The sequence below is a fragment of the Catenulispora sp. GAS73 genome (assembly GCF_041262085.1).
Lineage (GTDB): Bacteria > Actinomycetota > Actinomycetes > Streptomycetales > Catenulisporaceae > Catenulispora.
The window spans coordinates 288,357-346,027 of sequence record NZ_JBGCCM010000007.1; the positions used below are offsets into that span (position 1 = coordinate 288,357).

Consider the following 57,671-nt stretch of genomic DNA (forward strand, 5'->3'; position numbering starts at 1 on the left):
ATCAACCAGGCCGTCGCCGCGGCCGCCTCGGCCCACCACGCGGTCGTGGTGCTGGGCAACGACCCGCACATCAACGGACGCGAGACGATCGACCGCGACGGACTCGCGCTGCCGGCGGACCAGGAGGCGCTGCTGCGCGCGGTCGTCCAGGCGAACCCGAACACCACACTCGTCCTGGTGTCGAGCTATCCGTACGCGATCGGCTGGGCGGCACGCCACGTGCCCTCGATCGTTTGGACCGCACACGGCGGCCAGGAACTGGGCAACGCCGTCGCCGACGTCCTGACCGGCACCCACAACCCGGCCGGCCGGCTGCCGCAGACCTGGTACGCCTCCGACACCGACCTGCCCGCCCCGGACGACTACGACGTCATCGGCTCGGGCTGGACATACCAGTACTCGCAGCGGGAGCACCTCTACGCCTTCGGACACGGCCTGTCGTACACGACTTTCGAGTACGGCGACCTCATACTGACGGCCCGCGAAGATCAGCTGGGGACCCTCACGATATTGGCTGAGGCGCAGATCACCAACAGCGGTACGACCGCAGGGCAGGAAGTCGTGCAGCTTTACTCGCATGCCCTTGAGGCCTCGATGCCCACTCCCCTGCGCCGCCTACAGGGCTTCGAGCGGATCGAGCTGGCCCCGGGCGAATCACGCACCGTCACCTTCGCGGTCCCGGCGGACCAGTTGGCGTACTGGTCGGAGGAGAGCGGCGCGTTCCTTGTGGAGCCGGGTGAGTACGAGTTCGCCGTCGGCCGGTCGAGCGTCGATCTGCCGTCCAGCGCGTCGATCCATTGTGGGGCGCAAAGATCGATGGTCGTCGCACTCGGCGGATGAGCCACATCAACGGTCACAGCACGGTGCCGTTGAGACATTTGCCGCGGCGACTTGGTGTCGCCGCGGCAACGGTTCTCGTCTCGGGGCTACGGCTTGCGCAGCCGTCGTCGCCAGGCGGACGGTGTGTTCAGCTCAGCGTCCACTGCTGATTGCTTTGACCGTTACACGTCCACAGTTCGACCAAGGCGCCGTTGGCGGTGGAGGCGCCGGTGACGTCCAGGCAGAGTCCTGACTGGGCTCCGGTGACGGTGCCGTTGGTGTTGAAAGCCCACTGTTGGTTGGACTGGCCGTTGCAAGACCACAGGATCGCCTTGGTGCCGTTGGTCGTGCCCTGGGCGTTGGCGTCCAGGCACAGCGTGGTGCCGCCGACCGTGACGGAGAGCTGTCCGGACGAGGTCCGCGTCCAGGTCTGGTTCGCCTGCCCGTTGCAGTCGTAGATCTGCTGCTGGGTCCCCTGGGTGGTGGCCGAGTTCGGGTCGTCCAGGCACCTGCCCGCGCCCACCGCGTGCAGAGCCCCGGTACCGCCTCCGGGGGGCGTGGTGCTCGGGGTGGTGCTGGGCGTGCTGCTCGGCGAGGTCGGCGGCGGTCCGGACTGGAACTGCGTGAAGAAGTTCCAGACCACGCCCGAGGTCCAGGTGTGCCAGCCGTCGCCGGTACTACCGTCGATCGGACCGGGATCGTGACCGGCTCCATCGAAGGCGGCCCAGACGACCGGATACCCGGGCTTGCATCCGGAGTAGGCGGTGACGATGTGCGTCAGGCTGCCGTACGCCGGCTCCGGCGGATTCTGCGGCGTGCACTGGTTGTTGCGGACGAACGTGTCCCGCAGCGCCCGACCGTTCGCGATCGGCAGCACGTTGTCCCGGATGCCGTGCAGGCCGATGTACGCCACCGGCTGCGTGCCGCCGGCGCAGCCACTCAGGTTCGCACCGGAGTAGACGGCGACCGCGCGGAAGACCGTCGGCCGGGCGCAAGCCAAGGCGTAGGTCATCGAGCCGCCGTAGCTGAAGCCTGAGGAGAAGATCTGCCCGGTGTCGACGCAAAGCCCTGACTCGAACTGGTTGAGCATGTCGTCAACGAACGTCACATCCTGGCCGCCCGGGTTGGCCCAGCCGTTGTTGTTGCCCTGCGGCGCGACGAAGATGGTGCCGTTCCCGGCGGCGTCAGCCAGCTTCCGCAGGCCGTAGTAGGACCAGTTGTAGCCGTCGGTCCCGCCGGAGTCGACGTCGTTCATCGTCCCGCCGACCCAGTGGAACCCGAAGACCAACCGATAGGGATGGCTGCTGTCGTAGCCGGTGGGCAACCGCAGAATGTAACTGCGGGTCTGGCCGCTGCTCTGGATCGTGTGCGTACCGCTGGCCAGGGTCGGGGTTTTGCCGCAGCCGGCGGACGCCGCCGCAGGCGCGGCGAGTGCCGCCCCCGGCGACGACGCCGCAGCCGCGCTGAAGCTTCCGTAGGTCACCAGGGCACTGAGCAAGGCGACCACAAGCACGGTGAGTGCGGCCGGCCCGAAGGCGGCTCTGCGCTCTCTCATCTCTCACACTCCATCGAACCGATTCGAGGCATGCGTTCGGGGAGGATGGTATGAGCCTGATCTAGAGGGAACAATCAATGTTTCGTACTCTCGACGCGCCCGTCGCTCCTGCCACTGTCTTCAGCAGTGACCTCGCGTATTGATCGTCGAAAGTTTCAGACCAATGACGAATCCCTACCGGGCATCAGCCGGCGAGCACCGCGGCGAGAAAATCGAGGGTCCGGTCGACTTCCGCGAGGCTGGGGTCGCGATTGAGGTGTCCGTGGACCATGCCCGCGGCGAGATACTTCTGTACGGGCACGCCGGATTCTTCAAGCTGCACCGCGAGGAGCTCGCCGGAGGGCCGAAGGTCGTCATACTCGGCCACCACGATCGCGGTCGGCGCGAGCCGGGTGAGGAGCGCCGCCCCCGGCAACGCGTCGGAGGGAAGCCCGGCAAGACGGCCGACGTAGCCGCGCACCATGCCCTCGATGTTCGCGGGAGGAGATCGCAGTATCGGCGACAGCCCGGACATCTCGGCGGCGGTTTCACCGGAGAGCGCCGGGACCGGGAAGTGCACGAAGGGATAGGCCAGAAGCAGCCGGTCCGGACGACGTCGACCCTGGTCGCGTAAGCGGATCGCGGCGGTCAGGGCCAAAGCCGCGCCGGCGCTGGCCCCACCGAGCGCGACCGTCTCCGACGGAAGCATCGCCCTGCCCTCGCCCTCGGTGAGCCACAGCCACGCGGCCCGCACGTCGTCGACCGGGACCGGGTACCGAACGGTTTCCGTGGCGAGCCGATAGCCGACGGAGACCACGAGCGCGTCAGCGCGGGCAGCGAGTTCGGCGGACACCCGGTGCGCCTCCGGCATGTCGAGGTCGCCACCGGTGAATCCACCGCCGTGCAACCACATCAGGGCACGTCGGGCAGCGCTGCCGGAGCCGTATATGCGGATACTGATATCCCCGTGGGGTCCGGGGATCAGCCGGTTCTCGATCGAGACGTCCGGCACAGCCGATTCGGCGGGATCGGCGAGGAACTCGGTGAGCCGGGCCATGTGGTCCGGATCCCGGTACGCGGTCTCCCACGTGACGCCGTCCAGGAGACGCGTCTTCGCGGCGAGGAACGGGTCAAGCGGCAACGGAGTCTCCCCGTCCCTCGACGCATGGTTCGGTTCTCAAGCGTGGGAGCCGGTGACCGTGGTGCCCGTTTTGGTGACGGTGTACGTCGTGGTGGCGCCGCTCCAGTAGTAGAAGGTGAGCGTCACGGGAACGCCGTCTTTGATCGCCTGCAGGAACGCAGGCGTCATGGTGATGGTGTTGCCCGAGGCGCTCGGAACGAATGAGACCCCGAACTCCTGGTACGTCGTCCAGGACGCCGGTCCGGCGCCGCTGCCGTCGGCGTACTTGGCTTCCATCTCCGCCGGCACATCACCGTTGAACTGGGTGGGGATGGCCAGGCCGGCGGTGGTGTCCCCGGTCGCGTCCGCCTGGGTCACCGGGCCGTTCGTGAGCACGTTGACGGTCCACGGCACGCCCCTGGAAAACCGGACCGTCAGCGTCGAGTCGACGCCGTACGCCTGGTTGCCGGCCAGCCGGGCGACGGTCGCGGCGGTCAGCGTCAACTGGTCCCCGTCGATGGCGTAGTCCCTGCCCTTGACCAGGCTCCAGTCACCGGCGCTCAGCCCCTTGAAGGTGGTGCCGTCGAGGTTCAGGCCGATCGTCCGCGCGGTGATCGGGCCGGATTTGGGCACGAACAGCTGGTCGGTGGATGCCGTTCCGGAGCGCGTCTTCCAACTCGACTGGATCAGCGTCCACAGGGCCGGGTCGCGGGGCTGGAACGTGCTGCGGTTGAGGAAGTTGCCGGGATCCCACAGCGCGGTGGTGACGTGGTTGATCCGCGCCTCGTAGGCGAACATCTCGAAGAACTTGTCGCCTTCGCCCGGCTCGATGGCGTTGTAGTCATGGGTGTAGTCCGGGTACTTGAACGTGCCGTACTCGCCCATGTAGACCGGGACGCCCTTGGCGACAAAGGCGTTGTAGGCCCGGGAGAACAGGTCCAGCATGTCCTGCTGCACCTGCGCGTTGAAGGTGTCGTATCCAGCGATGTTCACGGTGAACGGCCAGAAGCCGTAGTTGTGGATCGTTGCGACGAGATACGGGTCGTGAAGCGAGGCGATCTCGGCGGCCAGGCCGTCCAGGCCGCTCTGATCGTTGTTGATCGGAAAGAGGATGAGGCCACGGGTGTCGTTGCGGCCGCCGGAGTGACGCACGATGGTGAAGAAGGCCGTCTGCAGCTCGTCCAGGCACTGCTCGCTCACGGCGTCCGAGACGGACGCGCCGGAGGCGTCCTTGAACTGCGGCTCGTTGACGCTCTCGAACAGCAGCTTGTGCGGCTCGTCCTTGAACTCGGCCGCGATCTGGGTCCAGGTCGCCTTGAAGCACGCCAGCACGTTGTCGTGATCAGTGGGCATGTACTCGATCCACTGCCACGAGTCGTGATGGACGTTGAGATCGACGTAGAGGCCGTCCTGGATCGCCCAGTCGACCACCTGCTTGACCCGGGCCATCCAGGCCGGGTCGATGGCGTAGGGCGCTGTGGCGGACTGGTGGCCGCTCCAGGTCACCGGAATACGGACACTGCGAAAGCCTTGGGCCTTCAGCGTGTCGAACAGCTGCTTGGTGACCAGCGGGTTGCCCCAGGAGGTCTCGGTCGGGATGGCGTCCAGCGTGTTGCCCAGGTTCCAGCTGGGCTGCATCGCCGCGACCGTGTCCATCGCCGGATTGTCGGGGGCGGGCAGGGTGGTGCTGTCGCTCTGGGTCGTGCTGTCGGGCGCGGCCGACGCGCTTGCGGGGAGCGTGCCGATGCCGAGGACCGTACCGGTGAGAAGGGTGACACTGGCGATGACGGTGGCGAGCCGCCGTCGGGTTCGTCGTCGTTGAGCGTGTCCCATGGTTCCTCCGTCAAGTAAGTCAGCGTCCGGCGCAGCTACGGGCAGTGGAGCGCCGAGAAAGTTTTCGTGATTGATGCGAGAAACTTTCCCGAGCGGGAAGCTAGCGCTGAGTCGGACCTCAGTCAACAGCGAGGGCGCGTTGCTTCCCGCAGGTTGGTTCCGGTAACACGCACGTGCTATCTGTGGTCGCACATTGGAGCGGACGGAGCGAACGGAGCGGCGTGATGGTGTTGCGTGTCAGGGTTTCGGCCCGCGTGGGGGCGGCCCTGGCCCTGGCCGCAGCGGTGGCGACACTGTCACCGGCTGGACCCGCGCGGGCGTCCGGGCCCACCGACGTCACCGGCCAGGTGCTCGCCGGGCAGGACATCGCCCTGCACGGTGACTCCGTCATCAACCTGCCTTCCGGGACGACGACCTACAACGGAGTCCTCTCCGGCCAGGGCACGCTGACCGTCGCAGGCACCGGCACACTGGTGCTGACCCGCAACAGCACCCTGACGCTGCCCGCGAGCCTTCAGCACCAGAGCGTGACCACCAGCGGCGGCAACTGGCCCTACCCGATCGTCGCCGATCCAGATCCGCCGACGGTCGTCGTCGAGCGCGGCGCGACGCTCCAATACGGCGCCGGCGGGTCAACCGGCGTCATCGGGCGCTATCCCTACTCCCTACCGAAGATCAACCTCGCCTTGAACCAGGACAACATCAAGGTCGACGGCACCCTGGTACTCGATCTGAGCGGCCCGGACGTCAATCTCGGCACGATCTCCGGCTCCGGCGTGGTCTCGCAGCCGCGCAGCGCCCCGGCCAGACTCGACCTCGCCGGCGACCAGCCGTTTGGCGGGGTGATCGGCGTCGGCACCGCGATCGGCTTCGGCGACGCCTCGTACCGGATGGCGCTGCCGAACGCCCGCGCCATCCTCAACGACGGCTCAGCGATCTTCTACGCCCGGGACTACACCCTCACCGTCCCGCAGGACTTCTTCGAGCAGAACTACGGCACCGACATCAACTACCACACCTGGCAGGCCGGGAAGATCGTGATGACGGGCGTCGACAGTTACTCGGACACCGGAGGGGACTCCAGCCCGGCACTCAGCGACCCGGCCCTGAACACCGGCCAGATCGCGCACACCGTCAACTTCCGGGGCATCAACATCGAGGGCGCCACCGTCCAGTGGGGCGACGGGACCACGAACCGCTTCTTCCTCCCCGCGACACCGTCCGACTCCTATATCAACATCCACAAAAACGGCAGCCTGACCTTCGACTACGACGGACCGGTGACCCTGGACACGCCGATATCAGGCGGCGTGTACCACGCCTCGCTGAGCACGCCAGCCTACGCGGCCGTGTCGCTGAGCCCGACTCCGGGCAACGCCGTCACCTTCGCCACACCGCAGAACTACCACGGCACCACCACCATCGGCACCGGCGCGACCCTCCTACTGGGAACGGGGAAGGCCGGCGGAGACAGTGCCCTGCTGACCGCAACCGCTGCGGACGCCGTCGACGACAACGGCGCACTGGTCGCACGCAACACCACGACGCCGCTCTCACTGTCCGGCATCACCGGGTCCGGCTCGCTCACCCAGTCCGGTACGGCCAGGACCACACTGACCGGCACAACGGCCTACACCGGCGCGACCACGATCACCGCCGGCACGCTCGCGCTCGGCCCCGGCTCCGGCGGCATCGGCTCCAGCAGCCGCCTGACACTGGACGGCGGCACGTTCGACGTCTCCGCCGCCGCGGACCAGACGGTCAAGAACCTGGCAGGCGGCTCCGGCACCGTCGTCCTCGGCACGCACACCCTGACGGTCACGGACGCCGCCTCGACAACCTACGGCGGGACGATCACCGGCTCCGGCGGTCTGGTCAAGACCGGAGCCGGAACGCTCAGCCTCGCCGCGACCGCCACGACCGGCGGGGCTTGGCGGGTCGACCAGGGCGTTCTCGCCCTCGGCGGCCCGACGACGACCACCGGGGGGCTGACCGTGGCCGCCGGCGCCACCTTGGCGGTGACGCCGCACGCCGACGGCGCGGCGCTGAACGTCAACGGCCCGCTTGACCTGTCCGGCGCGCTGGCCGTCAAACCGGCGGGAGCGGTGAGCGCGGGCGAGCAGTTCACCCTGATCCACTCGACCGGCCAGGGAGCATCCGGCACGTTCGCAGGCCTCGCCGAGGGTGCCACCTTGGCCGCCGACGGGGTGACGTTCCAGATCACCTACCGCGGCGGCTCCGGCCACGACATCGTGCTCACTGCCAAGAGCAGCGCACCGGCGAGCACGGCGGCGCGAGACGGCGACGGAACGACCGCGCAGGCACCCGCCGGCACCGGGGGTGGTTCCGGTGGTTCCGGCCTCCCGCTGGTCGCACTGGTCGCGCTGGTCGGTGCGCCTGCCGCACTCCTGGTGGCGGGTATCGCGGTTCTCCGCCTCCGTCGACGCCCCGCTGCACGGAGCGTTCATCGCCGCTAGCGGCCCCGGGCAGCACCGGCATGCCAGCCTCCCGTGGCCGGAAGACTGCGGGGTCGGCCACGGGAAGGCTGAAGGACTCGCCGAACGCGCGGGCGAAATGGGTGTTCGCGTCGGCGGCGGCTTCGGCTACGCCGCCGCTATCCCAGGTTCCACTGTTGGTTGCTGCCGCCGTTGCAGTTCCACAGTTCGACCAGGGCACCGCTCGCGGTGGATCCCCCGGTCACGTCGAGACAGAGCCCTGATTGCACTCCGGTGATCGTGCCGTTGGAGTTGAACTGCCACTGCTGGTTGCTGGTGCCGCTGCACGGCCAGATGATCACCTTCGTGCCGGCGCTGGTTCCCTGACCGTAGGCGTCCAAGCAGTCCGTCGTGCCGTTGTTGGTGACGGTCAGCTGGTTCGAGGAGGTGTGCGTCCAGGTCTGGTTCGTCTGGCCGTTGCAGCCCCAAATCTGCTGCTGCGTCCCCGCGACCGTGGTGCCGTTCGGGTCGTCCAGGCACTTGCTCGCGCCGTCGGCGTGCAAGGCGCCGGTGCTGCTGCCTCCGCCGCCGGCGGAATATCCGGCGGCGTTGATGTTGGCCTGCACCGCGGCTTCCGTGGCGTCGGACGGATAGCCGGACGTCATCACGCCCTCATAGAAGGTCCCTGCCGCACCGTCGCTGTTGTCGCCGCCGATGCCGAGCAGGATCGCGCCTTCCTTGTGCATCGGGTTGTACCCGGCAGGACGCGGCCCGCTGTAGAACGTGGACAGGTTTCCGGACTGCGCGTTACCGCCGCGGATCGCCCACTGGTTCGCCGCGCCCTTGACCATCGCCGTGGTGAACCGGTAGTTGATCGTCGTGTCACCCGGGTTGGGGCTGTTCACGTTGGAGCCGGAGAACAGGCCGTTCTCCAGGTCGGCCATGATCCACGGGCCGTTGCCGGCGCCGGTGTCCCAGTAGGAGGCGTTGCCGAAGTAGATCGCCTCCATGGTGCCGTTGCCGTCGTCGTTGTTGGTGGTCTCGGCGTTGCCGTAGTCGAAACAGCACCCGTTGTTGTAGTGCGTGCCGTCCACCACGTCGTACTCGCCCTCGGGGTTGTCCCCGGTGGCGACGCCGTTGGTGGTGTCGTCGCGGTAGCCGATCCCGGTGGAGGTGAAGGCGCCGTACGCCTTGTGGCCGCCGACGGTGATCGGTGCGGCGGTGGCGTTGGCGGGGCTGTCAGGGGTGTGCACGTACCCGCCGGCCGGTGCCGGAGTCAGGTTGTTGCCGCGCCCGGACTGGTCGTAGATCACAGTGATCACACAGCTGGCGCCCGCGCAGAACGAGTCCTGCGTGGAAGCGTTGGCAACCCCGCCGGCGGACAGCAGGCCGACGTCGGCCGTCGCGTTGTCCGAGGAGCGCCGCACCTGGTACAGCGGGCCGTTGTACGCCGCGTACAGCGCACGTGTCGTCGAATGCGCGGCCACACAGGGCGTGCCGCCGGCCGCGTAGATGTCACACGGACCCTGCGACGCCGCGTGAGCCGGGCCGGTGGCGGCCGCGGTCCCGATGAACGCGCCGAGTGCGACTGCTATCGCGGCACCGAGGCCGCCGAGTCGGCGGTGTTTCCATGCGCTTGCTTTCATACCGTCTCCTGGGTCTGCCATGAGCCTGACGGGAAAGGAGTTAGCGCTAACATCCCGGAGGGAGACGGTGGCTCAATCTCTGTCCTCTGTCAAGCAGACATGGGATGTCATCGAGGTTTCCGGATCGCACGGTTCACCCATCGGGGAGCGATTTCCCCTGTCACAGCAGTGTTTCCCAACAGCGACGCGCCCTCCGACCGGCTGAACATCCCATGTCTTCGTGACAGGTTCGGCACGATCCGGCATCACGCCGGCGGGCGAGCGACTTGACGTCGTCGCCGTCGGCCTCTCAGGATGCCGCCATGAGCGATGAGATCGAAAAGTTCGTCGATGTCCCGGGCGGTTTTCTGTACTGCCGGACTCGCGGTCAGGGCCAGGACGTAGTCCTGATCAACGCCGGCGCCGCCGATCTTCGGATGTGGGAGACGACTGTCTCGTGGCTGTCGGACATCGCACGGGTCACGACCTTCGACTACCGTGACACCGGGCTCTCTTCCCCCGGCACGCAGTCGTACAGCGAGATCGAGGACGTCGCCGCGGTGATGGACGCGGCCGGTGTGTCATCCGCGGTACTGCTCGGGGTCTCCGACGGAGCGCGGCGCGCGCTCGGGTTCGCCCACCGGCACCCGGAAAGGGCCCGTCGGGTTGTCGCGGTGGCCGGCACGTTCGGCGCGTTCCCGGATCCGAGCCCGGCGGAAGCCGTGGCGCGGAAGGAGATGCTGGAGCATTTCGCCCGCCGCGAGCGCGTGCTGGCCGGTGCCGGAATCCGTGCCGCCGCCGAGGTGGACATCGATGCGTGGGCCCCCGCGCTCGACGCGCGTGAGCGCCACAAGATGATCGGCTTGCAGGTCGCGAACTCGTACTTCTTCACGCTTGAGGACTACCTCGGCTTCGAACTCGACCCGCCAGTCAAAACCCGCTTCAGCGAGATCGGCACTCCGATCAGCGTTCTGGTGGGCGGGCACGACTTCGAGAGCACTCGGCTGTGGGCCCAGCGAATAGTGGAACAGGCCCCTGATGCGAGCCTCACGCTCCTTCCCGAGGCCGACCACTTCCCGATGTTTTCGGCGCCGGCGCAGTTCGAGCAGTTCCTGCGCCAGGCTCTCCGATAGCGCCGGCGGCAACCTTTTCGGCCTCCCGAGCCACTCAACGGCGTCCGGCCAGACGGCCGGTTCAGACGCACTGGCCGGAAGAGAGCAAGACATGCCCCTCGCCCACCCACCTCACCTGTGGCGCACCGCGCTGATGGCGACCGCGCCCGCGGTCGCAGCCGGTCGTTGTCCCGCCCAGCCGTCACAGGGGGACGAGAAGTGAGCAGGCGTCGTAACCGTCCGTTGTTCACGCATCGCGGTGTCTGGTCGGCGGTCGCCGTGGTCGCGGTGGTCGGAGTCGTCACCGCGGTAGTCGGCACCACCACGCCTCACCGGCAGGCGGTGGCGGTGTCGTCCAGCTCCACGGCCGGGACGACCGGGACGAGCGACAGCGGCACGTCCATGCCGAGAACGTCGAGCAGTTCTGCCGGGACTCCGGCTGCGCAGAGCGGCAGCAGTCCAAATCTCACCAGCCACGCACCGGGCAGCACGACCCCCGCGAAGGGCGGCGATGTTCCGCCCCGTCAGACGCCCAGCGGCAGCACGGGCTCGTCGGCTCCGCATCCTGCGCCCGGTGGCGGCCTTACGGGACGCTTCATGGGCAGTAGCACGGTACTCATCGGCGGTTCGATGTCTGGTGCCTCGGCGAACGCCGCGCCTTTCGACGTGCAGTATGCCTATATACACAGCCAGCCGGCGCCGTCGTCGGACGCCTATACGGCGAAGCTGTGCCAGGCTTCGTGGTCGAGTTGGTGGGGTTGCTGGACCGGTGACACCACGGCGCCTGGTTTCCAGTTGACGTTGACGGAGTCCCATGCAGCTCAGGCGACGTACAAGGGCAGCCCCCGTCCGCAGAAGATGCTCTGGGACTGGTACTCGTTGCGCGACCTCGGGGATCTGGCGGGCCAGGGCGACGGCCCGGGTGAGGTCGTGGCGATCAACAGGGTCGACCTGCTCACCCGGTATCTGAACGACTACCGGTTCTTCCTTCAGAAGATCGGCACCAGGAACGACATGATCGACCTCGAACCTGACTTCTGGGGCTACGTCCGCTCAATCGGCAATCCGCACCAGGTGCCCGCGCAGGTCTCGGCCGCGAACCCGACCGATTGCGGATCGCAGGAGAACAGCGCCGCGGGACTTGCCCACTGCCTGGTCGCCATGGCCCGCGAATACGCGCCGAACGCCGCCGTGGCTCTCCACCTCACCTGCTGGGACTGGCAGACGGAAACTGCCGGATGCATCAGGGACTACCAGGCCCTCGGCGCGCAGAACGCCGACTTCCTGGTCACCGACGTCTCGGACCGGGACGCGGGCTGGTACGCCGAGCCGGCGCACGGGGCCCGCGACACCTTCTGGACCGACCAGAAGGCCGCCGCCGCCCTTGGCTTCTACAAGACGATGGCCGAAGCGCTGGGCAAGCCCGTGGTGCTGTGGCAGATCCCCGTGGGCAACATGGCGCAGAACAACACCCTCAATCATTACCAGGACGACAAGGTGGACTGGTTCTTCGCGCACATGAGCCAGGTGGCGAACGCGCACGTCGCCGGTCTGCTGTTCGGCGCGGGGCAACAGGAACAGACCACGGTCGAGACCGACGGTGGAAACCTGATCAGCAAGACGATCGCCTACCGCAACTCAGGTGGCGTAGCGCTCAAGTAGTGGGCTCGACGGCGAATCGGTTGTCGCGGGCCCACCCAACCACAGACCGCTCAGCTTCCATACGGGGTGGCTCCGTATCCGGAGACTGAGCGCGTCTGGCCCTCCCGCGCCGACTGTCGCCGGTCAGTAGACCCGAACGTCGGCCAGTGCGGCACCGGCACGTACGAAGACCGGAATCCGTTCCAGCGGCGCGGGAACCTCCACCGTCCGGCCGCCCTCGTGAGGCTGGCCGCCGGCGGCGTCGATCCAGTGCGCGCCACGCGGCAGATATACCGGCCGGCTGCGGGCGCCGGGCTCGGTGACCGGAGCGACCAGCAGATCGGGGCCGAGCAGGAACTGGTCGTCCACGTTCCAGGCGGCCTCGTCGTCGGGGAACTCGAAGAACAGCGGCCTCATCGGCGGGGCACCCGTGTGGTGGGCCGCCTCCGCGAGCCGGTGTATGTACGGTCGCAGGCGTTCACGCAGCAGCAGGTGTTCACGCAGAATCGCGTACGCCTCCTCGCCGTAGGACCAGACTTCGTTCGGCCCTCCGGTCATCCGCGTACTGAACGACTGGTTGGGTTCCCGGTCGCCGTGCAGGCGCATGATCGGCTGGAACGTTCCATACTGGAACCACCGCACCAGCACCTCCCGGTACGCCGGATCCCGCGGGTCGCCTCCCATGAAGCCGCCGATGTCGGTGTTCCACCACGGGATGCCGCTCATGGCCACGTTCAGCCCCGCGCGGATCTGCGTCGCCAGCGACGCGAACGTCGGATCGATGTCACCGGACCACAGAGCGGCGCCGTAGCGCTGGCTGCCGGCCCAGGCCGAGCGGATCAGGGCGAACGGCCGGTCATTGCCCGCCGCGCGCATCCCGTCCGCTGCGGCCCGGGCCATCGACAGACCGTAGGTGTTCCCCACCTGTATGCCCGGCCCCGCCTGGTAGACGGCCCGGCGGGCCAGGTCTGGCGGCAGGTCCGGCTCGCAGGCGTCGAGCCAGTAGGCTGCGACGCCGATCTCGTGGTACGAGGTGCGCAGACGTTCCCACAGCAGGCGGCGGGCCGCAGGATTGGTGGGGTCCAAGTACGCCATCGGCACATATGGATCGCCGTCGCCACGGGACGGCCAGTGATTTCGCAGCAGACCGCCGCAGCGGTCCCGGACCAGGCCGTCGATCGCGCGCAGCGGCTCGAATCCGGCACTGTCCGCCTCGACGGTCGGCCACACCGAGACGGCGAGCTTCACGCCGAGCCCGTTCAGTTCCTCGACCATCGCGGCCGGATCGGGCCACTCGGCGCGCTCGAAGTCCCAGTCGCCCATCTTCGGCCAGTGGAAGAAGTCGCACAGGATCCCCGACAACGGCAGCTCGCGGCGCCGGTACTCGTGCGCTACCTCCAGCAGTTCCTCCTGGGTGCGGTAGCGCAGTTTGGACTGCCAGAATCCGCTTGCCCACTCCGGGAGCAACGGCGGATGCCCGGTGGCGTCGGCGTACGCTGCCATGACCTCCGCGGGGGTGTCGCCGGCAGTGATCCAGTAATCGATCTGCCGGGACTGCTCGGCTGTCCAGCGGGTGGCGTCGGCGCCGAGTTCCACCCGGCCCATCGCGGGGTTGTTCCACAGCAGTCCGTAGCCGCGCGAGGAGTACATGAACGGGATCGTCGCGACCGTGTTGCCCTGTACCAGGGCTATGACACAGCCCTTCTGGTCCAGCTCGCCGTGCAGGTGCTGGCCCAGGCCGAAGATCCGCTCGCCGTCGTAAGCCTCGAAGGTCTGCTCGACCTGGTACGTGCCGTCCCCGCGTGGTGAGTGGACCCGCGGACCGGGACTGGCGGTGTACGGACGTTTGTCGGCAAGCAGCTCGCGCGCCGGGGTGTCCGAGTCCGAGTCCAAGTCTGAGTCCGAGGCTCCAGAATCAGCGCTCCGCAGGAAGCGCAGCCTGCCCGCCGCGTCGGCCTCGACGGTGATACGTCCGTTGACGAGCCGGGCCGTGCCGTCATCATGCACGGTGACACGCACCGACTCCGACACGACGGGTGAGTCCAAGGCCCAGTCGAGATCCGGGACGAGGGCGTCGGCCGCCGCACGCACCCGAACCGCGTGTTCGCCCCAGGGCTCGACGCGAAGGATCTCATTCTGAGTACGGCGTTCAAGCGCAGAGCCTGTCTGCAGGAACATCAGCTGCAACCTTCCGAAGGCACGAATGCACGTTGGTCACCGAAGGGAATCCTGTTCTGTAGCCGCCGTCCGCAGCTCACCGCGGAAAGGGCTGCTAGGCGGGCCCGCCACCGTGGTCCGGAATCGGCAGCCGCACCCCGCCTTGCAGGGCGGACTGATGCGCGATGATGCCCGGAAGGGTGTAGCGGGCCGCGGTCCAGGCGTTGACCGGAGGCAACGCCCCGGTCGTCACGGCGGTGACGAAATCGTCGGCGAGGAAGTGGTGGCTTCCCTCATGGCCGTTGGCGGCGTGCTCGAATTCGCGCGGCAGGCGGGAACGGTCGTGGATCGGCGCCGTGCCGGATGCGAACGCACCTCGCAGCTCTGGCGCCAGATGAGCCAGCGACGGATCATCCGGGCTGAGGGTCGGCGCCGGTTCCAGCTGCTCGGTGATGTCCCGCCGGCCCGACTTGTCCTGCCACAAGCTGACCGAGTCGAGCTGCTCGAAGACCGCCTCGGTGCCGAAGAACCGGAAGCGGGACTCCTTTCCGATGTAACCCACCCTGCGGAACTCGTTCGTGCGGAAACTGCCGCCGCCGGCGACCTCGAACAAGCCGGTCGCATTGGAGAAGTCGTTGTCGAACTGGCTGATCTCCCGATCGAACACCCCGTCTCCACGCTGGTCGACCACGCCGATCGCCGAGACGCTGACGGCGTGTGTCTGCCAGGCGCCGAGCACGCCTCCGATGGAGTGGGTCGGATAGAGCAGCGGCGGATAGCTCGCCGTGGACTTCCAGTTCTCACCGCCGCTGTACCGGTAGGCGTCGTAGAACCCCCAGTCCATGTCGTGGACATAGTCGCCCTCGGCGTAGAACAGCCGGCCGAACGCCCCCGCCTCCACCTGTGCGCGGGCATACACGGTTGCGGGGTGGTAGTGGCTCGTCTCGCCCATCATGTAGACCAGACCGGTGTCTTCGACAGCTGCGATGATGGCTGCGATCTCCTGCTCGGTGATCGCCATCGGCACCGAAGAGTAGACGTGCTTGCCGGCCCGCAACGCCTGCTCGACGAGCGGGCCGTGCGTCCAGCGCTGGGTGAAGACGGCTACCGCGTCGACGTCCGAGTCGAGCATCTCCTCGAATGACGCGACCGTGCCGGCAAGGTCGTGGTCGGCCACGAGTTTGGCGGCACGGTCCGCCAGAAGGTCGGTGACGAAGATGTCGCCGACGCCCGGGTGCAGACGCCAGAGGTGGGCGAAGGAACCGGCGAACTGGCCGGCTCCGACGATGCCGAGTGAAAACAAGACGATGCTCCGTTACGTTCGAGAATGCGATGCGGACGTCCGAATGGCTCGATCAACTACCGGTCCGTCTGCGACGGTAGGGTTTGCGGATGCGCGATGTCTTCACCATTGAGGAGTGAGAACTTCTTGGATCCTCAGGCCACGATCGACGACCTGCCCTCGTTCCTCGCCGGCTGGGCCGGGCGTCCCACTTTGATGAAAACGCCGCATCGGCACGACGACATCGAGGTCAACCTGGTGGCCGAGGGCGGCCCGATGCTGTACCTGATCGGCGGCAGCCTCGTGGAGGTGGCGCGGGGAAGCATCGTGGTCTTCTGGGCCGCGATCCCCCACCAGCTCATCGCGAACAGGGCAGAGCGCGTCCATTGGCTGCACCTGCCCTTCGACCGCTTCCTGAGCTGGGGCCTCCCCGAACCCCTGGTGACCCACCTGCTCTCCGGAGTACCCGCGATCTCCCCACCGTCCCGGGCCGACGCGACCGACCAGGCGAAATTCACCCAATGGGCCGCGGACCTGGCCACCGGGCAAGCCGAGCCACGCCGGATCGCGATGCTCGAAATCGAGGCCCGCATCCGACGCCTCACCATGAGCACCTTCGGAGAACCCGTGCGGCCGGACACCGGAGACGACCCGGCTCTACGCCAAGTCGTCTCCATGGTGCGGCACATCGCCACCCACTTTCGCGAGCCGATCACGATCATGGAAATAGCCGCCGCGGCGAATGTACATCCCACGTACGCCATGACCCAGTTCCGCAAGGTCGTGCGCACCACGATCGGCGACTACCTCAAGCTGCACCGACTCGCCGAAGCCCGTCGCCTGCTGGCGACCACCGATCTGCCGGTGAGCCGAGTGGCGGCGGCATCCGGATTCGGATCCCTCAGCCGCTTCTACCGCGCCTTCACCGACGCGTGCGGAACTCCTCCCGCGCGATTCAGACGTGAGCGACGAGAATAGGCGGCGCGCGGCGAGGTCGTCGCGCAACCTCTTCCAGACGAGGACCCAGGCCGCGTGCGGGCCGAATCCGAGGCGGTCGAACCACCGCGCCGACCACGGTGCAGATCAGGCGGGCACCGTCGCCCGTCACTCGGCGACGGCCACGTAGCGATCGCTGTCCGCGATCCGCTCGGACAGGTCGATCTCGACGCCGGGCAGCGCGTGGCGCAGCCGGTCGCCCATCTCCTGCGACAGGTAGTGGTGGTGCAGGTCGAGTTTACGCAGGTGCCCGAGCGATTGGCCGGCCAGCAGCGCAGCGGCGCCGTCGTCGCTTAACGTCCCCAACGACAAGTCCAGAGTGTGCAACTGCTTGACGATCGGGGCGTCCGCAAGGACTGTTGCGATCGCGTCCTGGACCACCGCGTTCTTCAGCCCCAGGTACCGCAGCTTTGAGAGCTCTTGGCCGGTCAACAGGCTCCTGATGTCTTCGGCCGATCCGGTGCCGCCGTAGTACGGGTCGCCGAAGTAGATCTCAAGGTGCTCCAGTTCCGGGAAGGAGCACTGTCCAATCGAGCGGATGGTCTCGGACGGCAGATTGCCGGCCTGGAGGACCAGCGTGCGCAGCGACTCATGCTTGATCGGGGAAAGGATCGGGACGTCCCTGTCCTCCGGGCCGCCTCGCACCCACAGTTCCTCCAGCTGCGGAAAGCTCTCCAGCAGCGGCGTGACCGGAGGGTTGGCGATCCAGGAGATCTCGATGTCCTGACTACCGACGTCGGCGATGAACACCCGACGCAGGGAGGGAAGCCGATCGGCGGCCGCCACCAGCACCTGAACGGGATGGCCGCCAGAGTCCATCTCGGTGGACCACACGCCGAACACGACGGACTCCACGCGCGCGGCGTCCACACGCCTGAGGAACAAGTCGAACAGTTCCGGAAGGGTGTGGCCGAACTGTGCGCCCCACCGCACGTCACACTCCAGGCGCCATGCGACCGACCGGCCGTCTTCGGCGGCGACCGGCAATGGCGCGTCCGGGTCCAAGGGGAAGGCGACGACGGGGAGCCCTGCGAATTCGATGGTGTGGTCTCTGTTCACGGGCCCTTACTTTGACGTGGCATCGGTAGCCCCGGCAAGGCCGGACCGGCGCCTTGACCAACGCCGGACGAGCGTCCCCCTCTTTCTGTAGTGCCGAACAAAACTCTTCGTTGCGAGATACAGCGACGTCGAGAAGGCCTCGGGACTCCGACAACCGTCTGGCAGCATGAGTCGGTGGGATGCCGCTGTTGGATCAGTTGCTCGCACCATGCGGGCGAAGGCTGAGCTGGAGGCCGATTCGCGTGACGGGCACAGAGTTGGCAGCACTGGCTGCTTGGGCGCAGTCGTGTCTGCCGGAGCTGATCGAGGCCGCGTGCGCCGCGACCGTCGAGCGCATCCCGTTCTACCGCGAAGGCAAGATCGTCGACGCCGCGGAATTGCGCCGCTCGGTCGAGGCGAACATGCGCTTCCTCGTCGGCGCGATCGCCCAGCCGCAGGCACCGCTGGATCTGGAGGCGCCCACGGCGACCGGCCGCCGCCGTGCGATGCAGGGTGCCCCGCTTCCGGAGGTGCTGCGCTGCTACCGCATCTGCTTCACCACGCTGTGGGACGCGCTGGTGGCGCACACCAGCCGTGACCGCGAGCTCGCCGCCGCCGAGGCGCTGTTGTCCACGGCCAGCCTGATCCTGCAGCTCACGGACCAGCACGCGCTCGCGCTCACCGAGGCCTACCGGGCCACGACCGCGCAGCTGATGCTCGCACGCCAGGAACGCCGCGCGGCGATGGTCGAGGCGCTGTTGACGGGCCTGCCCGGTGCCGACACCGGACCGTGGGAAGCCGCGGAACTGCTGGGCCTGCACCGCGAGGGGGTGTTGGTGGTCGTGGCCGCCGAAACCCGTGCCCTGGCCGAGGCGAGCCTGCCTGACATCGAGCGCCGGCTGGCGGACGTCGGCATCGTCTCCGGGTGGCGCCTGACGCCCGCCCAGCAGCTCGGCATCGTGTCAGTACGCTCGAACGGCACCGGTAACGGAAGCGGCTACGGGCAGCTGCTGACCGTGCTGCGCACCACCGCACGGGCGCGCACCGGCATCAGTCCCGCCTTCGGCGCGGTCACCGACACCCCGCGTGCGCTGCGTCTCGCGCAGGCAGCGCTGGCCGGCTTGCCACCGGGCCGCCCCGAAGTGCGACCGTTCAACCCGAGCCCGCTGGCCGCGCTCATGGTGTACGAGTCCGAGGAGAGCCGGAGGCTCACCGCGGACGTGCTCGGGCCCGTCCTCGCTCTGCCGTCGGAGGACCGGGAGATCCTGCTGCAGACGCTCATGGTCTGGCTCGACAACAACGGATCGGCCGAACGGGCCGGAGAGATCCTGCATTGCCATCCCAACACCGTGCGCTACCGGCTGCGACGAGTTCAGGACCTGACCGGACGGGTCCTGTCGGACCCCCACGGGATCGCCGAACTCGCCGCTGCCGCCTACGCCGTGCGTCTGGCCGACAAGTCCCCCAAGTCAGCCTGACGCCACGACCGATCACCGCACAGGTGTGCTCAGTCCACGGAAACGCTCTTGAGCTCGGCCTCGAATGCCTTCAGGTCGGCCACCTCAAGCTTCTTGATCTGGTGCGCCGTGGCCTTCAGCGTCGTAGTCAGCGCGTGGTCGATTTCCGTGGTGCTGATCACGACCAAGCTGGACTCCCCGGCATCGAGCCACTCGCCGAGCTCCTTCAGGTCGTCCCGGGACAGCCCGTGCCACAGGTGCCCGACGAGCCCGCCGGCGGCGGCGCCGGCCACCGTGCTGACGATGAACGCCGGCGGGAAGAGCACCCCCACCAGGGCGCCCACAGCCGCACCGTGCCACGCCGAATGGGCGGCCGTGTGCTCGTGGCGGCGCACGTGAATCCTCTGATCGGCCTCCTTCGTCACCACGGCCGCGTCGTAGGTCCGCAGCACCCCGTCGCCATAGAGATCACGCACAACCTCCAGGTCGGACTTGGCTGCCTGCTCGTCGGCATAGGTGCCGATGTAGACGTAGATCGGTTCTGACATACCTTCACTTCCTCGAAATCGGGCGGGCGCTGAAGCTCACGGGAGGTGCCTCGATCGTAGGTATGCGCCCGATCCGACGTCATTGGCGCCAGCTACGCAATCCTTTGGATGCCGCGACAACAGGCGTCGCTACGACGAGTCATGCGTGGGCTCCCGCTTGGGCCAGGGCGTTGGTTTCCAAGCGCCACGCCAAGGCTTCGGCGTCGGCCGGGGCGACGGCAGCGGTGTCGATGCGCACGGTGACGCGGACCCCGTTCAGGAAGCAGTGGATGGCGAGGTCTACGCCGCGCTCGGCCTGGACGCGCTCGACCACGGCTGCGACGTCCCGCGGATCGACGCAGGCGTGTTTGGACGCGGTCAGAACGGACCTCCGCGCGCGCTCAAGCACCTCTTCGAAGCGGGCATCGGCGACGTCGAGCACACAGATGGCGTTCTGCGCCGCCGTGCACACGACATCGGCCAGCCCGGGACGGAACCGGTTGTCCATCATGGGCCGCACCACGACCGGATCGACCCCGTGGACCTGGTTCACCGTCATGGCGAACAGCGCCACGAACACCGTCGCCGCGTCCACGCCGGTACGTTCGCTGATCGCTTGAACCGCCGGCAGCAGCACGGAGGAGTCGAACTCGCCGTGCCAGTACCGCGGGTCGGTGGCACCGCCGGGGTTGCAGAACCGTTGCGGAGAAAGCCTGCCACCAGGACCCCCAGATGTTGACGACCGTCACCCGGCCTTTGAGCGAGGCGGTGTCCAGTGGCGTGCCGTCCAGAGTGGTGCCGGACAGCGCCGGGAGCACCTTGCGGTCGGCGGGTTTGAAGGTCTCGATGCCGCTGGTGCCGCCGGAGGTGCTGGCGCTGCTGGGCGAAGCGCCCGACGTGTTCGCACATTCGGTGAGCAGCGTGGTCGCGAGCGCGAAAAGCGCCGATGCGGGTAGCAGCTTGTTCATGTCTCTCCTGGTCGACGTCAGTCCGAGAAGTCCTGGGTCATCCACAGGGTGCCTTTGGTGTCTCGGAGCACTGAGATGCCGACGTGGCGGAAGCTTGTGCTGAGGATGTTCTGTCGGTTGCCGTCGTCGGGCGGTCCTGACGCGAGCATGTTCTCGGTGATGGCGACGGCTCTGGCGGCGATGTTCGACGTCGACGTGCCGGAGCAGCTGCACTGCCCGAGGTTCTCGGCGAGGGTCGTCCATTTCACTCCGGCCGCGCTCAGGCGTTGGGCGAGTTCAGGCTCGCCAGGGCAGATTCCTTGCAGGCCGCAGCCGTGGGCCATGGCCTGCGTGTGGGCTTTGGCCGTGGCGCTCAGCCCGTCGCCGCGGGTCAGCGGCGGCAGCCCTTGGCCGGCTCTGGCCCGGTTGATGGCGGCGAGCACCTGGTCTTCCGGCGACAGCGGGCCGTTGACTGTCGGCGAGGTGGTCGGTGTCGGCGTAGGCGTCAACGTGGGCGTGGGCGGTGTGCTTTGCGTGACGGCCGGCAGGGTCGGTGCGGTGCTGGGCTGTGCCGATGTGGCCGCCTGGGCGATGCCGGTACGCGGCGGTGTGATCGGTGCCTGGCCGGAGTTGTTGGTCAGGTTGGGCAGAATGACGATCGTCCCGACGACCGCCGCGGTGGCGGCGGCCACGGCAGCCAGTTTCGCCGCGAGAAGACGTGACCCGTGCACGGCGCCCTGGGCCGCCACAGTCGCGCTCACGGTACGGTGCGTCGCGGCCAAAGCCGCCGCGAGGCCGAGCGGCAACGGCACCAGACTGAGACTGACCAGGAGCCGTTCCGCCGGAACCAGGTCCGCCGCGGCGTGGACGCAGTACTCGCACTCTCTGATGTGCCGGGCGAACCGCTTGCGCCACAACGGTGCCGGCTCGCCGGACCAACTCGCCGACACCGAAGCCAGCTGCGGGCAGCCCGGAACGAGCGCCAGCGCGCGGACCACCCCGCGGGCGATCTCCAGCTGCCCCTTCATCCGGGCCACCCGGACCGTCACCAGATGAGCGTCCAACCGCATGGCGCCGATCATCTCGGCTCGGGTCAGGTGCCCGGCCACGACCAGCCACCACAGCGACAGCAGTTCGCGGTCGTCGGGATCCAGCCAGCGCGTCGCCTCCACGACCTCGCGCCGCTGCCCTGACAAGCCGAGTTCGGTGAGCGTGAGGTCGGCGAAGTCAGCGCCCGGGTCCGCCACCTCGGCGAGCTCCTCCAGCCCACTGGGAAGCGGTCCACGGGTCTGGTAGTGCCCACGGACCTCGTTCATCGCCACGGCGACCAGCCACGACCGGAAACTGGACGGATCACGCAACCCGCGGATGCCCCGCACCAGGCGCAGCATCGTCTCCTGCACGATGTCGTCGACGTCCGAGGCGCGCGCCACGGCCCGGCCGACGATGTTGTAGACCAACGGCAGGTAGAGCGCGATCAGCTCATCCAGAGCCGCGGGATCTCCGGCGCGCGCTTCAGCGACCAACGCGCTGTCCTCGTCGGTCTCGCGGGCAGTGCGCTCACGGGTCGGCCATCGCATGGACACTCCTCCCCTCGGTCTAGTCGGAGAAGTCCTGTGTCATCCACACGGTTCCGGAGGCGTCCCGGTACACCGAGATGCCGATGTGGTGCAAGCTGGTGCTCAGAATGTTCCGGCGGTGACCGTCGTTGGGCGGCTTCTCGGCGAGCATGCTTTTCGTCAGCCCGACGGCCATGGCACCGATGGACGTGTTGTCGACGGCGACGGGCCCGCCTTCACCGATGTTCTCGCCGCACGCGCCCCACCGGACTCCGGCCTGGCTGACGCGCGTGCCCAATTCCGCTTCGCCCGGACACTGATGCGATAGCCCGCAGCCGGCGGCCATCGTCTGGGTATGGGCGCCGGCACTGGTGTTCAGGCCCGAGGTCAGGGTGTACGGCGGCAGGCCCGCCTGGGCCCGGGCCTGGTTGATCTCGGCCAGGACTTGGTCGACGGGGCCCTGCCGTGATGGATCCGGGGAGGTCGGCGGCGTGGACGTCGTAGTGAGGCTTTGAGACGACGGGTCGACGGTCGGATGTGCCGGCGATGTCGTGGTGCTCCCCGACGTCGGGGGCTTTGCGTCGGTGCTCGAAGCGGTCTTCGCCGCTCCAGTCGGCGCGGACGTCGTGGGAGTGTGCGGCGGGGCGGATCCGGTAGGCGCCGTATCGGTTGTCAGGTCCGCCGGGATCGGTGTGCCGGGAACTGTCGATGGGGAACCAGGATGCTGATTCGCCGAGAACGACTCAGCCGCCAGCGGTTTGTGGCCCCCCTCCGACGGCGCGGCAACGTCGGGCAGAACGGTGTAGCCGGTGAGAAGGGCGGCCCCGGCCACGGCGGTGAGCATCGTCTTGCCCGCCAGCGACCCGGCCAGCAGGCCACCGGCACGGTGACGCGTCCGCTTTCCGGTGGCGCGGTGCCCGCCGGCCGGCGGCCTGGTTGTTCGGGCCGACGACCAGCTCGGACCGTCGTGTGCGCCGGCCATGATGTTGCCCGCAAGACCGGTCGGCGGCGCAACCATGGCAAGCCCGTCAAGCACTTGTTCAGCGGGCGCGAGGTACCCAGCGGCACCTCGACAGGTAGTGCAGGTGCGGACGTGTCCGGCCAGGTGCACTCGCCACCGCTGATCCGGTCGACCGTCCCATGCGGCGGCGCTGGCGAACAGGATGGCGCAGCCGCGCGATGCGGTCAGTGCCCGCTCCACCAAACGCGCGGCGTCCAGTTGTTCCTTCAACCTCGCCACCCGTACGGCGGCCTGATGCGAAGCCAGCTCCAGGGCGTCAACGAGCTCGGCACGAGCCAGGTGCCCGGATTCGGCCAGCCACCACAGGCTGAGCAGCTCACGGTCCTCGACATCCGACCAGGCGGCGGCTCTGACGAGCTCTCGCTGCTCACCGGAGAGCCCGAGCCGGCCGGCATCCAGGTCCTCGAAGGCCACGGCCGCGCCGCCGCGATCCGGTAAGTCGTGGCGATCCGGTAAGTCCTCGCGACGAGCTGAGCCGGCGTGTCGGGGCTGCGAGTACCGGCGGACCTGCTCCAGCGCCTCGGCCACCAGGAGCAAGCGAAGGCTGCGCGGGTCGCGAACGCCGGGCAGCGCACGCAGCACCTGCAGCATGGCGTCCCGCGCGACGTCGTCGATGTCGTCGATGTCAGCCCGCCGGGGCAGGGCGCGGCCGACGATGTTGTAGACCACAGGCAGGCAGCGCTCGACCAGTTCGGCCCGCGAATCCGGATCTCCGATCCGGGCCGCGGCCAGTACTGCCGTGTCCGACTGCTCGATCATTCGTGCCACCGCGCTTCCCGCTCTGTCCCTGTCCGGTCCTGCTTGGGAGACAACGGCAGCAGGCCGTGGGTCACAGAAAGTTCGGTGACATGTTCGAGCCGCGGTGCCGGAGCCGTATCTCGGCCGGGCATCGGCGCACTCTCGGCGGATTTCTGTGACGTCGGCCGTTCCGCGCGATCTCCAGTACGAGGAAGGCTGCGGCGATCCCGGACCCGCGGCCGGCTGACCGACCTACCGTTCAGGAGCCGTCATGCGCAGGTCCATATCAATATTCGCAGTGGGAGCGGCCGGCGCTCTGCTCGCGGGCTGTGCCTCCGCCTCTCCGTCGCCATCCGCCGCCGCCGCTGCCGCAGGCGCAGGCACCTCCGTCACGGGGACAGTGGGACAGTCCGATCCGGCACCCACGTCCGACACCACCTCGACATCCGTGACGCAGTCATCGTCGGCGCCGCCCACGACGAAGCCCACACCGACGAAGCAGACAACTTCGACGCCACCGCAGACCACCAAGCCGACCTCGACGAGGCCCACGCCCTCCACGCCGACTTCGACGAAGCCCAGCCCAACCCACACCACCACGCCGACCAGCCACCCCACCCCCGGATCGACCCCGACCTCCTTCGGCTACTCTCCGACGGCCGACGCGAAGGCGCAGATCGCCGCCGCCCGCGCCGCCGCCGAAGCCGACGGCCGGGAGGTGTTGCTCGACTTCGGGGCCGACTGGTGCGGCAACTGCGTCGCCATGGACCACGACTTCCACGCCCCGGAGGTCCAGGCCGTCCTCGCGGCCTCCTACCATCTGGTGCAGATCGATGTCGACACCAACATGTCAGCCATCTCTCCCTACGACGACTCCAGCAGCTTCGGGCTACCGGTCCTGATCGTCCTCAGCCCTTCGGGGAGCATGCGCGTGGACACGAACAAAACTGGGAACCCCAGCTTCGACCAGTCCGGGTTCCTGGCCTTTCTGAAGAAGTGGGCCGCATGAAAACAACCCGGCCCACAGCCATCGGTGCTGTAGCAGCTCTCCTGATCGCGGGCGCCGCAACCTGGTTCGCCACCCGGTCCGACACTCCGAAGCAGTCGACCGTGGCACAGTTCACCAGCCAGGGCGTGACAGTCACCATCACCGTCAAGGATCACGCGGCATCCCACGCCACGATCGTCGCGACCTTCGCCCCGCAGAAGCCAGGCTTCCACCTGTACAGCGCCGACCTCCCCGCCAACGGCATCCAGGGCGTCGGGCGACCGATCAAGGTCGTGCCACAGGGGAAGCTGCACGGCACCGGACCTCTCACCGCGAACGTCAAAGTCCTGACGCTGCCGCTCGCCGGAACCAACCTCGCGCTTCCGGTGTACCCGGACGGGCCGGTAACGGCCGAACTCCCGGTCGCCCTAGACGGCGACGGCGCCGCCACCCTCCTGGTCAGCTACGCCGCCTGCAGCTCCAACGACTGCCTGCCACCGGTCACCGATCACCCGATCGACCTGGAAGTCAACGGCTCCGGCATCAGAGAACGGGCCTGAAGATTCCCAGCGGCTGAAGCGCGTTGCGTGCGAGGCGGGGAGACGGACCATCACGTCCACTCCCCGGCTCGCAGTCGCCGCCGGAAGTCAGGACAGAGCGATTCGATCCAAGACGCGAAGTCCACGGACTCGACCTCGAAGTCCTCAGGACCCAGATCGCCCAGGTCTGACGAGAACACGGCGGAGCACGGATCGTCGGCATGCAGGAGAAACCCGCGGCCACCACTGTCGTCGCCGATGAGGACGAAACCCGGTGCGTACTGCGCGACTTCGAAGGTGGTGTTGCGTTCGCCGATGCACCCAGCTGAGTACACGGTCACACCAGCATCGGTGATCAGGCCGTCCGTCACCTTCCACAGCGCCACCAGCGGATCTGGAAGGTGCAGCCCAATCTCCGCCCAAGCACGCTCTACATCAGCCGATGTAGCCGCCGTCGACCCGGGAACCGCCTCTGTCATGTCGAAGCCTCTCCTTCGCCGTGCCGGACTCGCAGCTCCGGAAGTCCGAGATCAGCCTCGGCTGCCCTCGCTTACGAGGGCTGGCTGATGCTGCAGTAGCGCGAGCAGCCGCGACTGCTCGCGTTTCAACGTCTGGAACGAAGTCTGCAGGTAGTTGCTGACGTCTGCGTCAGGGAAGTCTCCCGCGACTGACACGTGATCGGCGGAGGACACAGAGCTGAACCCGTCCTGTGCCCACGTGGCGAGGATCGGTTCGTAGCAGGCCACATGTGCGCACAGGGCAAGGAGCGGTTCGGGAACTCTCTCCTCAAGCAGGAGATCGGCGTGGGAGACGATGGTCTCGACCATTCGACGGTTCAGCGGCATGAAGACCGTTGATACCCAAAGGCGCCAGGTGGCCGCCTCCTCGGCCGAGGCGGTGACGTTGCCGCCGGCCGAGCCCTGCCACGGAATCCCGTACCTGGCAACGTACTTCCGCCAAGCTCTGCCGACCGCTTCCGACTGGGCGTAGAGCGGGCCGTAGAGCTCGCTGAGCTGACGGTTGACCCTCGCGAGCTGGTCCTTGCGCCGTTCAAGCCTGAGATTCGTCGCATAGGTCGCCAGATAACCGGCAGCCGCTACGCCCACGGTGACGAGTAAGGGGACGATGACACTCCAATGCACGGAGCATCACGCTACATGCGGGCGGACGCCTGTGCGTTCGCCAGTGCCGGCTGGGTGCGGCGAGCTCGCCGCACCCAGCCTGGCTGTCCGTGGCTACTGCCGGGACCACTGCTGGGCGGCGACCAGGGCGCCCAGCAGCACCAGCGAGGCGACGACGCCGGTGCCGCGACGCCTCACGCCCCTCACGCCGGCTTCCACTCGTAGGTCGCGATGCCGTGGCCGGGCAGCGAGTCGCTGAACTGCTGGCCGCCCCAGCTCGTACTGAAGGACTGGGTCGAGCCGGAGGTGTTGTCGACGATCAGGACGAGCGAGCCGTCGGGGTTCTGGAACGCCACGTTGTCCAGGCTCCCGGTGGTGGTCGAGGCGATGCGCTTCGCACCGGGGAGCACGAACTTGCTGAAGTGGCCGACGGAGTAGTACCCGGCGTTGTAGGTCACGTTCCCGGTGCCCTGGTTGACGGTGACCAGCGGGGTGCAGGCATTGCAGCCGCCGGGGATCACCGGGCCGTTGTTCTGGTCCTGGGCGATGTTCCACATGGTGGCGGTCCGCGCCCAGTTGCGGGTGCTCTGGATGAAGGTCTCGATCGCGTTCTGCGGGTCGATGCCGTCGGAGCATTCGGTCTCGTAGTTGTCCTTGGTCGGGAACGCCGCCTGCATGGTGCTGATGGCGTTCAAGCCGCCCGCGTAGCAGTGCCAGGACGTTCCCGCCAGGTACTTGCTCGCCGCCGCGTCCTGCATCAGCGGTTCGGCGTAGCTGCCGAGCACGTTGGTGTTGAAGTCGGTGCCCAGGACCGCGGGCGACAGACCCGCCTGCGCCAGCGCGGGGCCGAGGTTGTTCGCGATGAAGGTCGCCTCGTTCTGCTCGCTGAACTGCATCCCGGGGTAGGCGGTGGCGTAGGACGGCTCGTTCTGCGGGGTGATCGCGGAGATCGGGACGCCCTGCGCCGCATAGCCCTGCAGGAACTTCACGAAGTACTGCGCCAGCGGTCCATAGCTCGACGGCAGCAGCGATCCGGCGTTGTTCACGTTGTTCATCTGGCCGTTCGTCTTCATCCACCCCGGCGGGCTCCACGGGTTGGCCATCAGCTTCAGGCCCGGGTTGAGCGTGAGCGCTTCCTTGAGATCAGGGATGATGTAGCCGAGGTCGTGCCCGATCGAGAAGCTCGCGAGCGCCGGATCGGGGCGGGTCCAGGCCTGGTTGGTCTGGCCGTTGCAGGACCACAGTTGCACCAGCGCGCCGTTGGCGGCGGACGCGCCGGAGACGTCCAGGCACAGACCGGACTGCACGCCGGTGATGGTGCCGTTGATGTTGAGTTTCCACTGCTGGTTCGTCTGGCCGTTGCACGTATAAAGGATCACCTTGGTGCCGTTGGTGGTGCCCTTGCCGTTGGCGTCCAGGCACTTACCGGCGATTTGCAGCTCGGAGGCGGTGGTGTAAGAGAACTGCTGGTTCGCGTTTCCGCTGGTGCAGTCATGGATGGAGACCTGTACGCCGTTCGCGGTGCTGCCGGAGTCATCCAGGCAGCGTCCGGAACCCACACCGACAGTCGTGCCCGTGGAGACCCCGAGGTTGTCGTCGTACGAGTACGGCTGCGCCGTGGCGGAGAAGTCCGACGAGCCCATCGGGACCCGGAGCCAGCTCATACCGATGCCCTGACTCGGGTTGAACAAGGCGTTCATCAGGTTCGTGTGCGCGGTACTGCTCAGTCTGTTGGACAGCAACCAGGCAGAGCTGTCCGTCATCGCGGCTCCGAAGCCCACGATGCTCTGGAACTTCTGCGTGTCGTCGACGCTGATGGTCCCCGAACCGGATGACGCGGAGAAACCGAGGTCTGTCTGCTGGGTCAGGTGCTGGCTCAGGTCTGATGTCGTCAGCCACTTGTGGACCGCCTCGTTGGCGGCCGAGGCCGGTGGCGCCGGCATCACCATCAGCGCGAGCCCGAATATGCCGGCCAGTGCACTGGCCAGGCCGGTGCGGCGTATTGCTCGTGCCATCTGTGTCAAGCCTCTCGGTTGAAGAATCGTCCGAAGCCCTGGCATCACCGGGTCAGGAACACGTCGCTCCGTTGACGGTGAAGCTCGACGGGGAGGTGTCGTTCGCGGTGAACGTGCCCTGGAAGCCGAAGGAAGTGTTCGCTCCGGGGGCGATCGAGCCGTTGTAGGCGGCGTTGGTGGCGCTGACGCTCTGGGTAGATCACGGTGATGACGCAGGTCGTGTTGGCGCAGAAGGAGTCCTGCGCCGCCGCGTTGGCATACCCGCCGGCGCTGGTCACGCCGATGTTCGCGGTGGTGTTGTCCGACGAGCGCCGGACTTGGTAGAGGTTGCCGGAGTAGGCGCCGTAAACGCACGCGTAGTGCTGTGCGCGGCCACGCACGGCGTGCCGCCGGAAGCGTAGACGTCGCAGGGTCCTTGCGTGGCGGCCCGCGCGGTCCCGCCCATCACCCCCAGGCCGGCCAGGGCCAGCGCCGCGGCGCTCGGAGGCTTGAGCGCGGTCGCCGCCGTAACGGGCACTGCGAGCGCCAATGCTGCCGTCGCAGGAAGGAAACGGGTCAGAAGCAGTCGGAAGCGCATGAGAAAGACTCCCTGCGTGTCTCATCACATAGCGTCAGCCAGAGCGGCAACGCGGCCGATACACATGGGATGTCTTTAGCCCGGACTGCATGGCGTGTCCAGGAAAGGCGTGCGACGCGCCGCCCTTGATTCCGGACTGCTATCCGAGTAACGGCACTTCAGGGCGAATATCGATCGAGTGTCCGGCGTTGATCGATGATGGATCTTTGATCGAAAGTTTCATTATCAGGACGGAGCGATTGGTTCGTCATCCCATGATGCCGGGCTGAGGGTGACGGCCGGCCGTCGACCGGGTCCAGGACGAGGAGAGCCGAATGGTACGCAGGCTACTGATGTCAGTCCTCGCCGCGGTGCTCCTCGATCCGGGCCCGGCCTACCCGTTCACGATCGCTGCCGGTGGCACTTACGAGCTCACCAACACCTACGGAACTCCGGGGTCCAGATGCCAGCCGACCTCGCTGCGCATGAGCGTGAACGTGAGCGTGAACGGCGTCGTCGGCACGGTCGGCACCGCGTCGGCCACGCTGCGGTTCGCCCCAGCGTGCACCGGCAACGGCATCGCCGTCGACCTGTTCTCCTTCAGTCCGGCGGCGGTCGAGCCCACCGCGAACTCGGCGCTGACCCTGGTCCGGCACCGGCACGCCGCCCGGCTGCCCCTCCCTGAACCCGGACGAGTTCGAATACGCGATGGCTCCGGGTGCCCTGTCCACGACGGGTCGCGCGTACGCCGCCCCGACCGCCAGCTGCCTGGCCACCGGGCTGCACGTGACTGCGGACGTCTATGAGGACTACTCGCCGAACAAGGTGGCCGGCGCCGACGCCGATCTCGTGATCACCCCGCCGGCTCCCAGCGTCTGCCACATCACCTTCACCACCACCTACTGGTCCGGCGGGTTCACGGCCAACGTCACGATCACCAACAACAGCGCGTCCGTGATCAACAGCTGGTCGCTGGCCTTCAGCTTCCCGGGCGACCAGAAGATCACCAACGCGTGGAACGCGAGCGTCGCGCAGAACGGCACCAGCGTCACGGCCGCCAGTCTCGGCTACAACGCCTCCATCGCACCCGGTGGCAGTCAGTCGTTCGGGTTCCAGGGCACCTGGGCCCTCGGCGGCGCCTCGCCCACTGCGTTCTCCGTGAACGGCGCGATGTGTTCCTGATCGGCTGACCGCGCACTGCGGGGGCCGTTGGCGGGGAAGTAGTGGCCGTTCTCCAAACCGGCGAGCAGGCCGGGCTGGGTGGGTTCCCACCCGAGCGTCTGGCGGGTGATGAGGTTTGACGCCGGGTAGCTCTGCGTGACGATGTTCGCGAGGAACCCGAAGTATCCGGGCACCATCAGGACGTCCGCCGGGATGCTCACGACGGGCAGGCTCAGTCGGCTGCCGATGGCCTCGGCGATGTCGCGCAGCGGGATGGCGCCGTCCGCGACCGCGTGCCAGTAGCTGCCTGCCGGGCTCTTCTCCAGCGCCAGGCGAAACACGGTCGCGACGTCGCGGGCGTGCACGGCGTTCCACTGGTTGGTGCCGTCTCCGGGGTAGCCGACGACGCCCTTCTGCTTGGCGATCGCGATCAGCTGTACGAGGAAGCCGGCTTGATCGGTCGTGCTGTGCGCGATGTTGGCGATCCGCACGATGGAGGACCGCACTCCTTGCTCGGCCAGGCCGATGACGGTGGTCTCCACGATGTTGCGAACCCGCAGCGTGCCCGTGTGCGCATCCCCGCCGGGTAGGGCCGGGTCCTCTTCGGTGGCCGGCCGGCCCAGGCTACCGGGCGAGCCTATGCTCCCGGCGGCGACCAGCGGCTTTGCGGTTCCCGCGAGCGCTTCGCCGTAGGCGAGCATGATCGGGACCTCGGCGGCGGCTACGGCGTCGATCCCGCCGGAGGCGAGAAGGTCTTGCCTGTACGCGACGTGGATGACGCCGTCGGAGTCCGTGGCCGCCGCCTTGAGCCCGTCGAGATCCTTGAGGTCGCCACGACACACTGTCGCGCCGAGCGCGGACAGCGACATCGCAACCGCGTCCGAGCGCGCCAGGGCGGTGACTTCGTGCCCTGCGGCGACGAGCTCGGGATGATGTATGAACCGGTATGGCCGGTCCCGCCCGTAACGAAAACGCGCACGACTTTTCCTTGCATGAGTAGGTGGCAGGGCATGAGTAAGTGGCAGGCTGCTTTGCCCGTCGCAGAGCGGCGGAGCTGATGTGATGCGAGAAGTGGTGGTGCGGGCGTGCTCAACCGGCGAGGTTGATGCCGAGGGAGAAGTCGAAGTTTCCTACGCTATGGCGGGCGAGGCTGATCATCACCAGGCCCGTCCCTTCCAGCCGGCGCGCCACCCGCAGACCGCCGGCGTCCAGCGGGCGCAACCCGAGGGTCTCGATCAACGTTGAGACGCTCGTCTTGGCCTGCGCGTCGTCGCCCGCGAGAACCACGTCCAGCGGGCCGCCCCGGGCCAGGATGTGGCCGAAGACGGTGTTGAACGCCTTCACCACGTTCGCGCTCGGCGGGGCCCCTTGGCGATCTCCTGTGCACCCGAGGTGTCATCGCCTGTGACCAGCCCGGTGGCGTCGGGGTTGGAGGTGTTGGTGATGTCGATGAGGACCTTGCCGGCGAGCGCGTTGGGAACTATGAAATGTGGCAGCGTGGCGGCCCTGCCGCCGCAAAGCACGGGTGAGCGGTTCGGCTGACAACAGCAGCGCCAAGCGTGGGCACGTAGCCTCACGCAATGTCAATGGACTGCCACTGGACGACGATCGGGATCAGTGAATGAGACTGTGGAGGTTAAGCAGGATCATTGCATGACCGACGGCACGCGCCCGAGCAGGATCGGCGCATAGCAGAGGCCGAGGATTGCCACGCCTTGGCCGGCACGCGCCGCCCGCACCGGCGCGGCACACAGTCCGGCCAGTTCTCGCTCAACGGCGCCATCTTGCAGGTTTCGCTGCCGGTCGTCCGCGCTTGGCACTCTTCGCACGCCCCGCATTGTCGATGGCGGTGAGTTCGTGGGCTGCCGCCCGCACTTCATCTATTTCCACATCCGCCGCCAAACGGACCTGAGCGAACACAATGAGCGCGCGCCTCAAGATCGGCACGAAGGCCGCGCCTTGGCCCTTGACCAGGCGGCGACAGATTGCCAGCGCCTCGCTGGTCAACGCCAGGGTCTCCAATGAGCGTTCCAAGCCCTGAAGCGCATCGCTGAGATTCAGCAGCGCCATGGCGAGACCAGGCAAGTGAGCCGCGGAGTCGGTCTCCACCAGTACGCGATAAAGCGCTACCGCCTCCTCGATCAAAGGCAGGTCGTGCGCCCGGCGGCGCGCCTCCGGAGGCAGGGCGCCGAGGTTGTTCAGCGCCGCAGCGAGTCCGGGCAGAGCGGGATCGGGCCCGGCCAGGCGGCGATAGATCATGATCGCCTCCTCGGTCGGCGGCAGGCCCTGCCTCCACCGACCGGTCTCCAGGTACACGCCGCCGAGGTTGGCGAGCGTCTCGGCAAGGCCGGGCAGGAACTCATCGTCGGCCTCGGCCCCGAGGCGGTGCACCTCCACCGCCTCCTTGAGAACCAGGAGAGCCTGGTTCCACCGCCTGAGGTTGACCAGCAGAGTACAGAGGTTGCGAAGCGATCCGGCGAAGCCGGCTCGGTGGGCAGCGGGGTCGCTCTCGGCCAGTGGGCGGTAGGACTTCACCGCCTGCTCGGCCACCGGCAGTCCTTGTTCGAACCGGCCTGTCATCCAGAACACGCCAGCGAGCTCGCTCAGCGCCATAGCGAGGCCGCGGTCGGAAGCCGGGCTGACGCCGGCCGATTGGCGGCAGATCGTCACCGCTTCCCGGGCCGGCCGCAGTGCGAGCTCAGCCTGCCCCGCAGCCCGAAGACCGTGGCTGAGCACTACCAGCGAGTGAGCGAGCTTGGGCACGTGCTCGGTGGGGTTGGTCTTGGCCAGCCTTCGCTGAACTACCACAGCCTCCTTGGCCGGCGGCAAAGAATCCCCCGGTCGGCCCTCCTGTTCGAGCAGGGCGGCGTAGTTCTTCAGCGCCATAGCCAGATCGGGCAGATGAGCAGGATTGTTCTCAGCCAATCCGCGACCGATGTCCACTGCCTCGCGGAAGAGCATTAAGGCCTGCTCAACCTGGCCCGACTGTCCGAGCAGAGTGCCGAGATTGGACAGCGCCCGGACGAAGCCCGGCAAGTGGGCAGGGTTGACTTCGGCCTCCTGGCGGTAGAGATCGAGTGCCTCCTGCGCCGGGGACAGCGCTTCCCCCCACTGACCCGTCTCCGTCTTCGCGCTGGCATGGTTGGTGAGGGCCAGCGCGAGGTCGGCGAGGTATGCGGCGGCGTTGGCTTCGACCAGCCGACGATGGATGACAACTGATTCATCGGTGGCCGACTGCGCCTCCTCCCACCGGCACAGCCGCGCAAATTGGCCGCCGATGTTCGTCAGCGCCATGGCGAGGCCAGGTAGATGGGCTTCTGGGGCGTCCTCGACGAGTCGGCGCCAGATCGCCACCGACTCCTCGGTCGTGGACACGGCTTCCTCCAACCGTCCCACTGCCGTAAGTCGATTTCCCAGATTGCCCAACACTGTGGCGAGGAACGCCAAGCGAAAGGAGTCGGCGTCAGCGAGCGTACGGAGGATATCCGCAGCTTCCTCGGTCGTGGACAGGGCCTCGTCCCACCGGCCCACTGATGACAGGCGTACGCCCAGACTGGCCAGAGCAGCGCTGAACTCTGACAGGTGGCTGCCGGGATCGTCCCCAACCAGCGCACGGTATAACTCAACCGCTTCCTCAGTGGCGGACAGGGCCTCCTCGTGCCTGCCTACTCTGGCCATCATGTCGCCGAGTAGCTTCAGCGCCCACGCGAATTGAGGCAAGAAACCGTCAGGGCTTGGATCACCCTCCGCGATCAAGCGATTGAGGGCCACCGCCTCCGTCGCCGCAATGAGCGCCTTCGCGACCAGGCCGGCATTCGCGTACCGGACACTGAGGTATTCATAGAAGGGCGCCCGGCCAGCCGGATCGCGCACTTCGGGCAGAACCCGTTCGGCCCAACGCTCGGCGATAGCAGCAATGCCGAGGTCAAGGTCGAAGTGAGGACCTTCCGGCAGGATGTGGTGAATCTCCCACAGGACGCCCCAGTCGAGATCGGGGATCTCCGCCAGCGCGCTGAGAACAGCACTGCCCGCTGTGACTGCAAGGCCGGGATACTGCCGCAGCAGCGGGTAGAGATGTCCCTCGCCGACATGCGGCCAACGCTTAGTGGTCTCGATCAGTACCGTGAGCGCCTGGCTACTCCAAACCAGTGCCGGATCGTCCTCTGCCTGGCCGTCTTCCGTTTTCGGAGCGAGCAGTCTGTACGGAGCATCCTGGGCCCAGGGGTCGGCGAGGCCGTCCGGCTGCCCGATGTCCGGCGTGCTGAGAGCAAGAAAGTCTTCGGCCAGCAGGTCGGGATAGAGCGGCTCAAGTACGCTGCGCGACGGATCGCGAGGTGGGTAGAGCAGCTTGTGGTCCTTCAGAACCAGGGCGATCGCTTCGGGTCCGCCGCTAATCCCCAACTGGTCCAGAACACGAGCAGCGTCGCTATACGCAGCAGGACCGGTGAGTATCGCCGCGTAGACCGCGCGGCCGAGCGTGACGCCGTCAGTACGGACCCGGCCGGTGTCTTCGGGCGGCAGGCTGCTCCACGAGGCGTGTTCCCGACTCAGCAGATAGGCGGAGACCCGAGCCGGATCCGTGGGTGCGTCCTGACCCCGGCGGGACGCGTCGACCGCGGCGAGCGCAGCCATGTGCACGGCCAGAACGAGTCGGTAGTCCCGGTGGGAGAGGTCCACGGTTCCGCTCGTTTCGACGCTCTGAGCACCCATCGCTTCAGCGAAGCGTTCGCGCGCGCCGGCGAACAGCCGGGCCCGGTCGGCGAGGTCCGCCGCCAGCGGCGACAGCTCGTCCAGCACATCGTTGTCGATCTCTTCGTTGCTGAGTTTGAGGGAGACCACGTCCCACCAGCCCCGGGCCGAGCGCGAAAGCAGGAGAACCCGCACCCTCGTACCCGGCGCGACAAGAGTCTGACGGCGGAGCAGGGCGAGCAGCTGTGTCAGCGGCCAGCGCTCGGCATAGTCGACCACAAGCAGCACACCGCGATCCTCGTCGCCGCGCAGGGGCCCGGGGAGCACGGCCACCGGTGCGGCCGGGTCGTAAAGAGCCTGCCATACCGCCCAGCCCGCCTCCGCACTTTCCTGCGCGAGGTGCGCCGCCAGCCGCGTCTTCCCGGATCCCCCCTCGCCGTGCACCAATCGGACCGAGAGCCCGGCGGTGCGCTCATCGTCACGCCAGGCCCGCAACGCCTCCATCTCAGCCTGCCGTCCGGTGAATCCGATCACGCCGCGCCAGGCTACGAGCAACAGGCTCGGGCGGGCGCGCGCCGACTCGATCGGCAGCGGTTCCTTCGGCTCGGCGGCGAACGGGGCGAGGCGGAACTCGCGGCGTACCTGCTCGATCGTGACGCTGTCGGCCCGACCGATGACGGTCAGATCGCCGAGGACCGTGGAACCGGTCAACGACTGGCTGATCGCCGCGTCGGCCGTGCCGGACAGGTCGGCCGCATCCGCCGGCTTCGGCTTCTTTCTGGGCATCAGGGACCGTTGGAGATCTCGACGTCCCCGTCGGCCTGGCCGATGATCGTGCTGTCCCGGGCTGTCATCCGATGCACCGCCTGGGAGGTCGAAGCATCCACTACCGGACCCGGAAGAGGCGCCGCGGGCACTGCCGGAACGGCGGCCTGCGGCGACGACGCACCGATGCGGACGTTGCCCGCCCGGCCGATGACGACGGAGCTTCCTACGACGCCGAGGTCTTCGATCACCTGAGTCACCGACGGGGACGGCTTCGGCGCGACGAGCCCGTACACGGCAACGACCAGACCCAGCAGCGCCGCGATCGCCGCGGGCACGCCAAGGTACTGATTCGCTTTGTCCAGTCCCACCCACGCCACCACGGCGACGGCGCTCCCCGCCACGAGCAAACCCGACCCCGTCCACACCGCGACACGTGCCCGCCCAGTCATGCGTCCATCATCGACCCGCTACGGGGACCGGTCTGTACTTCGTCGAGGTGTCGTTTCGGTGGAACCCCTCGCTTGACCGCTCCCGCCGGGTGGGGATCTCCGTAGTCAGTACAGCTAGCCGTGTTCCCCGCACACGGCGACGCTGCCCTCGAACACGTGACTCGCGAGGTGGCGGCGATCCGCGCAGCGCCGCGCTGACACCACGTCACGACGGCGGCCCCGGCACGGCGTGCCGGGGCCGCCGCAACGCAAATGCGCTCCGAAGTGCGCGCGACGTCAACGCTCCAGGCCCGGCGGTTCGAGTCCCTGCGGCCAGCCACGATCGCCCGCCTGGAATCCGCCCTCGGGATGCTGCTGCTGTCTACCGATGGCTGCGTCCTCGCCTACGGCACCATCATCGCCGCACCACTCGGTATCAGCACGCCGTTCGCAGCGACGGCGCCATCTCCTACGGCACGCTCATGTTCCTTGCTGGAGCCACCGCAATGGTTGACCGAGGGAAAGCATACGGCGACTCAATCCGGAACCAAGAGTAATGTTTATCTCACAATTCGTGAAGGGCCGGCAAGAACGGTGGACGGCATGGACACCAGTATCGTCGAGGTCAAGCTCCCGAACGGCACGGTGGCACTTGTGCAGGCGGTGGATGCTGACGCCCTGGGTGCGGATGAGGAAGATGGGGGCGCAGAGCAAGTCAAGTATTCGGAATTATTTGATTTCGACAAGCTCACGGCAACGCTGGACGGCGTCGCGCACGCAATCAAGTCAGGGGTGGAGAAGGCGCTGCCCTCCAAGACCACCGTAGAGCTCGGTATCAGCCTGGCTGTCAAGAACGGCGTTTTGGCGGCCTTGATCGTCGACGGCAAGGCGGAGGCGTCGCTCAAAGTAACGCTGGAGTGGGTCAATGACAAGTGACGGCGATCCGAATCCGCTGATCAGCCTGCTGCGTGACTGCGTTGTTCGGATCGACGCCGAAAAGGGCTTTCGCGGAACCGGATTCTTCGTGTCACCGGGCCGCGTCATCACTTGCGCTCACGTGGTCCACGGAGTGGCGGGCCTGGCCGTGTCGTGGAAAGAACGGACCCCGGTTCCCGCCTCGGCTGTGTATGCCGCGCCGCGGCTCGACTCATTCGATGGGCGGGGCCACTATCCCCTTCCTGACGTCGCGGTAATCGATCTTGACCTAAGCGCCGGACCGTGGGATCACCCGTGCGTCCGCCTAGCCACGGATCGCCCCGTGCTCAATTGCCTGGGCAGCATGCTCTATCTGGTGGGGTACACGGATGAACTGACGAGGTTCGTCCCAGCGTTGACCGGCGTCAGCACTGTCTTCGAGGGGGAGGTATTCGAGGAAGCCCACAAGCTCTACAAGTTCAAGAACGGTCAGATCCGCCCCGGTTTAAGCGGCTCGCCGCTGCTTGATCCGCGTTCTGGCACGATCGTGGGCATCACGGAGGCCACACGCAACAAAATGGCCGACCTCGGCGGCTTCGCTGTCCCGGTCACGGAATTGACCGCCTTGCCCGACGTCGTCGCCGCGAACCAGGAATTCCATTGCGAGGACCGGAGGTGGGAGACCGCCGTCGAGGCCGAGCACATCCGTGCGCATAACCGTGCCGAGTTGGGGCTTCTGCCCGCGGTCCTGAAGCCGCCGAGTGCTGACGGCGAGCTCTCGCCCACGGTGGTGTTCAGTCCTCGCTACCCGATCGTCGGGTACGTCGGGAGTCGTCGGTTGCTCGACGACCTGGCCGCCTGGCGCGACCACGAGACCGCGGACGGTGCCCCCGTCGGACTTTGGTTCGTGAAGGCAAGCGGCGGATACGGCAAGACCCGCCTTGCCGTCGAAGCATGTGTCGAGGCCGAGGCACTGGGCTGGACCACAGGTCTGCTGCCGGTGAATCCCCGCGACGACAACATCCGGGCGTTGGCAGAGTGGCCAGGGCGGCTACTGCTTGTCGTCGACGACGCTGAAGCGTGGCCGAAGAATATAGCGCGGCTCGTCAGCGAACTCGCCTCCCGCCGCTCCAGACGCCCAGTCCGGATCCTGCTGCTGGTCCGCCGTGATATCGGGCAAAGGGAACTCCACGCCCTGTTCAACGAAAGGCACGAAGAGGAACTGGCCAGCTTGTTGCGCGAGGCGCCGGTGTCCCTTTTGGACAAGGGTGGCGTCGAGGTCGACCGCATCCAGCTCTTCCGTCGTGCAAGCGCCGACTTCGCCGCGTGGACCGCTTCCGCGACGGGCATCGATGTCCGCGCGCAGGACAGCGCGGAGCCACTGCCGTCGCTACGAGCGCCGCACTTCGCCCGCCCGTTGTATGTTCTCGCTGCCGCTTACCTGCACCTGAAGCGTCAGCCCTCGGACGCAGAAGTGGATATGCTCGGCGAAACCGAACTGCTGCGCGCTCTGCTCAAGGAGCATGAGGCCCAGTACTGGAACAACGTTGCCACCCGGCGGCGTCTCCCGCTTGAGCAGGAGGACCAGCGCAACGCAGTCGCCGTAGCCACGCTGCTGACTGCCGAGGGCAAAGAGGAGGCGCTCGCTGTCGCCCGCCTCGTCCCACACCTTTCGGGCGAGAGCGAGCCGAGACTTATGGCCGTGGCCCGCTGGCTCGGCGAGCTCTACGCGGCCACCACGGCGAACGGGGAGCTGCGGATCGCGCCGCTCCAACCAGACCGCCTCGGCGAGGTTCTCGTTGCTGACCTGCTGAATCTGTACCCTGACCTGCTGTCCGCCGCCCTCGATGTGGCATCCGACCGCCAGTCTGCCCACTTACTCGCCATCGTCACCCGCGCCGCCGTGGACGACTCCGTCGTCGAGGACTGCCTCAGCCGTGCTCTCGACGAACGACTAGTAGATCTCTACCTGCGTGGTATGGGCGCAGGCAGTCCCGCGCCTGGCCAGGCCAGCCCCGAACTCTTCAATGCCGTTGTCGTCGCGATGATCGTGAGCAAGCCCGTTGCGGGTGCGATCGCGCTCGACGAGTGCCTGACGCTGGCTCTGCCCCGCCGACTGCAGGACCACGCTGTCGGCGTTGCGGAACTCGCGGTCGAGGGACTCCGGAAGCTCGCCGGCCGCGACCCGTCGCGCGAGCGCGAGCTCATCACCGGCTTGAGCAGGCTTTCCTCCCGGTTGAGAATGATGGGCCAGTGGGAAGAGGCGGCCGAGCGGGCGCGCGAGGCAGTCAGCCGGTGCCGCGAGTCGGCTGCGGATCGCCACAGCGCGTTGCAGACCACCAGTCTTGCCGTCTCGCTGGTCGAACTGGTCGAGGCACAGCGGAAGCTCGGTCTGTTGCCCGATACTGAGGCACTGGCCGACGAATCTGTTGCGCTCTGCAGAGCGCTGGCCGCTGCCAACCCGCCCGAGTGTTTGCCGTACCTTGGGGCAGCCCTGCGCAATCTGGCCCGAGTGTTGGGCGACGGTCCGCGGCACGCAGAGGGACTTGCGGCTGCCGGGGAGGCCGTCTCCATCGACCGAGGACTGTCCGCCGGTGATCCGTTGCTTTACCTTCCAGGTCTGGCGGAATCGCTCGCCGCGTTGGCGGTCGCTCATCGCAAGGCTGGCCAGCCGACCTCTGCGGTGGAGACCGCGAAGGAGGCCATCGCAATCTTCCGCAGCGTTTCCAAGACTCGCGGTGATGCGTATCAGCTGGAACTTGCGGAATCTCTGGGCACTCTGGCCGGCGCGCAGTTCGAGACGGAGCCGCCAGACGAGGCCCTGTCGACGGCCGGTCAGGCAGTCCACGTGCTCAGACAACTCACCGAGAACGAGGATTCACCTGACGGGTATCGTGCCGCACTGGCACGGTCCCTCCAGACATGGGCCGTCATGTTGGCGGAAACGGGAAGGCCTTCGGAGGCGCTGGACTTATCGCAAGAAGCGGTTGGCATATGCCGACGACTGGCCGGTACGAAGCCCGGCGCTTACCATCCCGACCTGGCTTCCGCATTGACGGGTCTGGGGGCGGCCTGGTGGCGAGCCGGGCGACTCGAGGACGCCCTTGCCGCATCGCACGAGGCGATGTCCATCCACCGGTCGATCGCCGAATCCGACCCGGACGGCTACCGCCCGGAGCGGGCCCGATTGCTGACCCATCGGGCCGTCTACCTCGCGGATGCACGAATCGGGGGCGAAGCGCTATCGGCTGCCCGCGAGGCGGTCCACGAATATCGGCAACTCGCGACGGTCTCTGCCGGCTATCGCAACGATCTGGCAGCGGCCCTGACGAATCTGGCCGGCATCCTCGGTGAGGCGGACCATGCGGACGAGGCGGTCCGGACGGCTACGGAGGCGGTAGAGCTTTACGAAGAGCCCACTGGGTCCCTTCCTTTCGCCGATGTTCCCGTATTTGCCGGGTCGCTGCACGCCCTGGCCACTCTCCTGCTGGCCACAGGGCCTTGCGACAAGGCGGTGGACTCGGCACGGCAGGCAGTGGATCTCCTTCGGCTTGCCGCCGAACGCTCCCCGGGGGAGATACCCGCGCTCGCGGCATCGATGCACACCCTCGCAGTGTGTTTGAGCTCCGCAGGGCGTCCGGAGGAGTCGCTGCGGTCAGAGCGAAATGCGGTCAGCCTCTACCGAGAACTCGCCGCAGCCAGTCCCACGGCGTACGCGGGGAGGTTCGCCGAAGGGCTCGGTACCCTGGCTACGCTGTTGGATGACGTCGGCCGACGTTCTGAGGCCGAAGACCTCTTCGCGGAGAACCTTGCTCACTTCGCAGAAACCCCCGACATGGTCGCCTCCATACTGCTGGCACGCGGGCGCCACTGTATGACGCACGGCGATCTGAGTGCGGCCGTCGATGACCTCAGCGCCGCGGCACGGGCTGCGGATGATGCCGGGGACCGCCCGGTTCGAAGCCAGGCTCGAAGGTATCTATGTCACCTCCGCCAACAGGACACGTCCTCCTTTGACCGTGCGTGGGAGAGGCGGCAAGTCCCCTTGCCGATGTGGCTTGAACATCTGGGTGTCAGCGACCAGCTGATCCGGGCCGTCAGCGACTGGGCCGGTATCACGGTGCCCGCCGAGTCGCGGGTTCACTTGGAGGGCCACGCGGCCATCCTGCTCACTGACGAGGCCGAGGCCGTTCTCGAACACCTCATCGATGCCAACCCTGGGACTGGATTCCTGGACAGTCGACTCAAGCTGCTGCAAGCGGTGCGCGCGGGTGGCATCGCTAATGCCTATGAAGATCTTACGCGGCAGGTCCTGCAGAGAGAGAAGACAGAGATCTTGGAAGCATGGTTAAGCGGAGGCAGTTGGCAAGTCTGCCGAGACTTCGCCTGCGCCCATGCCGATGATCTCGTCCATCCGATCACGATGGCCCATTTCGATGGGATATGCACTGGACGACCGGATATCCATTCATTTCGACTGCATCGTGGGATCTTACACTTTGCCGCAGAGGCGCCGGACGCGGCAGCCGGGTTCCGCGACGCTTACGATCTGGGACTCGACGCGGGCCGCCTACGGGCCTTGCTCACTGATTCCGACCCGCCGCTGTCCGGACCTACGCGCCTCGCGCTTGCGCGGATGTACAGCGGTCAGTACGCCAGCGAGCCCGAGGCACACTTTCTGCTCGCCACCGTCCTGCTTGGCGGAGAAGGATCAGACGAGGAGGAATTCGGCCCAGGCACGCGGCACTGGCGGGCGACGTCGGTGGGCTCGCCGGTTTCGCTGGGGCCGGACCTATTGGCCGAGGTCAAGCAAGCCCTTGCGGACTGCGCCGACAATGCTGTGCCCTACGAGCGCCGGGACTGCGCTGAACGCCTCGCCGGGTTCCTGGCACGCCGCTCTGGCCTTGAACCGTACGCGGCTGAATTCCAGCACATTCTCATCGGGGCATCCACGATCGGATAGGTGACAGCACCGCGGGGTCCAGAGCCGCTGTGGTTGTGGCTGAACGAGCGGGGATTGCCGTTCGGGATCCATTCCTGGGAGGGCGGGTTCCGGGAGGCGAACCAGCCTTGCGAAAGGGTGCTGGACACCGTCCCACGCTGGAATCGCGCGACGTGCTCAACCGCGGTCACGCCGCCCGCAGCAGGCCCAAACGCCCCGGACGTCCGCGGACTGAACCGCTCCGGATTTGATCCAGACTCTGGCCATGGCGCGAACCCGGGGCAGTTCAGCGAAGCAAAGCCCCGTCGATGCCCGTCGCCGCATCGGTCGCTCGCCTCCTCTGCGATGTCAAAGTTTGTGGGCGACACCGCCCGCGCAGGCGACCTCGGCGGGCACGCCCCAGGGATTCGGTTCGGGTCGCCATTGGGAGACCGATACGACGCCAGGTTCGATGAGCTGCAGGCCGTCGAAGAAGGAAGCGATCCGCTGTGGACTGCGGGGGGTGTAGGGGACCGCGCCGCTGGCTTGGTTGAAGCCTCGGATGGCCTCCACGTAGGCCGGATCGGTGTCGCTGCCGTCATACAGCGCCAGATAGCTGCCCGGGGGCAAGGCCGCCATCAGGCGTTCCACGATGGATCGGGGGTCCTGCTCGTCGCTCACCAGGCCCATGATGCCCATCAGCATGAGCGCGACCGGCTGGGTGAAGTCCAGGGTTTCGGCGGCTGCGTGGAGGATGGCGTCGGGGTCGCGTACGTCGGCTTCGATGTAGGCGGTGGCACCCTCGGGGGTACCCACCAGGAGCGCCTCGGCGTGGACCAGGACCAGCGGATCGTTGTCGACGTAGACGATTCGCGAGGTGGGCGCCATCCGTTGCGCGACCTCGTGCGTATTGTTGACTGTGGGCAGCCCCGTCCCGATGTCCAGGAACTGGCGGATCCCCGCCTCGCCGGCGAGGTACTGGACGACGCGGGTGAGCATGTACCGGGACTGGCGTGCGATGTCAGCCATGCCCGGGAAGACCTCAAGGATCTTCTCGGCGGTCTGGCGGTCGACGGGGTAGTTGTCTTTGCCGCCGAGCAGATGGTTCCAGATCCGGGCCGAGTGCGGCACCGTGGTGTCGATCTTGGCGCGTGGACGAGTGGCTGGGTCGTTCATCGGGGTCGCCTCCTGGCTGAAGAACGTCAGGCCACTTTTATACAGGGCGCGGTGGCCCGCTTCGATTCACACCAGCTGATGATTGGCCTTCCCAAATTCATCTCAGCTGATATCATCGGCACGCCCAACACACCAAAGTCAGTACACGAGCAAAGGCGATGCCAACCCTCGCGCTTCGCCGTCCCAGGGGGATCCATGACCATCACCAGGAAGTACGGCATCGCTGTGGCATCGCTCAGCGTACTTGCCGCGTCGATCGGCCCGTCGGTGACGCCGGCGAGCGCGGCCTCCGCGGCATCCGGCGACACAATGCTCTACATCCCGGGCGACAACAGCAACACCGCGTCGGTGACCGCCTACGACCTGACGAGGCACTCCACCGCAGCCACGTTCAACACCGGTCCGGCCAGCCAGGCTGTGGTCAGCCCCGACGGATCAACCGCCTACGTGGCCCTGAGCGACGGCCACGTCACGGTCATCAACACCGCGACGAACACCATCACCGACAACATCGCGCTGACCGACTCGGCCGACGCGATCGCTTTGACCCCCAACGGCGCGACCGCCTACGTCGCCAGCACCTTCGGCAACTCGGTCCCGGTGATCAACACCGCGACCAAGACCGAGATCGCGGAGATCACCGTCGGCAGCGCCCCCTCAGGCATCGCGATCAGCCCGGACGGTTCGACCGCGTACGTGACCAACGGCGGCGGCAACACCGTCTCGGTCATCAACACCGCGACCAACACCGTCACCGCCAACTACGCCGTCGGCTCGAACCCGGGCGGCATCGCTGTGGCCCCCGGCGGTTCGGACGTCTACGTCGCCAACCAAGGCGACGACACCGTCTCAGTGCTCAACTTCGCGGCCGGCACCAAAAGCACCATCGCCGTGGGCAAGAGCCCGACCAGCGTCGCGATCACGCCCGACGGCTCGACCGCCTACGTCGCCAACAGCCTCGGCAACAGCGTCTCCGTGATCGACACCGCAACGGGCACTGTCACCAGGACCATCAGCATCACCGCCGCCGGCAGCCCCTACGGCATCACCATCAGCGCCGACGGATCAACCGCTTACGCCTCCTGCCCGGGCTTCCACGGCGACGCCGCGGTCACGGTCATCGACACCCGGACCAAAACGGTCACCAACACGATCACCGGGCTGGAGACCGCGTCGGGCATCCCGGCGGTAGCCGTCACGCCGTACATCGGGACTGGGACCGGAACCGGGACCGCCGTCACCCGGCTCGGAGGCACCGACCGCTACGCCACCGGCCGCCAGGTATCCCAAACCCAGTGGCGTAACGGGAGCGCGAACGCAGTCGTCCTGGCGCGCGGCGACGCCGCGCCGGACGCGCTGGCAGGCGGACCGCTCGCGGCCCACCTCCACGGACCACTGCTCCTCACCCAACCCGCCGCACTCGACCTGGCCACGCGCGCCGAGATCGACCGCGTCCTGGGCGGACCGGCGTCGGGCAAGAGCGTCTACATACTCGGCGGCGACAACGCGATCTCACCGGCGATCCAGACCGGACTGAAGAAGGCCGGCTACAACGTCGTCCGCCTGTCGGGCGAGGACCGCTTCGCCACGGCACTGGCGGTGGCCAAGCAGTTCGGCCCGACGTCCGAGGCGATCGTCGCGACCGGCCTGGACTTCCCCGACGCGCTGGCCGCCGGCCCGCTGGGCGCGGTCCGCAACGCCCCGATCGTGCTGTCCAACGGCACGACGCTCGACCCGGCCACGGCCTCATTCCTGGCCGCGCACAAGACGATCGACGCCGTCGGCGGTGCCGCGGGCAAGGCCGCGGCACGACTGGGCAGCACCGGCAGGACGGTGAACGTCCTCGCCGGCGGCGACCGTTTCGCCACGGCCGAAGATGTCGCCGCTGCCGTCGTACGCACTACCGGTCACGCACCGACTGCTGTCGGCGTGGCCTACGCGTTCAACTTCCCAGACGCCTTGACTGGAGGCGCCTTCGCTGCGAACGCCAGTGAGCCCCTGCTCCTGACCGGCAGCACTACGGCCGATCCGGGCCTGCTGGCGGCGCTCAACGGCTGGCGTTCGTCAGTGACCGCCGTTGAGATCTTCGGCGGCAAGACCGTGATCAGCCAGAACACTGAAAATCAGATCGCCAACGCTATCGGCGGCCACGAGAGCTGAGGCCTCTGCTTAATCCGCGGGTTCGGGGTTGCTAGTATGGATCTTGATGACTCTGACACTGCTCCCGGCGGCCGACCGCGCCGCGACGCCTTGGAAGAACGGCGGCGGAGTGACGAGGGAGGTCGCCTCCGCCGGGGTATCCGGCCCAGGTGGCACGCTCAATGACTTCCTCTGGCGGATCAGCCTCGCGGACATCGGCGCTGACGGACCGTTCTCGGCGTTCGACGGCTATGACCGCGTGATCACGCTCGTTCGCGGCGCGGGCATGCTGCTGACGATCGACGGTGTCGAGCACCGGGTCGACGATCGGTTCGAACCACTCGCGTTCTCCGGCGGCAGCCTGACCGACTGCGCTCTGATCAACGGCCCCGTCGTCGATTTCAACGTCATGACGCGAGTCGGCGCGGCGAAGGCGGAGGTGACGTTCGCCAGGCTGCCGGATGTGCACGCCGAGATCCGCGTGGTGCTCGACGATGTGCGGAGCGTCGCGGTCGCGGTAGTGGTTGACGGCCACGCCGATGTGCGGTGGGGCGCGACGGCGACCGCGCTCGGGGAACTCGACGCCGTCGTGGCACGCGGTGAGCGGTTCGAGATCACGACGGCGAGTCGAGCCGTCGTCGCACTGGTGCGGATCGACGAGGCCTGAGTCGGCGACGGCGACAGCCCGGATCGTCGCCAGCAACTACCGCTTCGTGCCATCATCGTGTTCTGCGATGTGCGAAGAGTGAACCGGTGATGTGCGGCCGTTTCCGGGAGGGCGTGCGTGAGGGCAAACCGCGGCGCCCTCAGGGTGCTCATGGGTCTGACGCTGGTGTTGTGCGCCTTGTTCGGCGTCACCGGCGCCGCCGCGATCGCGGCACGCTCGTCGGATGTCGACCGTTTCGCCGGGCATATCGAGCCGCTCGCCGTCGATCTGCAGCAGCTCTACACCGCTCTGAACGACGCCGACGCGACAGCCGCGTCCGCATATCTGTCGGGCAGCGTCGTCGGCGACCCGCTGCGCGACGAATACAACGCCGACATCGCCAAGGCTGAGTCCTGCCTGGCCTCCGCCTCGCGGGCGGCCGCCACCGACGACACCGTCTCGGCGCGGCTGGCGGCCATCGCGGGCCGGATACCCGTCTACACCGGCCTCGTGGCCACCGCTCAGACCGACAACCGCGACGCCGTCGAGCCGCAGCCGATCGGAACCGCCTACCTGCGTGAAGCGTCGACCCTCATGCGCGCCAATTTGTTGCCCGACGCACTGGCCGCCTACCAGGCCGAAGTGGGCTCGCTCGACGAGACCGAGCACGCGGTCGACCGCCCGTGGCGGGCTCTGGAAGTGGTTCTGGTCCTGGCCCTGGCGGCGCTCGTCGTGGCGCAACTCCAGCTCGCGCGGCGCTTCCGTCGGCGCCTGAATCCCGGGCTGCTCCTCGCTTCCGGGACGCTGCTCGTCGCCGGTGTCTGGTCCAGCACGGCTGTCGGATATCAGAACGCTCATCTGACCGCCGCGAGCGACCGGGCGTCCCGCATCCGGACGCTGGCCACCGCCTCCGACAGCGCCATCGAGGCGCACGCCGACGAGGCGCTGACGCTCATCGCCCACGGTTCCGACGCCGGGGCGTACACCCAGGACTTCACCGCCCAGCTGAAGACAGCCGTCAGCGCGGCCGCGAGCGTCAAGCCCCCGACGGCGCAGCTGGACGACGTCGCAACGCGCCTGCGCGACTGGTCGGCGGTGGACACGCGGGTGCGGGCCGCCGCCGACGCCGCCGACTACCGGACCGCGGTCGCGACGGCCCTCGGCGCCGGAGCCGACGACGCCGCACGCATCGCCGACGACCTGAACGCGGAGATGACCGGGACGCAGAGCGCGTTCGTCGACGAGACCCGGGCGGCGTCCGCGGACCTGTCCGGACTGGTCGCCGGCGAGATCGTCCTCGCGGTTCTGGCCGCCGGCGCGGCCGGCTACGGCCTGAACCGGCGCCTCGCCGAATACCGATAGCGGCACCTGCGCGGGTGCGGTGGCGACAGAAAGGAAGAACCGTGACACGCCTCAAGCCGACGGCCCTGATGGCGCCGGAGAAGCTGACGCCACCGACGGCACGGACGCGGCTGACGACACGGACGGTACGGGCGGCACGGACTGTGCGGGCGACACGAACGGTACGGCCGGCATGGACGCCACTTACCGTGCTGATCGCTGCCGCGGCCTTGCTCCTGTGTGCGTGCGGCACCCCGACCGGAGCGAGCGCGACCGTCATCGGCTCGGCCGCTCCGGTGTCGCCGCCCATGCCCGCGAACGTCTCCAGCGCCGGCCCGACGCCGCCCACCGCCCAGGGGTCGAGTCCGCCGGCCTGCAACCCGGTCGCCTCCTACCGGCCGGCCGCGACCATGCCCGTGCCCGGCGCCATGCCGGCCGGATCGACGATGGCCCGCATCCAGGCGCGGGGCAAGCTCGTGGTCGGCGTGGACGAGAACACCTACCTGTTCGGTTATCTCAACGCCGCCGACGGCGAGATAGAAGGGTTCGAAATCGACCTCGCCACCGCGGTGGCCACCGCGCTCTTCGGCGATGCCGCCGGGCACGTCCAGCTCAAGCCCATCACCGCCGAACAGCGGATCCCGGACCTGCTCAACGGGTCGGTGGACATCGTCGTCGACACCATGACCCAGAACTGCGCCCGCTGGCAGCAGATCGCCTTCTCCACCGAGTACTACGCCGCCACCCAGCGCCTCCTGACGAACAAGAACTCGCCATACAAGTCGCTCAGCGACCTCGGCGGCCGGAAGGTGTGCGCGGAGACCGGTTCGACGTCGCTGGAGACGGTAACCCGCGCCGCCGGACATCCCATCCCGGTCGGCGTGGACGGCATCACCGACTGCCTGGTCATGCTGGAGCAGGGAGAAGTCGGCGCGATCTCGACCGACGACGCCATTCTGATCGGGCTGGCGGTGCAGGACCCGCAGACCCATGTCATCGGGCCCGCCCTGGAAGCCGAGCCGTACGGCATCGGGATCGCCCCGAACAGCGTCGACCTGGTGCGCTTCGTCAACGGCGTGCTGGACCGGATGCGCGCCGACGGCAGCTGGACGGCCCTGTACCGGAAGTGGCCCGGCCAGCTCGGCGGTCCTGTCCCACCCCCGCCGCCGGCCGTCTACCGGGACTGAACGCGGCCACGCCGGCGGGTAGTCACCGCGACTGATCACCGAAAGCGACTTCGCCGAGTCGCCGGCCCGGCTGGTGGAGCCGACCGGGACGACCGGCTTCGCCCCGAGTCGCGTTCGGTCCCGCAGGCGCCGCGCCATCGCAAACTACGGTTGCGCAGATGGCTGCGATGGACGATGCCGCCGCATACTGACCCCAGGGTGGAGAAATGGGTCGATACTTCAGCACGTACGTCCTCGCAGTCAGTCTGCGTTAACAGAGAACAGAGAGAAGAACGCCGTGAAAAACAGGATATCGGGTCAGTTCGGCCTGCCCGAAAACGCCGGGCGTCCCGAACGCGCCGACCCGCGCGGGGGCACCGGCCTGACGCGGCGCGCGCTGGTCGGGGGTGCGGCCGCCGCCACGCTGGGCCTGCCCGTGGCCACTGGCTTCGGCCTGCCCGCCTCCGACGCCGCCGCAGCCGCACCGCGGACGGACTACCCCGGCGGCGGCGACGAGGCGACGTCCCGGGACCTGGCCCGCGAGGTCCTTCTGGTCAGCGACGACGAACGGAGCGATCTCAAGCTCGACTATCTCAAGATCCTGATCGACGGCCGGATGCCCGCGCCGACCGCCCGCAAGCGGGTGCTGATCGTCGGGGCCGGTGCGGCAGGGCTGACCGCCGCGCGCCTGCTCACCGCAGCCGGGCACGATGTCGTGATCCTGGAGGCGAACGGCAACCGGGTCGGCGGGCGGATCAAGACTTTCCGCGGCATCTTCTCCGACCCGCACTTGCACGCCGAGGCCGGCGCCATGCGCCTGCCGGACGCGCACCCGCTCGTCCTCGCGCTCGGCGACAAGCTCGGCCTGACCCGCCGTCTGTTCTACAACGCCGACGTCGCCCCCGGCGCGGTCTCCACCGGCCGGATCCCGCCGGTGACGTACACCTCGTTCACCGGCGAGACCTGGACCAACGGCCCGGGCGGAACGGCGTTCAGCCCGCCGCCGCCCACCGGACTGTCCCTGATCACCTCGAACGGCCTGACCAGGACCCGGAGCGCGTACGCACGGAATCCGAGCGCGTTCAACAGCCTGTTCGGCACGGATCTGGCCACCACGACCACGGCCGCGGCGAACGCGGCGTTCGCTCCCGTGCTCGTGCCCGGCACCACCCCGATCGCGACGCAGTTGGCCGGCTGGACGCGGCTCCTGCGTGACTTCGACGGCTACTCCACTCAGCGGTACCTCGTCGAGAACCAGGGCTGGGACACGGCCCGGCTGCAGGCCGTCGGCACCGTGGAGAACCTCACCTCACGCCTGCACTACTCGCTGATCCCGACCTTGTTCGACCACGCACTGATCAACCCGACGAGCCGGTACTGGGAGTTCGAGAACGGGACCGCTTCCCTCACCGACGCCCTCGCGGCCCCGCTGAAGAACCGGATCCGCACCAACCGCAGGATGACCAAGCTCGTCCAGGACGCGCGCGGAGTGACGATCGAGACCACCGCTGAATCAGGGAGTGAGGACTCCTGCGACGGCGCGCCGATCGGCCCGGTCGAGACCTTCCACGGCGACTACGCCATCATCGCCGTCCCCTTCAGCGCCCTTCGCTTCTGCCAGTTCGAGCCGCTGATGTCCTACCCCAAGCGGCGGGCGGTGGAGGAACTCCACTACGACAGCGCGACCAAGGTGCTCCTCGAATTCAAGACGCGCTTCTGGGAGCGCGGCCCCGGCGGCTTCACCGGCGGCGGCAACATCTCGGACTACCCGAGCCGCTTCACCTACTTCCCCTCACACGCGCCCCGAGGATCCCGCGGCGGCGTGGTGCTCGCGGCCTACTGCTGGTCGGACGACGCGATGCGCTGGGACTCCCTGACCCCCGGCGAACGCTACGCACTCGCTCTGGACGATATGGCTCGCATCTACGGACGGCAGGTCTACACCGAGTTCACCGGTGTCGGTGCCACCCAGTCCTGGGCCAGGGCCCGCTACGCCCTCGGCGAGGCCGTCGTCGTGACGCCCGGCCAGCTGCACGAACTGCACCCGGCCACGCGTACGGTCGAGGGCCGGGTGCACTTCGCGGGCGAGCACACCAGCCTCAAGCCGGCCTGGATCGAAGGCGCGCTGGAGTCCGCGGTGCGTACCTTCCTCGAAGTGCACGCACGCTGATTGAGCCTGCCGTCCGGCCCGGAGCCGAACGACGCTCTCGTCCCTGCCGTCGCCCCGGCAGGTCGAGGCGAGAAGCCGGGAGGGTTTCGGACCGGTTGCGCAACCGGTCAGCCGGAGCGCCCGCTCCGGAGCAGCCGCGCGTGGTCCGCCTCGCCGACCGGGACGCTGTGGTCGGGCAGCAGGATGGGTAGCTCGTTCTCGATGCGGTACAGACGGCGCAACCGAGGGTTGTAAAGCACTGATTCCGTCTCGACGTACACCAGCGGGCCCTTGTCGATCGGGCACGCGAGCACGGCGAGCAGAGCAGGGTCCAGGGGCATAGCGGGCCTACCGGCGGTCGGTGATCGGCTCGGGCTTGACCGCCGCGACGAGCAGGATCGCGGCTGTCGTCGACCGCCACCGGAACAACCGGTCCAGCGGCCGCAGAATGCCGGGAACGTCGTGGTACCTGGCACCGGCCACCCGCTCCACGCGAAAGCCGTTCGCGGCCAGCAGACTGACCAGAGCGCGGCGCGTGAACAGATGCAGGTGGCCGACGACCTCCCGGCCCGGCCGGCCGTGGATGGCCCGCAAGCTCACCTCACTGAACAGCGGCTGCACCCCCAGCGCCAGCAGGCCCCGGTTGAACCACGCGGCCAGGTTCGGCGTCGACAGCAGCAGTGTCCCGCCGGGTCGCAGCACCCTGCGCAACTCGCCGAGCGCCGCGTCGGTGTCGACCAGATGCTCGATGATCTCGCTGAACACCACGACATCGACCGACGCGTCCGCGATCGGCAGGCCCGGGGAGTCCACCGAGCCCTGTACCACGGTCAGGCCGAAGGAGGCGGCCCGTTTCACGGCCTCGCCGGACCAGTCCATGCCGATCACCTCGTGGCCGGGGCAGGCCCGCGCGGCCTGCGCGGTGGCGGCTCCGTCGCCGCACCCCACGTCCAGGATCCGCAACGGCCGGCCCGCGGCGCGGACGATCCCGGTCAGCATGCCGATCTGGCGGACCGTCCGGTCGTGCCCCGAGGCGATCGTGGTCGCAGGGTCCTCATACAGGGCGCGCAGGCTGGTCATCGTCATGACAGGGCTCCGGTGGCTCCGGCGAGGGTGGCGATCTCGGCGGCGAGGTCGTGCACGTGGGTGACGAGGACGGTCGCGAACTCCTCGGCCGCGGACGCGTCGAGCAGGGCGTGGCGGTGGCGGACGGTCAGGTGCAGACGGCCTCGGTAGGTGGCGGCGCCGACCGACAAGCCGCGCGGCATCGGCGCCGGCGGGGAGGCCCACAGCCGGTCCGCGGCGCTGCCGAAGGAGAAGACGTCTGATATCCGCCCGATGTTCGACAGGCACGTCGTGTCGGTGACACCGCCGGCGGCGAGTTGGCCCGCGGCGAGCAGCGCGCGCCGCAGCGGGTACGGCAGACGGCCGGCACCCAGCACGGCTCCGACCAGGCCCGCCGCGTGCGGGCTCGCGCACCGCTTGGCTTCGGCGGTCTGCCGGACGATGGAGCCGAGCAGCTGCCTGGTGTCGTCCCGCTCGGTGTCGGCGACGCCGATCGAAACGATCCGCGACAGGTTGCCGAGGAATTCCTCGCGGTACTGCGCCGGCCGGGCGTTGAGCGGCATGGTGATCGTCACGCGGCCGTAGCCGGTGGCGTGGCGGCGGTTCCAGGTCGCCACCGTTTCGAAGAGCGCGGCGAGCAGCATGTCGTTCACCGAGGCGCCGTACTGGCGGGCGGCGTTCAGGGCGGCGGTCGGCTCGGTGTCCAGGATGCGCAGGGCGAATCCGTAGCCGGGGCCGGGCGTGTGAGTGTCGCGGGCGATCCTTGCCGATCGCCGCGTGGGCACCGCGGTATGTGGGTCCTGATTCGGGCTCTGGTGCGGTGGCAGCGTGGCGGTGCGGATCGTCAGCGGGTCGATCGGCGGGACCTGATCAGGTTCCCCGGAGTAGGCGGCGGCGATCGAACGCATCAGCCGCAGACACGAGACGCCGTCGAACAGTGCGTGGTGCGCGCCGAGCATCACGGCGTCGCGCTCCGGCGTTTTGACCAGCCGTACGCGTATCAGTGGGCTGTGTTCCAGCGCGATGCGTTCGGCGAACAGCCGCTCCCGTTCGGCGTCGATCGTCCCGGTACCGACCTCCACCGGGTCCAGGTCGGCCTGCTCGGCGATCTCCCACCAGGAGCGGCGCGTGGGCCCGGCCGCCCGGCGCCGCGCGCGCAGCAGCGGATGCACAGCCAGGACGTCCCGGACGGCGTGACGCAGCCGTTCGGCGTCGATCGGGCCCGGCACCTGGACCTCGAAGTGCACGGTGTTCGGCTCGGCCCGGCGCTCGAAGACCCGGCCCAGCTCGTCGACGGAGGTGAAGGGGATTCTCATGCGAGCCTGCGCACCAGGTGGGCGTTGAAGCCCCGGCCGGGGATCCGCGCGATGTCCTTGCGGGTCTTCAGGTGCCGGCCGAGGTTCTTGGTCTCGTCGGGATCGCCGAGCACGGCCACCAGTCCGCCGGGGCGCGTGACGCGTATCAGTTCTGCGAGATAGCCGATCGGATCCGGTCCGGCGGCCAGCCGGGTCCGGGAGACGCACAGATCCACGGCGCCGTCGGGCAGCGGCAGCCAGCAGGCGTCGGCGAGCACGTCGGGCGCATGCGGTTCGCGCCCGCCGTGGGGTCCGCTGTCGTAGGGCAGGGCGAGTTCGAGGACGCTGGGGACCGCGCCGATGCTCCCCCGCTCTCGCAGGGCCTCGGCGGTCGCGCGCCCGCCGGCGCCGACGACCAGGACGCTGGTGAGCGGGCCGGCCGCGGCGGCGGCGATGCGGGCCGCGACGGCGCGGGCCACGCGATCGACGACAGGGGGCTGCGACGGTGGGGCGGCCGGCGCCCGAGTGGTGATCGTCATGGCGTGGCGAGCCTCTCGACGGGGTCTGGGTCGGGACGGAGGTCCGGGTCCGGGTCGGGATCCGGGTCAAGATCCGGGTCCGGGCCGGGATCGGGCAGCGGGCGCTGTCGGCGCAGGCGTCCGCCCGCCGCCACCGCGACGCCGGTCAGCGTGGCGGCCGTGCCGACGGCGAGCAAGGTGAGCGGACCGGTGGTGGCGACCAGGGTGAGCCGGGAGTCGTCGTCGGCCGCGCGCCGGGAGGTGGTCGCGACCGTGGCGGCGTCGGAGGAGACGTCGACGTCGAGGGCGACGACCGCGTCGGTGGCGCCGCCCGGCGGGCGCAGCGTGATGTGCAGGTGGCTGCTGCCCGCCACCGGCGCGCCGGTGATCGGGTCGACGAGGGTCACCTCGCGGGGGTTCGCGTAGTACTCGTCGGCCGCGACGGTGCCCGTGCCGGTGAGTCCGACGACACCGCCGGGCACGGACAGCGAGCCGATCCGGACCGGCTGGACCGCGCCGACGAAGCGGTAGAGCTGATGGCCGTTCACCTTCTGGGTGCCGTCGAAGTGCGCGATGTAGGCCTCCATCGCGGTGGCGTCCCAGACCACGTAGTCGTGCTTGCCCAGGTCGAAGGGAAACTTCATGTAGGCCTCGCCGTCCACCGGCGGGTCGCTGCCGCAGCAGGCGACCGGCTCGTTGGTGTGCCGGTCGAAGACCCAGCGGTCCACGCTGAAGCTGTAGGCCTGCCGGGGGTCCTGCGCGGTGAGCGTGGTCGGGGTGTCGGTGCGGGTGGCGATGTCCCAGACCGCGTGGCCGGTGTGCTCGGCCTCGGTGACGTTCCCGACGACGTGCCGGGTGATGGTGATCTTCGCCGGGCCCGTGTCCCTGCCGGTCGCGGGGTCCAGATACGTGCCGGTGCCCACCGAGACGTCGGTCGAGTCGATGTCCAGCGGCGCGACCTGCACCCGGGGCAGCGTCCAGAAGCGCAGCACCGGGGCGAGGGTGAAGGAGAACGCCGCGATCGCCGTCGCGGCTGCGATGCTGGCGGTTTGTCGGCGGCGCACGGATACTCCCGGGTGAGCGGTCGGTGCGGTCCTCGCAAGGGGCCTCGCAAGGGACTGCGAGGGTGGCGGGTGTGGGAACCGTACGACGCTGTTGACGATTCGTCAACAAGACCGTCACACTCCCACCATGCTCGGTTTCGTCCTGAACGTGTCCCGAGAGCCGGTCCGGCCGCCCCGCCCGCCGGGCGAGTTCGTCAGGATCGGCGGGGTCGTGCTGCACGTGGTGCGCTCCGGTCCGGTCGACGCCCCGGTGGTCCTCATGTGCTCCGGGCTCGGCGGGGCCTGGTTGAGCTGGGACGCGGTGGCGCCGCTGCTCGACGACCGCTGCCACGTCGTCCGCTTCGACCGGCCGGGCCTGGGCTGGAGCGCGCCGGATCCCCGGCCCCCGACCGCCTCGCGCGAGGCGTACCGGATGCGTGCCCTGCTTCGCGGGCTCGGCCTGCCGGGGCCGTACACGCTGGTCGGGCACTCGCTCGGCGGGCTGTTCGGGGAGGCGTTCGCCCGGACGTATCCCGAGCTGACCGCAGGGCTCGTACTCACCGAGTCCGCCTGCGAGCCCGTGGACCGGTTCGGGCGCCACCGCGAGCTGAAGCTGCGCATCGCGCGCACCTGCGGCGCCATCGCGCAACGCGTCGGGGCCAGCCAGCTCCTCGGGCCCAGCCTGCGCGAACTCGGCGTGCGGACGCAGTCCCGGCGGGGCGTCGAGACCGCCGACGCGCGGCACACCCACGGCGCGTTCTGCCACGGCGCCACGGTCACCGCGGCGATGATCGAACGGGCCACCTGCTACGACATGGCGGCCGAACTCGGCATGCTGCGTGGCGGCCACCCGATGCCGCAGGTGCCGGCGTTCGTCCTGTCCGCGACCGGCCCGCGCAAGGACCCGGCGGCGGTGCGGCGGTGGCGGGAGCATCAGCGCCTCCTGGCGTCGGTCGTCGGCGCCGAGCATCGCGAGATCGAGGACTCGGCGCACCTGATGCCGATCGACCGCCCGGACGCCATCGCCGACGCCGTGCTGGAGGTGATCGGCCGATGCGGTCTCGGTCAGCGCGGGGACTGGTAGCTGTACAGCGGGTCGTCGTGGTTCTGCGGCCGCGGGTCGCCGACCTTGACGACCAGTGCGGCGGCGCCCCAGGCGGTCGCCGATCCGGCGAGCGCGGCGGCGAGGAGCCAGATCAGGGTTCTGTGCGGTTTCGCAGTGCTCATATGAGCGAGCGTATTGACGAAGTGTCAACACGACAATAGCGTCTCCAGGCGCGGTCCTTACGAGAGGAGCCCAGCGGTGAGCGTCGCGAGCGGTACGGTCCTGTCCCGGCCAGGCAGCGCGGCGGCGCCGGATCCGGGCGGCCGCGCGGTCCGCCGCCGCTGGCTGCTCGCGGTCTGGGCCTCCGCGCTGGTCGCCCTGCTCAACGAGGCGCCGGGACGGATCGTCTTCGACACCAAGCTCGGCGTGGACGTCGACCCGGCCGGTTTCCTGGGCCGGTTGTGGCACCTGTGGAATCCGCTGGAGTCGATGGGCCGACTCGACGACCAGTACGTCGGCTACGCCTTCCCGATGGCGCCGTTCTACGCCCTGGCCAAGCTGGTCGGCGTGCCGGTCTGGATCACCGAGCGGCTGTGGATGTCGCTCATCGTGGCCGCGGGCTTCTGGGGTCTGGTCCGGCTCGCCGAGGCGTTGGGGATCGGCTCGCCGCGAACCCGCTTGATCGCAGGCCTCTGTTACGGACTGTGGCCGACGTTCACGATCCTGATCGGCTCGACGTCGGCGGCGGTGCTGCCGGTCGCGCTGGTGCCGTGGGCGATCCTGCCGCTGGTCAAGGGCTCGCGTGGCGGGAATCCGGTGGCCGCGGCGGCGCGGTCGGGGTTCGCGGTGCTGTGCATGGGCGGGGTGAACGGGGTGATCACGCTGCTGGCGTTGATCGCGCCGTTCCTGTTCCTGGTGACCCGCACCTCGGGCGCGCGCCGCAGAGTTCTGATCCTGTGGTGGATCCCGTGCGTCGGCGCCGCGGTGCTGTGGTGGCTCGCTCCCCTGCTCTACATGGGTCGCTACGGATTCAATTTCCTGCCCTACATCGAGACCGCGCGCACCGCGACCAAGACCATGTCCGCGACGGCGGCGCTGCGCGGCGCCGGCAACTGGACCGCGTATCTGCATTTCGGGTCGCCGTTCCTGGTCGCCGGGTGGGTGATGGTCGCCTCCTGGGCGGCGGTCGCCGGCGCCGCGGTGGTGGCCGCGATCGGCCTGGCCGGGGTCGCGCGGTCGGACCTGCCGGAGGCGCGGTGGCTACGGGCCTGTCTGGCTGTCGCGGCGCTGGTCGCGCTGGCCGGCTACGCGGGATCGTTCGGAGGGCCGTTCCACGCCGCGGTGCAGCGGCTGCTCGACGGCCCGGCCGCGCCGTTCCGCAACGTCTACAAGTTCGAGCCGCTGATCGGGCTGGTGCTCGCGCTCGGGGCGGCACATCTGCTCGCTTCGTTCGAGGTGCCGCGAGTACGCCCCCTGATATCGGTCGCGGCCGGTGTTGTCGTGGTGGCCGGCCTGTGCGGGACGGCACTGCCGTATCTGTCCGGCCGTGTCCTGCAGTCCGGATCATTCACCGCCGTGCCGGACTATTGGCGTCAGACCGCCGGCTTCCTCGCGGCGAACAGCCCTCGTACGGACGCGCTTCTGGAACCGGCCGCCTCGCACGGTTTCTACAGTTGGGGCTCGCCGATCGACGAGCCTTTGGAGCCGCTGGGACAGTCGCCGTGGGTGCAGCGCTACATCGCGCCGATCGGCAGCCCCGGCGGGCAACGGATGCTCGACGGGTTGGAGACGGCCTTCTCTTCGGCGCAACGGATCCCAGGGCTGTCGGCGTATCTGGCGCGCGCCGGCGTGCGGTATGTCGTGGTCCGCTCCGACCTGGACCAGAGCCAGTTCGACTACGTCTCGCCGGTGCTGGTTCACCGGACGTTGGACTTGTCAGGCTTCGTCCAGGCCGCGCACTTCGGACCGGTGCTGCCCGCCGCGCCGATCCAGCCGGGGATGCCGCTGGGCGTCGCGGCGACCGTCGAGCGCTTCTACGCTGTCGAGATCTACCAGGCCGCCGATCCGACCGCCCGGCCGACGCAGCCCGTGACCATGCTCCCGGTCGCGAGTACCGTGCAGGCCGGCGGGGGTCCGGAGTCGCTGC

General features: G+C 68.4%; 44 protein-coding genes and 3 pseudogenes (2 of these 47 cut by a window edge). 19 read left to right on the forward strand and 28 right to left on the reverse strand.

Features of this window, described 5'->3' with window-relative positions; translation table 11 throughout:
* Positions 1 to 840 carry the final stretch of a beta-glucosidase gene (locus ABH935_RS13205; RefSeq protein WP_370378148.1) on the forward strand. 1,620 nt of this gene lie to the left of the window's left edge, so 840 of the gene's 2,460 nt are visible here — the last part of the coding sequence; its start codon lies off the left edge, out of view; it ends in the stop codon at positions 838 to 840.
* Between the two features lie 127 nt (positions 841 to 967).
* Here ABH935_RS13205 and ABH935_RS13210 read toward each other — a convergent pair whose 3' ends face one another.
* The 3 genes from ABH935_RS13210 to ABH935_RS13220 form a co-directional block, all read right to left on the reverse strand.
* Entirely contained in the window at positions 968 to 2,374 is a 1,407-nt protein-coding gene (locus ABH935_RS13210; protein WP_370378149.1) for a ricin-type beta-trefoil lectin domain protein, read from the reverse strand.
* Between the two features lie 184 nt (positions 2,375 to 2,558).
* Positions 2,559 to 3,494 (reverse strand): alpha/beta hydrolase fold domain-containing protein, encoded by a 936-nt coding sequence (locus ABH935_RS13215; RefSeq protein ID WP_370378150.1) that lies wholly within the window; start codon positions 3,492 to 3,494, stop codon positions 2,559 to 2,561.
* A 36-nt stretch (positions 3,495 to 3,530) separates the two neighbouring features.
* Positions 3,531 to 5,306 (reverse strand): cellulase family glycosylhydrolase, encoded by a 1,776-nt coding sequence (locus tag ABH935_RS13220; protein WP_370378151.1) that lies wholly within the window; start codon positions 5,304 to 5,306, stop codon positions 3,531 to 3,533.
* Between the two features lie 224 nt (positions 5,307 to 5,530).
* Here ABH935_RS13220 and ABH935_RS13225 point away from each other — a divergent pair, with 224 nt between their 5' ends.
* Positions 5,531 to 7,783, forward strand: a complete 2,253-nt coding sequence (locus tag ABH935_RS13225; RefSeq protein ID WP_370378152.1) for an autotransporter-associated beta strand repeat-containing protein — start codon at positions 5,531 to 5,533, stop codon at positions 7,781 to 7,783.
* A gap of 137 nt (positions 7,784 to 7,920) precedes the next feature.
* Here ABH935_RS13225 and ABH935_RS13230 read toward each other — a convergent pair whose 3' ends face one another.
* On the reverse strand, positions 7,921 to 9,387 hold the full coding sequence (locus tag ABH935_RS13230) for an arabinofuranosidase catalytic domain-containing protein (protein WP_370378153.1): 1,467 nt from the start codon (positions 9,385 to 9,387) through the stop codon (positions 7,921 to 7,923).
* A gap of 302 nt (positions 9,388 to 9,689) precedes the next feature.
* Here ABH935_RS13230 and ABH935_RS13235 point away from each other — a divergent pair, with 302 nt between their 5' ends.
* Positions 9,690 to 10,499: an alpha/beta fold hydrolase gene (locus tag ABH935_RS13235; protein WP_370378154.1), complete on the forward strand. Its 810-nt coding sequence runs from the start codon at positions 9,690 to 9,692 to the stop codon at positions 10,497 to 10,499.
* A gap of 308 nt (positions 10,500 to 10,807) precedes the next feature.
* Here ABH935_RS13235 and ABH935_RS13240 read toward each other — a convergent pair whose 3' ends face one another.
* Positions 10,808 to 10,948 (reverse strand): hypothetical protein, encoded by a 141-nt coding sequence (locus tag ABH935_RS13240; RefSeq protein WP_370378155.1) that lies wholly within the window; start codon positions 10,946 to 10,948, stop codon positions 10,808 to 10,810.
* Positions 10,949 to 11,075: 127 nt separating this feature from the next.
* On the opposite strand from ABH935_RS13240, the gene ABH935_RS13245 reads away from it, so the two are divergent.
* Entirely contained in the window at positions 11,076 to 12,140 is a 1,065-nt protein-coding gene (locus tag ABH935_RS13245) for a hypothetical protein (RefSeq protein WP_370378156.1), read from the forward strand.
* A 123-nt stretch (positions 12,141 to 12,263) separates the two neighbouring features.
* Here the strand turns inward: ABH935_RS13245 and ABH935_RS13250 are convergent, their stop codons facing one another.
* Both ABH935_RS13250 and ABH935_RS13255 read right to left on the reverse strand, forming a co-directional pair.
* The gene (locus tag ABH935_RS13250) at positions 12,264 to 14,297 is read right to left on the reverse strand and encodes a TIM-barrel domain-containing protein (protein WP_370378157.1); all 2,034 of its coding nucleotides are present in this window, start codon (positions 14,295 to 14,297) and stop codon (positions 12,264 to 12,266) included.
* 94 nt (positions 14,298 to 14,391) lie between these two features.
* On the reverse strand, positions 14,392 to 15,579 hold the full coding sequence (locus ABH935_RS13255; protein ID WP_370378158.1) for a Gfo/Idh/MocA family protein: 1,188 nt from the start codon (positions 15,577 to 15,579) through the stop codon (positions 14,392 to 14,394).
* Between the two features lie 126 nt (positions 15,580 to 15,705).
* Between ABH935_RS13255 and ABH935_RS13260 the strand changes: the two genes are divergently transcribed.
* Positions 15,706 to 16,536 carry a helix-turn-helix domain-containing protein gene (locus tag ABH935_RS13260; protein ID WP_370378159.1) on the forward strand — a complete coding sequence of 277 codons (831 nt, stop codon included), beginning with the start codon at positions 15,706 to 15,708 and terminating at the stop codon, positions 16,534 to 16,536.
* Between the two features lie 126 nt (positions 16,537 to 16,662).
* On the opposite strand, the gene ABH935_RS13265 is transcribed toward ABH935_RS13260, so the two are convergent.
* Positions 16,663 to 17,613 (reverse strand): STM4015 family protein, encoded by a 951-nt coding sequence (locus ABH935_RS13265; protein WP_370378160.1) that lies wholly within the window; start codon positions 17,611 to 17,613, stop codon positions 16,663 to 16,665.
* 242 nt (positions 17,614 to 17,855) lie between these two features.
* Between ABH935_RS13265 and ABH935_RS13270 the strand changes: the two genes are divergently transcribed.
* The gene (locus ABH935_RS13270) at positions 17,856 to 19,070 is read left to right on the forward strand and encodes a PucR family transcriptional regulator (protein WP_370378161.1); all 1,215 of its coding nucleotides are present in this window, start codon (positions 17,856 to 17,858) and stop codon (positions 19,068 to 19,070) included.
* Positions 19,071 to 19,099: 29 nt separating this feature from the next.
* On the opposite strand, the gene ABH935_RS13275 is transcribed toward ABH935_RS13270, so the two are convergent.
* The 4 genes from ABH935_RS13275 to ABH935_RS13290 all read right to left on the reverse strand — a co-directional run bounded on the left by ABH935_RS13275 (position 19,100) and on the right by ABH935_RS13290 (position 23,862).
* Positions 19,100 to 19,597: a DUF1269 domain-containing protein gene (locus ABH935_RS13275; protein ID WP_370378162.1), complete on the reverse strand. Its 498-nt coding sequence runs from the start codon at positions 19,595 to 19,597 to the stop codon at positions 19,100 to 19,102.
* A gap of 139 nt (positions 19,598 to 19,736) precedes the next feature.
* On the reverse strand, positions 19,737 to 20,171 hold the full coding sequence (locus ABH935_RS13280; protein ID WP_370378163.1) for a hypothetical protein: 435 nt from the start codon (positions 20,169 to 20,171) through the stop codon (positions 19,737 to 19,739).
* 390 nt (positions 20,172 to 20,561) lie between these two features.
* The gene (locus ABH935_RS13285) at positions 20,562 to 22,103 is read right to left on the reverse strand and encodes a sigma-70 family RNA polymerase sigma factor (RefSeq protein WP_370378164.1); all 1,542 of its coding nucleotides are present in this window, start codon (positions 22,101 to 22,103) and stop codon (positions 20,562 to 20,564) included.
* A 19-nt stretch (positions 22,104 to 22,122) separates the two neighbouring features.
* Positions 22,123 to 23,862, reverse strand: a complete 1,740-nt coding sequence (locus ABH935_RS13290; RefSeq protein ID WP_370378165.1) for a CAP domain-containing protein — start codon at positions 23,860 to 23,862, stop codon at positions 22,123 to 22,125.
* A gap of 427 nt (positions 23,863 to 24,289) precedes the next feature.
* Between ABH935_RS13290 and ABH935_RS13295 the strand changes: the two genes are divergently transcribed.
* On the forward strand, positions 24,290 to 24,850 hold the full coding sequence (locus ABH935_RS13295; RefSeq protein ID WP_370378166.1) for a thioredoxin family protein: 561 nt from the start codon (positions 24,290 to 24,292) through the stop codon (positions 24,848 to 24,850).
* Positions 24,847 to 25,389 carry a hypothetical protein gene (locus ABH935_RS13300; RefSeq protein WP_370378167.1) on the forward strand — a complete coding sequence of 181 codons (543 nt, stop codon included), beginning with the start codon at positions 24,847 to 24,849 and terminating at the stop codon, positions 25,387 to 25,389. The genes ABH935_RS13295 and ABH935_RS13300 overlap by 4 nt, the downstream gene beginning before the upstream one ends.
* 50 nt (positions 25,390 to 25,439) lie before the next feature.
* Here the strand turns inward: ABH935_RS13300 and ABH935_RS13305 are convergent, their stop codons facing one another.
* From ABH935_RS13305 to ABH935_RS13325, 5 genes and pseudogenes are all read right to left on the reverse strand, one after another.
* Entirely contained in the window at positions 25,440 to 25,847 is a 408-nt protein-coding gene (locus ABH935_RS13305) for an SMI1/KNR4 family protein (protein WP_370378168.1), read from the reverse strand.
* A 51-nt stretch (positions 25,848 to 25,898) separates the two neighbouring features.
* Positions 25,899 to 26,510: a hypothetical protein gene (locus tag ABH935_RS13310; RefSeq protein WP_370378169.1), complete on the reverse strand. Its 612-nt coding sequence runs from the start codon at positions 26,508 to 26,510 to the stop codon at positions 25,899 to 25,901.
* A gap of 182 nt (positions 26,511 to 26,692) precedes the next feature.
* The gene (locus tag ABH935_RS13315) at positions 26,693 to 28,504 is read right to left on the reverse strand and encodes a ricin-type beta-trefoil lectin domain protein (RefSeq protein ID WP_370378170.1); all 1,812 of its coding nucleotides are present in this window, start codon (positions 28,502 to 28,504) and stop codon (positions 26,693 to 26,695) included.
* A gap of 52 nt (positions 28,505 to 28,556) precedes the next feature.
* A complete protein-coding gene (locus tag ABH935_RS13320; protein ID WP_370378224.1) occupies positions 28,557 to 28,658 on the reverse strand; it encodes a cellulose binding domain-containing protein in 102 nt (33 codons plus the stop codon).
* A 7-nt stretch (positions 28,659 to 28,665) separates the two neighbouring features.
* Positions 28,666 to 28,949, reverse strand: a pseudogene (locus ABH935_RS13325) (arabinofuranosidase catalytic domain-containing protein); the annotation flags it as partial.
* A 464-nt stretch (positions 28,950 to 29,413) separates the two neighbouring features.
* Here ABH935_RS13325 and ABH935_RS13330 point away from each other — a divergent pair.
* Both ABH935_RS13330 and ABH935_RS13335 read left to right on the forward strand, forming a co-directional pair.
* On the forward strand, positions 29,414 to 29,866 hold the full coding sequence (locus ABH935_RS13330; protein ID WP_370378171.1) for a hypothetical protein: 453 nt from the start codon (positions 29,414 to 29,416) through the stop codon (positions 29,864 to 29,866).
* Positions 29,847 to 30,242: a cellulose-binding domain-containing protein gene (locus ABH935_RS13335; protein WP_370378172.1), complete on the forward strand. Its 396-nt coding sequence runs from the start codon at positions 29,847 to 29,849 to the stop codon at positions 30,240 to 30,242. Before ABH935_RS13330 ends, ABH935_RS13335 begins: the two co-directional genes overlap by 20 nt.
* 29 nt (positions 30,243 to 30,271) lie before the next feature.
* Here the strand turns inward: ABH935_RS13335 and ABH935_RS13340 are convergent.
* The 4 genes and pseudogenes from ABH935_RS13340 to ABH935_RS13355 all read right to left on the reverse strand — a co-directional run.
* Positions 30,272 to 31,200 (reverse strand): annotated as a pseudogene (locus tag ABH935_RS13340) (SDR family oxidoreductase); the annotation flags it as partial.
* A 110-nt stretch (positions 31,201 to 31,310) separates the two neighbouring features.
* Positions 31,311 to 31,696: pseudogene (locus tag ABH935_RS13345) on the reverse strand (NADPH-dependent F420 reductase); the annotation flags it as partial.
* A gap of 295 nt (positions 31,697 to 31,991) precedes the next feature.
* Positions 31,992 to 35,696 carry a tetratricopeptide repeat protein gene (locus tag ABH935_RS13350; RefSeq protein ID WP_370378173.1) on the reverse strand — a complete coding sequence of 1,235 codons (3,705 nt, stop codon included), beginning with the start codon at positions 35,694 to 35,696 and terminating at the stop codon, positions 31,992 to 31,994.
* Positions 35,696 to 36,127 (reverse strand): hypothetical protein, encoded by a 432-nt coding sequence (locus tag ABH935_RS13355; RefSeq protein ID WP_370378174.1) that lies wholly within the window; start codon positions 36,125 to 36,127, stop codon positions 35,696 to 35,698. Before ABH935_RS13355 ends, ABH935_RS13350 begins: the two co-directional genes overlap by 1 nt.
* Before the next feature lie 252 nt (positions 36,128 to 36,379).
* On the opposite strand from ABH935_RS13355, the gene ABH935_RS13360 reads away from it, so the two are divergent.
* Together ABH935_RS13360 and ABH935_RS13365 are read left to right on the forward strand one after the other, a co-directional pair.
* On the forward strand, positions 36,380 to 37,042 hold the full coding sequence (locus tag ABH935_RS13360) for a CU044_2847 family protein (RefSeq protein WP_370378175.1): 663 nt from the start codon (positions 36,380 to 36,382) through the stop codon (positions 37,040 to 37,042).
* Positions 37,032 to 41,984 carry a tetratricopeptide repeat protein gene (locus ABH935_RS13365; protein ID WP_370378176.1) on the forward strand — a complete coding sequence of 1,651 codons (4,953 nt, stop codon included), beginning with the start codon at positions 37,032 to 37,034 and terminating at the stop codon, positions 41,982 to 41,984. The genes ABH935_RS13360 and ABH935_RS13365 overlap by 11 nt, the downstream gene beginning before the upstream one ends.
* A gap of 327 nt (positions 41,985 to 42,311) precedes the next feature.
* Here ABH935_RS13365 and ABH935_RS13370 read toward each other — a convergent pair whose 3' ends face one another.
* On the reverse strand, positions 42,312 to 43,118 hold the full coding sequence (locus tag ABH935_RS13370; protein ID WP_370378177.1) for an SAM-dependent methyltransferase: 807 nt from the start codon (positions 43,116 to 43,118) through the stop codon (positions 42,312 to 42,314).
* A gap of 195 nt (positions 43,119 to 43,313) precedes the next feature.
* On the opposite strand from ABH935_RS13370, the gene ABH935_RS13375 reads away from it, so the two are divergent.
* The 5 genes from ABH935_RS13375 (at position 43,314) to ABH935_RS13395 (ending at position 50,580) form a co-directional block, all read left to right on the forward strand.
* Entirely contained in the window at positions 43,314 to 45,278 is a 1,965-nt protein-coding gene (locus ABH935_RS13375) for a cell wall-binding repeat-containing protein (protein WP_370378178.1), read from the forward strand.
* Positions 45,279 to 45,324: 46 nt separating this feature from the next.
* Entirely contained in the window at positions 45,325 to 45,924 is a 600-nt protein-coding gene (locus tag ABH935_RS13380; protein WP_370378179.1) for a HutD family protein, read from the forward strand.
* Between the two features lie 117 nt (positions 45,925 to 46,041).
* On the forward strand, positions 46,042 to 47,265 hold the full coding sequence (locus ABH935_RS13385; protein WP_370378180.1) for a hypothetical protein: 1,224 nt from the start codon (positions 46,042 to 46,044) through the stop codon (positions 47,263 to 47,265).
* A 188-nt stretch (positions 47,266 to 47,453) separates the two neighbouring features.
* On the forward strand, positions 47,454 to 48,431 hold the full coding sequence (locus ABH935_RS13390) for a transporter substrate-binding domain-containing protein (protein WP_370378181.1): 978 nt from the start codon (positions 47,454 to 47,456) through the stop codon (positions 48,429 to 48,431).
* Positions 48,432 to 48,708: 277 nt separating this feature from the next.
* Positions 48,709 to 50,580: a flavin monoamine oxidase family protein gene (locus tag ABH935_RS13395; RefSeq protein ID WP_370378182.1), complete on the forward strand. Its 1,872-nt coding sequence runs from the start codon at positions 48,709 to 48,711 to the stop codon at positions 50,578 to 50,580.
* A 107-nt stretch (positions 50,581 to 50,687) separates the two neighbouring features.
* Here the strand turns inward: ABH935_RS13395 and ABH935_RS13400 are convergent, their stop codons facing one another.
* The 5 genes from ABH935_RS13400 to ABH935_RS13420 are packed head-to-tail and all read right to left on the reverse strand — an operon-like array spanning position 50,688 to position 54,501.
* Complete coding sequence (locus ABH935_RS13400) at positions 50,688 to 50,900, reverse strand: Trm112 family protein (RefSeq protein ID WP_370378183.1); 213 nt, start codon at positions 50,898 to 50,900, stop codon at positions 50,688 to 50,690.
* 7 nt (positions 50,901 to 50,907) lie between these two features.
* Complete coding sequence (locus ABH935_RS13405; RefSeq protein ID WP_370378184.1) at positions 50,908 to 51,645, reverse strand: methyltransferase domain-containing protein; 738 nt, start codon at positions 51,643 to 51,645, stop codon at positions 50,908 to 50,910.
* Complete coding sequence (locus ABH935_RS13410; protein WP_370378185.1) at positions 51,642 to 52,940, reverse strand: condensation domain-containing protein; 1,299 nt, start codon at positions 52,938 to 52,940, stop codon at positions 51,642 to 51,644. The genes ABH935_RS13405 and ABH935_RS13410 overlap by 4 nt, the downstream gene beginning before the upstream one ends.
* Complete coding sequence (locus ABH935_RS13415; RefSeq protein WP_370378186.1) at positions 52,937 to 53,458, reverse strand: class I SAM-dependent methyltransferase; 522 nt, start codon at positions 53,456 to 53,458, stop codon at positions 52,937 to 52,939. Before ABH935_RS13415 ends, ABH935_RS13410 begins: the two co-directional genes overlap by 4 nt.
* Entirely contained in the window at positions 53,455 to 54,501 is a 1,047-nt protein-coding gene (locus ABH935_RS13420) for a DUF3068 domain-containing protein (protein WP_370378187.1), read from the reverse strand. Before ABH935_RS13420 ends, ABH935_RS13415 begins: the two co-directional genes overlap by 4 nt.
* Positions 54,502 to 54,628: 127 nt before the next feature.
* On the opposite strand from ABH935_RS13420, the gene ABH935_RS13425 reads away from it, so the two are divergent.
* Positions 54,629 to 55,564, forward strand: coding sequence for an alpha/beta fold hydrolase (locus ABH935_RS13425; protein ID WP_370378188.1), 936 nt, complete (start codon positions 54,629 to 54,631; stop codon positions 55,562 to 55,564).
* Here the strand turns inward: ABH935_RS13425 and ABH935_RS13430 are convergent.
* Positions 55,546 to 55,707 carry a hypothetical protein gene (locus ABH935_RS13430; protein WP_370378189.1) on the reverse strand — a complete coding sequence of 54 codons (162 nt, stop codon included), beginning with the start codon at positions 55,705 to 55,707 and terminating at the stop codon, positions 55,546 to 55,548. The two genes, ABH935_RS13425 and ABH935_RS13430, sit on opposite strands and share 19 nt — an antisense overlap.
* A gap of 76 nt (positions 55,708 to 55,783) precedes the next feature.
* On the opposite strand from ABH935_RS13430, the gene ABH935_RS13435 reads away from it, so the two are divergent.
* Positions 55,784 to 57,671 carry the 5' portion of an alpha-(1->3)-arabinofuranosyltransferase family protein gene (locus ABH935_RS13435; protein WP_370378190.1) on the forward strand. The gene runs 2,321 nt beyond the window's last position, so the window shows 1,888 of its 4,209 coding nt (coding positions 1-1,888); it begins with the start codon at positions 55,784 to 55,786; its stop codon lies beyond the right edge, outside the window.

Excerpts from the sequence above, each read along its gene's own strand:
- ABH935_RS13300 (WP_370378167.1), top strand. The coding sequence starts at position 24,847 with ATGAAAACAACCCGGCCCACAGCCATCGGTGCTGTAGCAGCTCTCCTG.
- ABH935_RS13305 (WP_370378168.1), bottom strand. The coding sequence starts at position 25,847 with ATGACAGAGGCGGTTCCCGGGTCGACGGCGGCTACATCGGCTGATGTA.
- ABH935_RS13245 (WP_370378156.1), top strand. The coding sequence starts at position 11,076 with ATGGGCAGTAGCACGGTACTCATCGGCGGTTCGATGTCTGGTGCCTCG.
- ABH935_RS13330 (WP_370378171.1), top strand. The coding sequence starts at position 29,414 with ATGTCAGTCCTCGCCGCGGTGCTCCTCGATCCGGGCCCGGCCTACCCG.
- ABH935_RS13250 (WP_370378157.1), bottom strand. The coding sequence starts at position 14,297 with ATGTTCCTGCAGACAGGCTCTGCGCTTGAACGCCGTACTCAGAATGAG.
- ABH935_RS13285 (WP_370378164.1), bottom strand. The coding sequence starts at position 22,103 with ATGCGATGGCCGACCCGTGAGCGCACTGCCCGCGAGACCGACGAGGAC.
- ABH935_RS13400 (WP_370378183.1), bottom strand. The coding sequence starts at position 50,900 with ATGCCCCTGGACCCTGCTCTGCTCGCCGTGCTCGCGTGCCCGATCGAC.
- ABH935_RS13380 (WP_370378179.1), top strand. The coding sequence starts at position 45,325 with ATGACTCTGACACTGCTCCCGGCGGCCGACCGCGCCGCGACGCCTTGG.
- ABH935_RS13290 (WP_370378165.1), bottom strand. The coding sequence starts at position 23,862 with ATGATCGAGCAGTCGGACACGGCAGTACTGGCCGCGGCCCGGATCGGA.
- ABH935_RS13220 (WP_370378151.1), bottom strand. The coding sequence starts at position 5,306 with ATGGGACACGCTCAACGACGACGAACCCGACGGCGGCTCGCCACCGTC.
- ABH935_RS13360 (WP_370378175.1), top strand. The coding sequence starts at position 36,380 with ATGCGCTCCGAAGTGCGCGCGACGTCAACGCTCCAGGCCCGGCGGTTC.
- ABH935_RS13410 (WP_370378185.1), bottom strand. The coding sequence starts at position 52,940 with ATGAGAATCCCCTTCACCTCCGTCGACGAGCTGGGCCGGGTCTTCGAG.
- ABH935_RS13315 (WP_370378170.1), bottom strand. The coding sequence starts at position 28,504 with ATGGCACGAGCAATACGCCGCACCGGCCTGGCCAGTGCACTGGCCGGC.
- ABH935_RS13405 (WP_370378184.1), bottom strand. The coding sequence starts at position 51,645 with ATGACGATGACCAGCCTGCGCGCCCTGTATGAGGACCCTGCGACCACG.
- ABH935_RS13375 (WP_370378178.1), top strand. The coding sequence starts at position 43,314 with ATGACCATCACCAGGAAGTACGGCATCGCTGTGGCATCGCTCAGCGTA.
- ABH935_RS13210 (WP_370378149.1), bottom strand. The coding sequence starts at position 2,374 with ATGAGAGAGCGCAGAGCCGCCTTCGGGCCGGCCGCACTCACCGTGCTT.
- ABH935_RS13430 (WP_370378189.1), bottom strand. The coding sequence starts at position 55,707 with ATGAGCACTGCGAAACCGCACAGAACCCTGATCTGGCTCCTCGCCGCC.
- ABH935_RS13365 (WP_370378176.1), top strand. The coding sequence starts at position 37,032 with ATGACAAGTGACGGCGATCCGAATCCGCTGATCAGCCTGCTGCGTGAC.
- ABH935_RS13225 (WP_370378152.1), top strand. The coding sequence starts at position 5,531 with ATGGTGTTGCGTGTCAGGGTTTCGGCCCGCGTGGGGGCGGCCCTGGCC.
- ABH935_RS13370 (WP_370378177.1), bottom strand. The coding sequence starts at position 43,118 with ATGAACGACCCAGCCACTCGTCCACGCGCCAAGATCGACACCACGGTG.
- ABH935_RS13235 (WP_370378154.1), top strand. The coding sequence starts at position 9,690 with ATGAGCGATGAGATCGAAAAGTTCGTCGATGTCCCGGGCGGTTTTCTG.
- ABH935_RS13275 (WP_370378162.1), bottom strand. The coding sequence starts at position 19,597 with ATGTCAGAACCGATCTACGTCTACATCGGCACCTATGCCGACGAGCAG.
- ABH935_RS13350 (WP_370378173.1), bottom strand. The coding sequence starts at position 35,696 with ATGCCCAGAAAGAAGCCGAAGCCGGCGGATGCGGCCGACCTGTCCGGC.
- ABH935_RS13230 (WP_370378153.1), bottom strand. The coding sequence starts at position 9,387 with ATGAAAGCAAGCGCATGGAAACACCGCCGACTCGGCGGCCTCGGTGCC.
- ABH935_RS13425 (WP_370378188.1), top strand. The coding sequence starts at position 54,629 with ATGCTCGGTTTCGTCCTGAACGTGTCCCGAGAGCCGGTCCGGCCGCCC.
- ABH935_RS13355 (WP_370378174.1), bottom strand. The coding sequence starts at position 36,127 with ATGACTGGGCGGGCACGTGTCGCGGTGTGGACGGGGTCGGGTTTGCTC.
- ABH935_RS13415 (WP_370378186.1), bottom strand. The coding sequence starts at position 53,458 with ATGACGATCACCACTCGGGCGCCGGCCGCCCCACCGTCGCAGCCCCCT.